Here is a 56,995-nt window from a genome sequence, read left to right as displayed (position 1 = left end):
TCAGCACGAGCATCGCGCCGGGGAACACGGTGATCCACCATTCGCCGGAGAACAGATATTCGTTGCCGACGCGGATCAAGGTGCCCAGCGACGGCGAGGTCGGGGGCACGCCAACGCCCAGGAAGGACAGCGTGGCTTCGGTGATGATGGCGGTCGCGACCTGGATCGTCGCCAGCACCAGCACCGGGCCCATCACGTTCGGCAGCACGTGGCGCATCATGATCCGCCACGGCGACACACCGGTCACGCGAGCGGCCTGAACGTACTCCCTGCTGCGCTCCACCAGCGTCGACCCGCGCACGGTGCGCGCATATTGCACCCAGCCGGTAAGCGATATCGAGATGATCAGCACGCCGAAGGCCACCGAGGTGGGCGCATCCGGAAACAGCGCCCGGCCGACACCCGCCATGAGCAGGGCCACGAGAATCGGCGGGAACGACAGCATCACGTCGCACACGCGCATGAGGAAGGCATCGAGCCAACCGCCCCAGAAGCCCGCCAGCAATCCGAAGAGCACGCCGACGAAGACCGAGACGATGACCGACACCAGCCCCACGACCAGCGAGATGCGCGCGCCGTAGATCACCGCCGAGAGGATGTCCCGGCCCTGGTCGTCGGTTCCGAGCAGGTACTTGGCGGTGCCCTCGGCGCTCCAGGCCGGCGGGAGGCGCGCGTCGCCGAGATCGAGCGTTGCGAGGTCGAAGGGGTTGTGCGGCGACACCCATCCCGCGAACACGGCGCAGAACACGCACACGAAGGCGATCGCGGCGGCCAGCATCGCGACCGGCGAGCTGCGAAAGCTGTGGCCGACATCGCTGTCGAGCCAGCGGGCTATGGTTTTATTCATCGGGAGGCGGAAGGAGATGCCGCAGGATCAGGCCGGCGCCGTGCTGCCCCCTCGGGGGCAGCCACGACGCGAAGTGCGGGAGCGTGGAAAGCTCACGCGTTCACGGCTTGATGCTCATCCACTTGAACATCATCCAGTTGTCGGCGAGTTGGGTCAGTTCGACCTTCTTGCTTACGCCCCATGCCAGCGACTGCTGGTGCAAAGGCAGGTGGCCCACGTCGTCGGCATGGATCGTGAAGGCCTCCTTGATCATCGCGTCGCGCTTGGGCTTGTCGGTCTCCGACTGGATCTTCTTGGTCAGCTCGTCGACTTTCGGATTGCAGTAGGCGCCGAGGTTGAACTGGCCGGTTCCCTTGTCGTCGACACAGGCCATCAGCGAACTGAGCGCGTTGTGCGAGTCATAGGTGGTCGGGGTCCAGCCGAGCAGGTAGAAACTGGTGTCGCGCCGCAGGATCTTCGGGAAGTACGTGCCCTTGGTCTCGGCCGCGAGGTTGATCTTGACGCCGATCTTCGCGAGGCTGGCCGCCACGCCCTGGCAGATCTGGCCGTCGTTGACATAGCGGTCGTTCGGACAGTTCATCGTCACCTCGAAGCCGTTGGGATAGCCCGCATCGGCCATCAGCTTCTTCGCCGCTTCGACGTCATAGGGCAGCCGCTTGTCCTGCTCCGCAGTCCAGCCGTTGATGCCCGGGCCCACCATCAGCGCAGTGGGTCGCGAGGCGCCGCGCATCACGGTGCGCTGGATGCCGTTGATGTCGATGGCCTGGTAGAAGGCCTGGCGGACGCGCTTGTCCTTGAACGGGTTCTTGCCCTTCACGCTGGAGTACAGGAGTTCGTCGCGCTTCTGATCCATGCCGAGGAAGATGGTCCGCAACTCGGGGCCGGCGATCACGCGTGCGTTCGGGCTCGCGTTGACGCGCGCAACGTCCTGCACCGGCACCGGCTCCATCACCTCGACCTCGCCCGAGATCAACGCGGCGACACGTGTCGCAGGATTGGCGATCGGCGTGAAGACGACTTCCTGGACGTTGCCTTCGATCTTGCCCCAGTAGTTGTTGTTGCGTACGAAGACCGTGCGGACATTGGGCTGGCGCTCGCGCACGCGGAAGGGTCCGGTGCCGTTGGCCTTGAACGACGCGGTGTTCTCGATGCCCTTGCGGCGATCGACCGGCCGGGTCGCCTGGTTTTCCTCGCACCACTTCTTGCTCATGATCATCAGTTGCGAGATCACGTCGGGGAGGATCGGGAAGGGGCCACGGGTTTCGATCTCGACCGCGAGATCGCCCACCTTGCGCACTTCCTTGATATCGGTAGTGGCGCCCTGCATGTCCGAGCCCTCGCCCGCTGCGCGCTTGAAGCTGAACACGACGTCGTCGGCCGAGAACGGCGTGCCGTTGTGAAACTGCACGCCCTTGCGCAGCTCGAAGCGCCAGACGGTCGGCGATGTCTGCTTCCAGCTCGTAGCCAGCAACGGTGCCAGGCTCAGGTCCTTGTTGCGTCCCACCAGCATCTCGTAGACGTTGGCGGTCGTGCTCAGTTGGAGCGACTCATTGAGCGAGTGCGGGTCCAGAGAGAGCGCATCGCCCTGATTCGCGATGCGGATGGTTTGCGCGCCGGCCATCAAGCTCGTGGCCGCCAGGATGGACAGGACCGCTACCGCAACCATACTTTTCTTCAGACTCATGGGAAAGCACTCCTCGGGGGTTGGAAAGACTCAAGACGCTGTCGAGGCGATCTTGTTTTTGGGTTTCTGGGCCGCAGCGGCCAGCGGCATGCCCTGCTCGATCAGGCCCGAATGCAACGCGGCGCCGAGCGGCAGGATTTCGTCGTTGAAGTCATACCGGCTGTTGTGCAGGAAGGCGCCGCCCCGGGCGTCCTGGCCAATGCGCAGATAGGCGCCGGACTTCTTCTGCAGCATGAAGGAGAAATCTTCCGCGCCCATGCTGGGTTCCATGTTGCGCTCGACGTTGTGCGCGCCCACCAGCGATTGCGCGACGTCGCCGGCGAACATCGCTTCCGGCGCGGTGTTGATGGTCGCGGGGTAGATGCGCTCGAACTTGACGTGGGCCGTGGCGCCAAAACCGGCAGCGACTGCGGCGCACAGTTCCGCCAACCGGCGCTCGACCTGCTCCTGCACCCGGGAGCTGAATGTGCGCACCGTGCCGACCAGCGTGGCCTTGCCCGGCACTACGCTCATCGCGCCCAGGTCCCCCGCGCTGACTGCGCAGATGCTGATCACGGCCGCATCGATCGGTCGCACGTTGCGCGAGACGATGCTCTGCACCGCGGTGATGATGTGCGCGGACACCACGACCGGATCGACCGTCAGGTAGGCATGCGCGCCGTGGCCGCCCTTGCCCGTGACTTCGATCGTGATGCGATCGGCCGCCGCCATCATCGCACCGCGATTGATGCCCACCGTGCCGGCCGGCATGCCCGGCCAGTTGTGCATGGCGTAGACCGAATCGACGGGGAATTGATCGAAGAGGCCGTCCTCGATCATCACTCGCGCGCCGGCGAAGCCTTCTTCGCCCGGCTGGAAGATCAGGACGGCGGTGCCGTCGAAGTTGCGGGTCTCAGCGAGGTAGCGCGCCGCGCCGACCAGCATGGCTGTGTGCCCGTCATGGCCGCAGCCGTGCATGAGGCCGTTCTTGGCGGAGCGCCAGGGGAAGTCGTTGTCCTCGCACATCGGCAAGGCATCCATGTCCGCGCGCAGGCCGATCATGCGGCCGCTCGCCGTGGAAGCGCCGCGAATCACGCCCACGACGCCGGTCTTGCCGATGCCGGTATGGATCTCGTCGACGCCGCAGGCCCTCAGCGCCTCCCGCACGCGGCCGGAGGTATAGACCTCCTCGAAACCGAGCTCGGGATGCGCGTGCAGGTCGCGACGGAACGCGGTGATTTCAGGATAGAAGCGGGCGATGTGGGCGAACGCCCTCCCCGCTGCTTGCAGACGAAGCTCAGTCATCAGTGACCTCCAGCGTTGCCAATACGCAACCGCGGGTCGACGACGAAGTAGAGCAGATCGACCACGAGATTGATGACGACGAAGATGAGTGCGATGAGGCACAGGTAGGCCGCCATCACGGGGATGTCGGCAAAAGTGACGGCCTGGATGAACAGCAGGCCCATGCCGGGCCACTGGAACACCGATTCCGTGATGATCGCGAATGCGATCAGGCCACCGAGCTGGAGGCCGGTGATCGTCATGACGGGCACCAGCGTGTTCTTCAGCGCATGCCCGAAATGGATCGCACGATCCGACAGGCCGCGCGCACGAGCGAACTTGATGTAGTCGGTACGGAGCACTTCGAGCATCTCCGCGCGCACCAGCCGCATGATCAACGTGAGCTGGAAGATAGCGAGTGTGACTGCGGGCAACACGATGTGAAGCCAGCCGTCCGCCTTCAACAGGCCGGTGCTCCACCAGCCGATCTGCACGGTGTCGCCGCGTCCGAAGCTCGGGAACCAGCCGAGCAGTACGGCGAAGACGAGGATCAGCAGGATGCCGATCAGGAAGGTCGGCAATGAGACACCGAGCAGCGAGATCGTCATGAACACCTGGCTCATGAAGCTGCCGCGCCTCAGCGCCGTGTAGACGCCCATGGGGATACCGATGGCCAGCGCGAGCACCGCTGCCACCAACGCAAGTTCGAGCGTGGCGGGGAAGCGTTCACCAATCAGGCGCGACACCTTCGCGCCCTGTCGCAAGCTGAGGCCGAACTCACCTTGCGCGGCATTCACGAGGAAGTGCCAGAACTGCACGAAGAAGGGCTTGTCGAGACCGAGGCCTTCGCGAAGCTCCCGGATCTGCTCGGGCTTGGCGTCCTGGCCCAGCAGGAACACCACCGGATCACCCACGTACTGGAAGAGAAGGAAGGCGATGAAGGCAACCGCGACCATCACGATGACGGCTTGGATCAGGCGGCGCAGTACGAAAGCGATCATTCAGCAAGCGAAGTTTTCAACGATGCTAGCAGAGCAAGCTGCGTGCCCATGCGGGAGTTCCCCGGGGGCCTCGCTCGCGGCGCCCCAATGAAAAAAGCCATCCGACTTGCATCGGATGGCTTCAAGAACTTCCCTTGATACTGGCTTACGCCAGCGTCAGATCAGAAAGCGTGACGGATACCGAAGTCGTAGCCCATGGAGCTCTTCGGGGTCAGGTTAGGCACGAACAGCGGGTTTGCACCGCCGGTGGGCAGCGTGGCCGGGGCATTGCCGAAGTACTCGGGGCTGTTGCCGATGGTCAGGTCAGAGCCATTCTTGTTGTCGATGTAAGCCACCGTTGCGTACAGAGCCGTGCGCTTCGACAGGTTGTGCACGTAGCCGAGGGCCCACTTGCTAGCCTTGGGTTCTTCCAGGCCGAACACTTGTGCGCGAGGCGTCGTGTTCTTGTAGTCCACTGCAGAGTAAGCAGCGCGGATCAGGCCAGGGCCGACCGGCACGGTCACGCCGAGCAGCCAACCGTCAGCGCCGGGTTCGCGGATGCCGAACGCATTGGCAACGGTGATTGCCGACGAGTCGAACTTCGTGTCCGACTTGGCGTATTCACCGAACAGCTTCACGACGCCGAAGTCGTACGAAGCACCGATGCTGCCCGAATCAAGCTTCGAGGTGGTACCTTGGTAGAACTGGCTGGCCAGGGTCGTTTCAGCGTAGGAGATCGCGACATCCAGCGGGCCGTTGGCGTAGCCAACGCGACCACCGATGTAACGGCCAGAGCGCGAGTCATTGAAGATAGCGCCGGCAGGGATGGTCGGCTGAATCAGCACGCCCGGATCCAGGCTGGCCTTCTCGTTGAAGGCGTACATGAACTGACCGTAGAAGCCACCCAGGTTCGGCGGCAGGAAGTAGCCGATCGAGTTGCTGGAGCGAACGTACTGGTTGTTCACCGTGAAGCCGCTGTTCGACGCGTTGCCGCTGTTGTAGCCGTTGGCCGTCGAGATCAGGTTGGTACCGACGCCGTTGGTGCCGAACGGATCGAACACGGTGTCGTTCCAGAACGTCGGGGTGTAGTCACGACCGAGGCGGACTTCACCGAATGCGCCAGACAGGCTGACCGTTGCACGACGATTGAACGTCAGGCCGCCACCGCCTTGGGCCGTCGGGCCGAGGCCGGAGATCGTTTGGCCGGTGCCGTCGTCGTTGTTGATACCGGCTTCGAGCCAGAAGCTGGCTGCCAGGCCACCACCGAGGTCTTCCGTACCACGGAAGCCCAGACGGCTGGAGTTGTAGCCCGAGTTGGTCAGCTTGGTGGCCTTCGTCGTGACGCTGTTGCCGAAGAGGTCTTCAGTCTTGTTGGAATAGCCGCTGACAGCGGCGTCAACCACGCCGAACAACGTGACAGACGACTGAGCCGAGGCGACGCCGGCGACAGCCAGAGCAGCCAGGGCAACTAGAGATTTTTTCATTGCAAGTTTCTCCAAGGTTAAACATAGGGCTCCGGTGCGAAGGGCTCACCGTGACTGGCACTTTTGTGCTCCCACCGGACCCCGGGCCAACCTCCTTTTGGGAAGTTGTCGCTATTGCACCAGAGCCGGTTCGCAAGGGCAAAACAATTCGCCCGAAAACACGGGTGTCCAGGGCGTTTCGTTGCAGCAGTGCAACAAAGGTTCTGCGCGCTTTCCAACACCACTATGTGAAAGGAATCGTCCCGAGAGTTGTGACTTTCTGTGTTTCGGGTCCAATCGGACCATGACCCGATCTCTTGACTCCGTTCTGGCCGTGGCAGACGCGGCGCTGCGCACCCTGTTCGCCAAGCCGCATGCAACCAGGGAAGCTCCAGCAGCCGCAACGCCGGCAGGGACGCTGACCGAAGCCGAACGGCGGGAAGCCGGGGCCTTGATGCGTGTGAACCACGTCGGAGAGGTCTGCGCGCAAGCCTTGTATACAGCGCAAGCGGCCGTCACCAGGGATCCGGCGCTGCGGATGCACTTCAGCGATGCGGCGCGCGAAGAGACCGATCACCTGGCCTGGACACAACAGCGGCTCGACGAACTCGGCGCCCACGCGTCGGTGCTGAATCCGGTCTGGTACCTGGGTGCTTTCGGCCTCGGTCTCGTGGCGGGCCGGCTGGGGGATTCCTTGAGCCTCGGCTTCGTGGCCGAGACCGAGCGCCAGGTCGAGGCCCACCTCGACGGCCACCTCGACCGTCTGCCGGCGGGCGATACCGCATCGCGGGCCGTCATCAATCAGATGAAACTCGACGAGGCGCGTCACGCCGCGCAGGCGTGGAGTGCAGGCGCGACGGAGCTGCCCGGGCCCGCGAAGGCGATGATGCGCATGGCCTCCCGGGTCATGACGACGGTCGCCCATCGCATCTGAGCGGCCGCAGCGCCCGCCCGCGATCAGGCTTGGATCAGGCCTCGATCAGGTCGAAGCTGGTCGTGATCTCCGCGGTCTTGCCCAGCATGACGCTGGCCGAACAATAGGTGTCGTGGCTCAGGGCAATCGCCCGTTCCACCGCAGCGGCCGGGATGCCCTTGCCCTCGACGGTGAAATGCATATGGATCTTGGTGAAGACCTTGGGATCCTTTTCCGCCCGTTCGCTGGTCAGCTTGACGCTGCAACGCTCCACCTGATGGCGTCCGCGCTTCAGGATGAGCACCACGTCGTAGGCCGTGCACCCTCCGGTGCCCGCCAGAAGGGTCTCCATCGGGCGGGGCGCCAGGTTCTGCCCGCCGTTTTCGGGTTTTGCGCTGTCGGGCGCTCCATCCATCATCAGGACGTGCCCCGTGCCGGTCTCGGCGACGAATCCCATGGCCGATCGCGTGCCGGTGTTGCCGGTCCAACTCACTGTGCATTCCATCTTTGCTGACTCCAGACGCGCGATGAAGGCCAAAAACTCTCATCGACGTGATTTAGTGTTCAAAAAGCGCCACTCGCTTGTTGCAATGCAACAAACAGTCGATATACTTTATTTCATTGCACACCGACACGTGTGCGCAGGTTGTCTCCTCCACCCTCCCAATTGGTGGATTTAGCCCCGAGCCGCAAGGCCCGGGGCTTTTTTCTTGGGGCTCCGTCCCCTGCATCGACGGGCCTATGATCGCGGCCCTATGTCCACGCCGACCACGCCTCTCACCCCTGCCGACTACTTGAAGAAAATCCTCACCGCGCGCGTCTACGACGTGGCGGTGGAATCGGCCCTCGAGCCGGCGCGCGCGCTGAGTGCGAGGCTGGGCAACACCGTGCTTCTCAAGCGCGAAGACCAGCAACCCGTGTTCAGCTTCAAGCTGCGTGGCGCGTACAACAAGATGGTGCACCTGAGCGAAGAACAGCTCGCGAAGGGCGTGATCTGCGCGTCCGCCGGCAACCATGCCCAGGGGGTGGCCCTGAGCGCCCACAAGCTGGGTGTCCGCGCGGTCGTCGTGATGCCGGTGACCACGCCGCAACTCAAGGTCGACGCCGTTCGCGCCCTCGGCGGCGAAGTGCATCTGCACGGCGACAGCTACTCCGACGCGTACGGGTATGCGGTCAAGCAGCAGAAGCTGCACGGGCTGACCTTTGTCCACCCCTTCGACGATCCGGATGTCATTGCCGGCCAGGGCACCATCGCGATGGAGATCCTCCGCCAGCATCAAGGCCCGCTGGACGCCGTGTTCGTCGCCATCGGCGGAGGCGGCCTGATCGCCGGCGTGGCCAACTACATCAAGGCGGTGCGTCCCGAGATCAAGGTCATCGGCGTGCAGATGAACGACTCGGACGCGATGATGCAATCGGTCGCCGCCGATGAGCGGGTGACGCTGCCCGACGTCGGCCTCTTTTCGGACGGCACCGCCGTCAAGCTGGTCGGCGAGGAGACCTTCCGTGTCGCGCGAGACCTCGTGGACGAGTTCGTCACGGTGGACACCGACGCGGTCTGCGCCGGCATCAAGGACGTGTTCATCGATACGCGCAGCATCGTCGAGCCCGCGGGCGCGCTTGCAGTGGCTGCGATCAAGCAATACGTCGAGGATCGCGGCACGCGCGGCGAAACCTACGCGGCCATCCTCTGCGGCGCGAACATGAACTTCGACCGCCTCCGCTTCGTCGCGGAGCGCGCCGAGGTCGGCGAGGAACGCGAGGGGCTCTTCGCGGTGACGATTCCCGAGGAGCGCGGCAGCTTTCGCCGCTTCTGCGAACTGGTCGGCCAGTTGCCGGGCGCATCGCGCAACGTGACGGAATTCAACTACCGGATCAGCGATTCGAAAGAGGCCCACGTCTTCGTCGGCCTGACAACCACCACGCGCGGCGAATCGAAGACGATCGCCGATACCTTCGTGGCGCACGGTTTCGGCGCCATCGACCTCACGCACGACGAACTCGCCAAGGAGCACATCCGCCATCTGGTCGGCGGCCGCACTGGGCTGGCGAAGGACGAGCGCCTGCTGCGCTTCGTCTTCCCCGAGCGTCCGGGTGCGCTGTTGAAGTTCCTGAGCCTCCTGCGGCCCAACTGGAACATCAGCCTGTTCCACTACCGCAATCAGGGCGCGGACTACGGGCGCATCCTGGTCGGGCTGCAAGTGCCCGGCGCGGACAACACTGCCTTCGACGAATTCCTCCAGGCGCTGGGCTATCCCTTCGTGGAAGAGACTTCCAACCCGGCGTACCGGCTGTTCCTGCAGGCCTGAAGACAGTCAGCGCAGCGGCGCTGCTGGCGCGCCTGGTGCGCCTGGTGCGCCTGGTGCGGCCGGCGCAATGACCGGCGGCGGCGAAGGCACGGCAGGCGGCGTCATCACCGCCAGCGGCCGCGTCGGCAACTGCAAGGTGAACGCCGACGCAGAATTCGCACTGGCGCCGAAGGATGCGGCGCGCGTCGTGACCGACTGAAGCACATAGCCTTCCTCGACCTTGGCACCGACCCGGAACGGCTTCGCCGGCTTGCCGTCGACGGCAATCAGTGCGGCGCCCTGCCCATCACTGTCCGCCACCACGCCGAGCAGCGCGAACCGGCTCGCGGCTTCGGGCGCGGCCACCACAGCGGCCGGCGTCGACACGGCGCCCAGTACCTGGGCGACGGCGGCCGGATCGACCGCCTGAGGCGCGCTGGCCACCGGGGGCGGCGCCACGGCGTCGGAAGGCGCAGCCAGTCTCAGCCCCCAGAACACGATGCTCGCGGCCGCAAGGGCCCAGAGACCTGTCGTCGCCGTGGCCACGGGCCAGCGGGCAGGAGCGTAGGGAACTGACATGGGGTCGGATTATCATTCAGTGAACGCGGCACGCGCTGCCTCCCGACGCTCTCACCACACCTTTCATGCCCCTTTCCCACCGTTCCCTCACGCGCACGCTGCAGCGCGGCTTCACCCTGATCGAGCTGATGGTCGTCCTGGTGATCATCGGCGTGCTCGCGGCGCTGATCGTGCCGAACGTCATCGAGCGCGCGGACGATGCCCGCGTGACGGCGGCCAAGACCGACGTCAACAACCTCATGCAGGCGCTCAAGCTCTACCGGCTGGACAACCAGCGCTACCCCACGAGCGAGCAGGGCCTGCAGGCGCTGCTCACCCGGCCGACGGCCGGCCCGGCAGCGCCCAACTGGAAGCCCTACGTCGAAAAGCTCCCGAACGACCCGTGGGGCCGCCCGTACCAGTACATGAACCCGGGCATCAAGGGCGAGATCGATGTGCTTTCGCTCGGCGCCGACGGCCAGCCTGGCGGCGAAGGCAAGAATGCCGATATCGGCAGCTGGCAGTAAGGCGCGCTGCCGTCCACCTGAAACCGCCCGCCGCTGGACTGGCGGGTTCACGCTGCTCGAACTGCTGGTCGTGATCGCGATCATTGCCCTGGCCACGGCCGGGGTCGGGATGGCGATGCGGGATTCCGGCCAGGCTACGCTCGACCGCGAAGCGGAGCGGCTCGCCGCCCTGCTCGAAGCTGCGCGCGCGCAATCGCGCGCCGCTGGCGTCGCGGTCCGCTGGCGCCCCACGCCGGATGGGCCCGGCAATTTCATCTTCGATGGGCTGCCATCCGATTCGCTCCCCACTGCATGGCTCGCCAGCGGCATCACGGCCCAGCCGATGAGCGCAGAAGGCACCGCCGTGCCGGCACTGCAGTTGGGCCCCGATCCGATCATCGCGGCGCAACAGGTGCTGATCACCGCCGATGGTCCTCCGAGCCGCAGCCTGCGCATCGGCACCGACGGGCTGCGTCCTTTCGCGGTGGTATCGCCATGAATCGGCAACGCCGCAGCGCCGTGCTCGGCTTCACGCTGATCGAGGTGCTGGTCGCCCTGGGCATCGTCGCCATCGCCCTGATGGCCGGCACGCAGGCGACGATGGCGCTCACGCGCAACGCGCAGCGGCAGTCCGACGTGATGCTGGCCCAGATGTGCGCGGAGAACGAACTGATCAAGGCCCGGCTGGCGCGGCAGCTTCCCGCCGTCGGTGATGCGGGCCTGATCTGCACACAGGCCAATGTGAACTTCGGCGTCACGGTTTCGACCACGCCTACCTTGAACCCCAACTTCCGCCGCGTCGACGTCCAGGTCCGCGACGCCGACGAGGCGCCGGTGCTGCGGCTTTCCACCGTGGTGGGCCGCTACTGATGCGCAGGGCACACGGCTTCACGCTGATCGAATTGCTGGTCGCAATCTCGGTCATGGCGCTGCTCGCGCTGATGAGCTGGCGCGGACTCGACGGCATGGCGCGCGCGCAGGCCCAGAACCGCGAGCGCGGCGACGCCGTCCTGACGCTGCAGACCGCGTTGTCGCAATGGGGCGCCGATCTCGACGCCACGGTGGCGCTGTCGCAGACCCGCCCGATGGACTGGAACGGTCGAGTGCTGAGACTCACCCGGCGCAGCACGGACGGCGGCACGCCGCGCGTTTATGTGGTGGCCTGGACCCTGCGCACCGACGCTGCCGCCGGCACGCATTGGCGCCGTTGGCAGTCACCCGGCTTCAGCACGCGCGCGGAGTGGCAGCAGGCCTGGGACCGTGCCGCCGCGTGGGCGGAGGACGGCAGCAACGAGGCACGCGACGCCGAGGTCGACCTGATGCCGGCCGACGGCTGGCAGATCTATTACTTCCGCAACAACAACTGGGCGCCCGCCGTCAGTGCCGAAGCGCTGGGAACCAGCACGCCATTGCCGGACGGCGTGCGGCTGGTGCTGAGCCTGCCGCCCGGCCCGGCGCTCGCAGGCCTGATCACGCGCGATTGGGTGCGGCCCTCGGTGACGGTGCCCAAGACGTGAAGCACCGCATGCCCATCCCCGTCGGAAAGCGTCAACTCGGCGCCGCACTGCTGACCGCCATGCTGACCGTCACGCTCGTCGCGACCTTCGCGGCGGCAGCTCTCTGGCAGCAATGGCGCGCGACGGAGGTCGAAGGGGCCGAGCGGGCCCGGGTGCAATCGGGCTGGATCCTGATCGGAGCGCTCGACTGGTCCCGCCTGATCCTGCGGGAAGACGCCCGTGCCAACGCCGTCACCGGCGGGGCCGACCATCTGGCCGAACCATGGGCCATTCCGTTGGCGGAAGCCAAGCTGACCAGCTTTCTCGCCGCCGACAAGAACATCGCCAGCGACGCGCTCGAGGGGCTGCCCGACGCCTTTCTTTCGGGACGGATCGTCGATGCCCAATCCAAGCTCAACGTGATGAACCTGGTAGAGGGCGGCAAGCCGGTGACGTCGGCCGTCGAAGCCTTCACCAAGCTCTTCGCCCTGCTGGGCCTGCCTGCCCAGGAGGTCCCGCTGATGGTCAGCAACCTGCAGAAGGCGCTTCCCGCCACGGTCAGCGTGCCAGCCACCGCCGGGACGACCGGCACGACGGGAAGCACGGGCGCGACGCCCGTCACTCCGGTGCCGACGACAACCACGACAACCACGACAACGATGGAAACCGACACCTCCACGTCGGCCACCGGCCCCTTGGTACCTCAGCACACCGCCCAACTCGTCTGGCTCGGCCTGTCCCCGACTACCACGGCGGCTCTGGAACCCTATGTGACCGTCCTGCCAGTGGGCGGCACGAAGCTGAACATCAACACGGCCAGCGCCGAAGCCATCTACGCGAGCGTCCCGAAACTGGACCTCGCAAGCGCCAAACGACTGGTCGAGCGGCGGGCAAGGAGCTACTTCCGCAGCCTCGCCGACGCCACTGCGCTGGTCCAGCAGAACACGGCGCAGTTCTCCGAGGGCCAGCACAGCATCTCCACCAGCTATTTCGACGTCCACGCACGGCTGCGTCTCCAAAGCGCCTGGGTGGACGAGCACACCCTGTTGCAGCGCAACGGCATCGAGGTCCGTATCGTCTGGAGAGAGCGTGGCGCAGGCGCCACGGAGGTGCCGCCCAAATCCTGACCGCGAGACCGCCGCCAGCCCAAACGGATCAAAAATTAGCGCGGCGCCCGTAGCATCAGCGTGAGACGCTATCAAATCTGTAGCGCCTGCAATGACCCCACTTCTACAATAGTGATCCTTTTGTTTTCTCCATGGCCTTGCTGCTTGTAACCATTCCTCTCACACCCGGTTCGGCCACCGCCGAATACGGCTGGGCGGCGTGGTCCGGCGACGGCCGCAAGCTGCGTTCGCAGGGGAGCGCGCCGCCTGCGCTCCTGCCCTCGGGCGATGAAATCATCCTTGGCGTGCCCGCCGGCGCACTGTCGTGGCACCAGGTCACCTTGCCCCAGGGCAGCATGAGCGGCGCGGTGCGCCTTCGCTCGGTGCTCAGCGGCCTGCTCGAAGACCGCCTGCTCGACGATCCCGAATCCCTGCACTTCGCGCTGGAGCCCGGTGCCCGCGTGGGCGTTCCCGTCTGGGTGGCGGCGTGCAACCGCATCTGGCTGCGCAGCGCCGTTCAGGCGCTCGAATCCGCGGGACGCCGCGTCACGCGGATCATTCCCGAGTTCGCACCGCAGCCGACCGGAGCCCCACCGATGGTCTTTGCCATCGGCGAGCCCGGCGCAGCGCTGTGCGTAGTCAGCGGCGCCGACGGCGTCGCGATGCTGCCGCTCGACAGCGCCGGCCTCGCCCTGGCCGGCAACCTCCCCCCGGACACCCATGCGCTGGCCGAGCCCGCGGTCGCCGAGCTGGCGGAAAGCGTGCTCGGCTATCGCGTACCGATCGTCAAGCCGGCGGAGCGCTGGCGCCAGGCGAGCGAGTCGCCGTGGGACCTCGCGCAGTTCGACCTCGCCTCCACCGGCCGCGCCCGCGCCAGCAAGAAGTTCGTCGCGATCTCGCGGGCGCTGTGGCACGGGCCGCAGTGGCGCGCCGCCCGATGGGGCGCCGTGGTCCTGGTGCTGGCGCAGCTCATCGGTCTCAACGCGTGGGCCTGGAAGGAGCGCAATGCGCTCGACGCCAAACGCAGCGCGATACGCAATGTGCTCACGCAGACTTTCCCCTCGGTGCAACTGGTGGTGGACGCGCCGCTCCAGATGCAGCGGGAAGTCGCCGCGTTGCAGCAGGCCACCGGCGGCGTCACGGCCAGCGACCTCGAACCGATGCTCGGTGCGCTGGCCGCGAGCCTCCCGCGCGGCCGCGCGCCCACCGCCATCGATTTCAGCGCCGGCCAGTTGCGACTGCGCGGCCTCGGCCTGCAAGCCGCTGAACTCGGCAACGTGACCACCGCCATGGCGTCGCGCGGCTACAGCGCCCGCAGCGAAGGCGATCTGCTGCTCGTGCAGGCGACGGAGGCAGCGCGATGAAGGGGCTCGATTCGCTCAAGGCGCGCTGGCAGGCCTGGTGGCCCGCACTCGAACCGCGCGAGCAACGCATGATCGCCATCGCCGCCGCGCTCGTCGTGCTGGCGCTGTTCTGGTGGGTGGCGCTGGCACCGGCGCTGCGCACGCTGTCGTCGGCCCCGGCCGAACACGCGCAGCTCGATGTCCAGCTGCAGCGGATGACCAGCCTGCAGACGCAGGCCAAGGCCCTGCAATCCCAACCGCGCGCGAGCCGGGACGACGCCATGCGCGGCCTCGAAACCTCGGTGCGGCAGAACCTCGGCCCCAATGCCCAGATGCAAGCCGCGGGCGCCGGCGAGGGCGTGACCATCGCGCTGCGCGCAGCGCCAGCGGACGCACTCGCCCAATGGCTCGGACAGGCTCGCAGCAACGCGCGCGCCGTTCCGCGCGAAGTTCACTTGACCCGCAGCACGCAGAGCGCCACGCCTCCTCCGTCCGCTTCTCCTTCCCCGGCCACGTCCGCGCCCGCGGCGACGGGTGATTCGTCGCGCGTGCGCTGGGACGGCACCGTGGTCATGAGCCTGCCGGCACGCTGATCCACCATGGCAAGACGCGCCCCCCGCCCCGACGCTCCCGCCAAGACCGCATGGCGCTGGGCCGTGCTCGGCGTATTCATCGGAGCCTCGCTGGCATTCGCGCTGTATGCGCCGGCCCGGTGGCTCGCCGCCGGCCTGGCCCGGTGGAGCAACGGCCACCTGCAGCTGGTCAACGCACGCGGAACGGTCTGGACCGGATCGTCCGGTGTCGTGTTCTCGAGCGGCGCAGGCGGCGCGGAGGCCATCTCGCTGCCGGGAACGCTCGGCTGGACCTTGCGGCCAAGCTGGGACGGCGTCACGGCGTCGCTCGATCTCTCCTGCTGCGCGGCCAGGCCGCTGGAGTTCAAGGCCCGCCCGCGCGCGAGCGGCGTGGAGCTCGAATGGCGCGACGGCCAGTCTCGCTGGCCCGCCGCGATGCTCGCCGGCTTCGGCGCGCCATGGAACACGCTCAAGCTCGAAGGCGTGCTGGATATCTCGACCCAGGCCTTCGTCCTGCGCTCGAATGGTCCGCAACTGGCGCTCGAAGGGCGTGCGGCGCTCGACGCCACCGACATTTCTTCCAGTCTCTCGACCTTGAAACCGATGGGCAGCTACCGCGTTGCCCTCGAGGGAGGCGCTGCGCCGACCCTCCTGCTGACCACGCGCGACGGAAGCAGCCTGCAGCTCAGCGGCAGCGGCCGCTGGAATGGCGTCGCCTTCCGTTTCGACGGCGAAGCCAGCGCCGCGCCGGGACGGGAAGACGCACTTTCGAATTTGTTGAACATCATCGGGCGGCGCGAAGGAACGCGCTCGCTCATCACACTGGGTTGACCATGAAGCCAAAGACTTCGACCGGCATTCGCATCGGAACCATCGCGCTCGCGGCGCAGTTCCTGATCGCGGCCTGCATTCCTTCCGCCTTCGCACAGGAGACGACCGTGCGGCGCGGCGAACCGATCACGCTGAACTTCACCAACGCCGAGATCGAGTCCGTCGCACGCACCATGGCGGTCGTGACCGGCCGCGACGTGGTCGTCGACCCGCGTGTCAAGGGCACGCTCACGCTGCAGACCGATCGCGCCATCTCCCCCGACGCGGCTTTCAACCAGTTCGCTGCGGCGCTGCGGCTCCAGGGCTTCGCGGTGGTGCAGTCCGAAGGGCTCTACAAGGTGGTGCCGGAAGCCGACGCCAAGCTGCAGAGCAGCACCGTGACCACCTCGACGCCCACGGCGTCGAGCGTGAACGGCAACCAGATCGTCACGCAGATCTTCAAGCTCAACTACGAGTCGGCCAACAACCTGCTGCCGGTGCTGCGTCCGCTGATCGCGCCCAACAACACGATCAACGTGAACCCGGGCAACAACTCCCTGGTGATCACCGACTACGCCGAGAACATGCGCCGCCTCGCGCGAATCGTGGCGGCGCTGGACGTGCCGAACGCCTCGGACATCGAAGTGATCCCGCTCAAGCATTCGATCGCCACCGACATGGTGCCCCTGATTTCGCGCCTGCTGGAAGGCGGCGCGAGCACGACCGCAGGCGCCGCAACGCCGGGCTCGGTCGATTCGTCCTTCCGCACCACGCTGCTCGCCGAGCCGCGCGGCAATGCGCTCATCCTGCGTGCGGCGAACCCGGCGCGCGCGCAGCTCGTGCGCACGCTGGTCGACAAGCTCGACCGCCCGGCCATCGACAGCGGCAACGGCGCCGCCGGCAATGTCTATGTGGTCTATCTGAAGAACGCCGATGCGGTCAAGCTCGCGGCCACGCTGCGGGCGGCGATGTCGGCCGAAGCACGCGGCCTCTCCGGCACGGGCGGCTTCCAGGGGACGGGAGGCGGCACTACCCAACAGGCATCGCAGCAACTCAGCGCCACGCAGAGCGGCCTCTCGCAGACGAGTTCGGCGGCGACGGCGCCCCTCAACGCCAACGCCAACCAGCCGTCGACCGGCGGCCAGGTGCAGGCCGACCCGTCCACCAACTCGCTGATCATCACGGCACCCGAGCCGCAGTACCGGCAGATGCGTGCCGTGATCGATCGCCTCGACGGCAAGCGCGCCCAGGTGCTGGTCGAGAGCCTGATCGTGGAGGTCAATGCCGACAAGGCGGCCGAGTTCGGCATCCAGTGGCAGACCGGCCTCGGCAACAGCGGCGACCGGAATGTCGGCTTCATCGGCACCAACTCCAGCCTGGGCGGCCAGAACATCGTCGACCTCGCGGTCGGCCTGGCGACCGGCAACACCGCGACGCGGCCCTCGACCGGGATCAATTTCGGCATCGGAACCAAGTACGGCGGCCAGTACATCCTCAGCTTCATCGCGCGCTTCCTCGAAAGCAACGGCGAAGGCAACGTGCTGTCGACGCCCACGCTGCTGACGCTGGACAACGAGGAGGCCAAGATCGTAATCGGCCAGAACGTGCCCTTCCTCACGGGCCAGTTCACCAATACGGGCGCCGCCAACGGCTCGGTCAACCCGTTCCAGACCATCGAGCGCAAGGACGTCGGCCTGACGCTGCGGGTGCGGCCGCAGATCAACGAGAGCAACACCGTCAAGATGTCGATCTTCCAGGAGGTGTCGACCATCCAGGCGTCGACGCTCAACAACGTGAACGGCCCGACCACCAACAAGCGCAGCATCGAATCGAACGTGGTGGTCGACGACGGCAACATCATCGTGCTCGGCGGCCTGTTGCAGGACGAGTATTCGAGCGGCACCGAGAAGGTTCCGCTGGCTGGCGACATCCCGATCATCGGCAACTTCTTCAAGAGCGAGACACGCTCGCGCAAGAAGACCAACCTGATGGTGTTCCTGCGGCCGGTGGTGGTGCGCGACAACGCCGTCAGCGACCAGCTCGCCCTCGATCGCTACGACGCCATCCGCGGCCTGCAGCAGACCTCGCAACCCGAGAAGAACATCTTCCTGCGCAGCGTGGACGAGTCCGCTGTGCTGCCGGCGGCGCCGCCCGGGCAGGCCATGCAGCCGTTGCAGCCCACGCCTGTGCTGCCGCCGGCCGCCAATCCGGACCGCCGCATCGAGGGCACGCGCCTGGTGCCTCCGCCGCTCACGCCGGGCGACACGCGAGCCCTGCGCCCCAGCACCATGAAGGGCGCATTGCCTCCCACCGCCGATCCGTCGACGGCCCGCGAATTGCCCTAGAGTCCGCTCGTGCGCTATCCCCTCCCCTACGCCTTCGCTCGCGGCCAGCAGTTGTTGCTGGAAGAAACGGACGAAGGCAGCTACACCCTCTGGATGCCGAAGGTGCCTCCGCGCAGCGCGCTGGGCGAAGTGCTGCGCAAGTACCCGGTCAAGACTTTCGAGCCACTGGCGCCCGAGCAACTGGCGCAGCGCATCAGCGCCGCCTATGCGCAGGGCGAATCGAACGCCGCCGCGGTGGTAAGCGAAGTGCAGGGCGATGCCGACCTCTCGCGCATGATGCAGGAGCTGCCCGCGGTCGAGGACTTGCTCGAATCGGCCGGCGACGCGCCGATCATCCGCATGCTCAACGCGCTGCTCACTCAGGCGGCACGCGACGGCGCCAGCGACATCCACATCGAGCCCTACGAGCGGACCTCGTCGGTGCGCTTTCGCATCGACGGCACGCTGCGCGAAGTGGTGCAGCCCAATCGCGCGCTGCATGCGGCGCTGATCTCTCGCCTGAAGATCATGGCCGACCTCGACATCTCCGAGAAGCGCCTGCCGCAGGACGGTCGCATCAGCCTGCGCATCGGCACCCGAGCGGTCGACGTTCGCGTGTCGACGCTGCCCTCGGCGCATGGCGAGCGCGCGGTGCTGCGCCTGCTCGACAAGTCGGAAAGCAAGCTCACGCTGGAATCGGTCGGCATGCAGGGCGACACTCTCGCGCGCTTCGAGCAACTGATCGGCCAGCCGCACGGCATCATCCTGGTGACCGGCCCGACCGGCTCCGGCAAGACCACCACGCTCTACGCTGCGCTCAGCAGGCTCGACGCGAGCAGCAGCAACATCATGACGGTCGAGGACCCGATCGAGTACGAGCTGCCCGCCGTCGGCCAGACCCAGGTCAATGCCAAGATCGACCTGACCTTTGCCAAGGCCCTGCGCGCCATCCTGCGGCAAGACCCGGACGTGATCATGATCGGCGAGATCCGCGACTTCGAAACCGCGCAGATCGCCATCCAGGCATCGCTGACCGGCCACCTCGTGCTCGCGACGCTCCACACCAACGACTCCGTCAGCGCCGTCACGCGCCTGACCGACATGGGCGTCGAACCCTTCCTGCTCAGCTCGTCGCTGCTCGGCGTGCTGGCGCAGCGCCTGGTCCGCAAGCTGTGCCCCGTGTGCTCCGTCCCCGCGCCCGGCACCGAAGGCCAACCCGTGGGCTGCGACGCCTGCGGCCAGACCGGCTATCAGGGCCGCACCGGCATCTTCGAGCTGCTCGTGGCCGACGACACCGTTCAATCCCTCATCCACAATCGCGCCCCCGAAAGCCAGCTCTTCGTCGCCGCCGAACGCGGCGGCCTGCGCTCGATGCGCGAAGACGGCGAACGCCTCCTCAAGGCCGGCATCACCTCCCGCGCCGAACTCCTGCGAGTTACCAGAGACTAAGCAGCCCTTAGATGCCCGCCTATTCGTTTGACGCCATCGACCAGCAAGGCCAGCCGCGCAAGGGCGTGGTCGAAGCCGATACCGCCCGCAGTGCGCGCGGCATGCTGCGCGCGCAGGCGCTGATCCCCCTCGAGGTCACGCCGGTCGGCAGCGTCGAAAGCGGTGTGCCCGCAACGGGTGGCTGGCGCCGGATGTTCGGTGGCGGCCGCATCTTCAGTTCCACGACGCTGGCCGTCTGGACGCGCCAGATCGCGGGCCTCGTGTCTTCGGGCCTCCCGCTCGAACGCGCACTCACCGCGCTGACCGACGAAGCCGAGAGCGAGGCGCAACGCAACCTGGTCGCATCGCTGCGCGCCGAGGTCAACGCGGGCTCGCCATTCGGTCGCGCGCTCGCCCAGCATCCCCGCGAGTTCTCGCCCATCTACACCGCCGTGATCGGCGCCGGCGAGCAAAGCGGCAACCTCGGCCTCGTGCTGGAGCGTCTCGCCGATGACCTCGAACAGCGGCAGGCGCTGCAGCAGAAGCTCGTCGGTGCGGCCCTGTACCCGGCGATCGTGACGCTGGTCGCGATCGTCATCGTGATCTTCCTCGTGAGCTACGTGGTGCCGCAGGTCGCCAACGTGTTCGCGGGCACCAAGCGTGCGCTGCCGATCCTCACGGTGGCCATGCTGGCCCTCAGCGATTTCGTGCGCAACTACGGGTGGTTGATGCTGGGTGTCATCGTCCTCGGGACCATCGGTGCGCGAATGGCGCTGGCCCGCGAGGCATTCCGCGAGAAATTCGATGCGGCGTGGCTCAATCTTCCGCTCGTCGGCAAGCTCTCGCGCGGCTACAACGCCGCACGCTTCGCGAGCACGCTGGCGATGCTGGCGACGGCCGGGGTGCCGATCCTGCGTGCACTGCAGGCGGCATCCGAAACACTCGGCAACCGGGCCATGCGCGCCGATGCGCTCGATGCTCTGGTGCTGGTGCGCGAAGGCGCGCCGCTGGCTTCGGCATTGGCGCAGAAGAAGCGCTTTCCCGGCATCGTCTCGATGTTCGCGCGCCTCGGCGAGCAGACCGGCACCTTGCCGCTGATGCTGCAACGGGCGGCAAACCAGCTCGGCGCCGAGGTGCAGCGTCGCGCCATGCATCTCGCCACCATCCTGGAACCCCTGCTGATCGTGGCGATGGGCGGTGTCGTGATGCTGATCGTTCTGGCCGTGCTCATGCCGATCATCCAACTGAATCAATTCGTGAAATGACACTCACCCCCAGGCTTCGCGCACTTCGTGTCGCTTCGCCCACCCCCTGCCGGGGGCGAGCATGATCAGCCTCGACGACAAGCTGGTGGTGGCGATCTCCTCGCGTGCGCTCTTCAACCTGGAAGAAGAAAACCGCATCTTCGAATCGGGCGACGACGCGGGCTACATGAAGCTGCAGCTCGAACGCCTCGACGTGCCGGCCCGGCCGGGCATCGCCTACTCGCTGGTGCGCAAGCTGCTGCGTTTCAACGACGATGGCAAGCAGCGCGTCGAGGTCGTGATCCTGTCGCGCAACGACCCGGTGTCGGGAATGAGGATCTTCCGTTCGGGCGCGGCCAACGGCATCTCGCTGCAGCGCGGCGTTTTCACGCAGGGCCGGCCGCCGTTCGGCTATCTCCGGCCGCTGCGCGCGCACCTCTTTCTCTCGGTCAATGCAGAAGACGTGCGCGAAGCCCTCGTCGCCGGATTCCCCGCCGCGCGGGTGCTCGTCGAATCGGTGCAAGCCAGCGATGCCTACCCGGATGAAGTGCGCATCGCCTTCGACGGCGATGCGGTGCTCTTCAGCGATGAAGCCGAGCGCGTGTTCCAGGCCGAAGGCCTCGACGCCTTCCAGTTGCACGAAACGAGCAAGGCCCAGATGCCGCTGCCCGAAGGGCCGTTCAAGCCGCTGCTCGCGGCGCTGCACCGGCTGCAGCAGGCCAGCAGCCCGGCCATGCGCATCCGCACGGCGCTGGTCACCGCACGCAGCGCCCCGGCGCACGAGCGCGCCATCCGCACGCTGATGGACTGGAACATCAAGGTCGACGAGGCCATGTTCCTCGGCGGCCTGCCCAAGGGCGAATTCCTGCGCGAATTCGAGCCCGACTTCTTCTTCGACGACCAGACCGGCCACGTCGATTCGGCCGCGCGCCATGTGCCCTCGGGCCACGTGTCGAGCGGCATCAGCAATCTGCGCTGAGCCCCAGCGGGCCAACCTGTTTCAGCGCCGCTTAAGGTTGGGGCGCGTCCGGGGCGCTACGATGAAAGGAACGCGCCGCTCCGGCGTGAATCCCAGCGCACGCCATGACTGCTCCTACCGGCTCTCCCCCCAAGAACATCCTCGCCACCCTGCGCCGCATCGGCGCACTTGCGGCGCCCTACTTCCGATCGGAGGAAAAGTGGGTGGCGCGCGGCCTGCTCGCGGCCATCGTCGCCCTCAACCTGGGCGTGGTCTACATGCTGGTGCTCAACAACCAGTGGTACGCGCGCTTCTACGACGCCTTGCAGAACAAGGACGAGGCGGTGTTCTGGAAGGAGATCGTGTTCTTCTGCTGGATCGCGGCCGCCTACATCCTGATCGCGATCTTCAAGTTCTACCTGACGCAGTTGCTGCAGTTGCGCTGGCGGGCGTGGATGACGCGCAGCTACCTCGCGCGCTGGATGGCCAACCACACCTTCTACCATCTCGAACTCGCGCGCTACGGTCAGCAGGACGGGCAGACGCCGGACAACCCGGACCAGCGCATCCAGGAGGACATGCAGATCTTCACCGACTACACGATGACGCTGTCGATGGGCCTGCTCAACGCGGTGGTCACGCTGGTGAGCTTCATCGGCATCCTGTGGGGGCTGAGCGGCGTCGTGAGCCTGTCGCTCTTCGGCAGCACCTATTCGGTTCCCGGGTCCATGGTCTGGATCGCGCTGGCCTACTGCGCGGCCGGCACGGTCATCACGCACTACATCGGCCGGCCGCTGATCGGGCTGAACTTCCAGCAGCAACGCTATGAAGCCGACTTCCGCCACCATCTGGTGCGGGTGCGGGAATACAGCGAGGCCATCGCATTGGACCGCGGCGAGCAGGTCGAGCATGGGCAGCTCAAGCTGCGCTTCGGCTCCGTCCTGAAGAACTACCTGCAACTCATCAAGAAGCAGAAGAACCTGGTGGCCTTCACCGCTTCGTTCGGGCAAGCCTCGGTGATCTTCGCTTTCATCGTGCAGGCGCCGCGCTTCTTCAGCGGCGCGATCCAGCTGGGCCAACTCATGCAGGTCAACTCGGCGTTCGGCCGTGTGCAGGACTCGCTGAGCTGGTTCGTCGACAACTACGACCGCGTCGCGGTCTGGCGCGCCACCGCGGACCGGTTGACCTCGTTCGAGGCGGCGATGCGGCTCCATGACGGCACCGTCAGTGCGCTGGAACGCACGCCGTCGAAAGCCGGCGAGGGCCTGAGCGCCGCCGGTGTCAGCGTGGCCTTGCCCACGGGTGCGTCGCTGATCGAGGGCGCCGCCCTGTCGGTGAAGCCGGGCGACTCCGTGCTGCTCCAGGGTCCCTCGGGCAGCGGCAAGTCGACACTGTTCCGTTCCTTCGCCGGCATCTGGCCGTTCGCGAACGGTAAGGTCTCGGTGCCCGACAACGCGATGTTCATTCCGCAACGGCCGTACGTGCCCAACGGCCGCCTGCGGGACGCGCTGGCCTACCCCGATCCAGCCAGCAAGTACACCGACGCGCAGCTCGTGCAGGCCCTCGACGATGCCTTGTTGCCCGACCTCGCAAGCCGTCTCGACGACAGCGATGCGTGGAGCCAGAAGCTCTCGGGCGGCGAGCAGCAGCGCCTGGCAATCGCGCGCGTGCTGCTGCGCAAACCGGCGTGGCTCTTCGCCGACGAGGCCACCAGCGCGCTCGACGCCGAAGCGGAGGAGACCTTGTACAAGCGCCTGGCTGCCGGCGTCCGCGCCGCGGGCGGCGCGATGGTTTCGATCGCGCACCGCGCCTCGGTCGGCGCCTTCCACGACAGACGCTGGACGCTGGTACCCGAATCCGACGGCGCGTCGGCGCGCTACAGGGTCGAGGCCACGTAGCGCTCCCAGCCCCGCGCGCGCAGTTCGCACGCGGGACAGTTGCCGCAGCCGTAGCCCCAGGCGTGGCGCTGGTCGCGGTCGCCGAGGTAGCAGGTGTGGGTGTCCTCGACGATCAGGTCGATCAGCGGACCGCCGCCCAGCCGGTGCGCCATGGCCCAGGTCTCGGACTTGTCGATCCACATCAGCGGCGTCTCGATCACGAAGCGCCGATCCATGCCAAGCGAGAGGGCGAGTTGCATCGCCTTCATGGTGTCGTCGCGGCAATCGGGGTAGCCGGAGAAATCCGTCTCGCACACGCCGGTGACGATCACCTCCAGCCCGCGCCGGTAGGCCAGCGCACCGGCCAGTGTCAGGAACATCAGGTTGCGCCCGGGCACGAAGGTGTTCGGCAGTCCGTTCGCCTGCATCTCGAAGGCGATGTCCTGCGTGAGCGACGAGGCGCTGACCTGGCCCAGTACATCGACCGACAGCATGTGGTCTTCACCCAGGCGCGGCGCCCATTGCGGGAAGCGCTCGCGCAAGTGCGCCAGGACGGTGGTCCGCGCGTCGAGTTCGACGCGATGGCGCTGGCCGTAGTCGAAGCCGATGGTTTCCACGCGCTCGTACTTTTCGAGCGCATCGGCGAGACAGGTGGTGGAATCCTGGCCGCCGGAGAAGAGGACGAGTGCGGTGGTGTGCATGTTGAGCGCCATTGATCTGCACGGGCAGCTACTTCACAGGAAGCGCTCTAGCAGCTTGCGCGAAGCGCGATCCAGCGCCTTCACGTCGGGAATGCGGAACTGCACGCCGTGCGCGCTGGCGATCAGCAGCGCACCGCCTTCCAGCCGCCGGATGTCCTCCTCGGCCTTGAGCACGAAACTGCTGTCGCCGCGGTCCGTGCTCACCTGCCAGGTGCTGGGCACGCCGAAGCTCGACACCTTGTGCAGCTTCAGCAGCGTCGGCGCAAAGTCGCGCGCCGCCAGATCCTCGTCGAGCAACTCGCGCACCGATGCGGGCAGGGCGTCCATCCGGTCGACCCACACCAGCTCGCGGCCGTCGCTGCCGACCAGCGAAATGCCGTCGTCCGGCGCGGTGAGCGGAAATGCACGCACCGGCACGACGCCGATATGGCGCATGCCTTCCGAATCGGTCAGCACCAGGTGGCCGAACGCATCGCGTTCCAGTTGAAATCGCTCCATCATGCGTCCCCCGCCGGATGGGCCGCGTGGCTGCCGAGCGCCATCGCCACCGCTGCGCGTTCGGCCGCGGCGCCGGCGCTCTCGTCGTCGGCTTGCCGCAGTTGCGCCTGGTAGAGCCGCCAGTAGGCGCCCTGCTTCGCCATGAGTTCGTCGTGCGGCCCCACCTCGACGATCTCGCCGCGGTCCATCACCACCAAGCGATCGGCCTTGCGCAGCGTCGAGAGCCGGTGCGCGATGGCGATCGTCGTGCGGCCCTGCACGAGGTTGTCGAGCGCCTTCTGGATTTCCTTCTCGGTCTCGGTGTCGACCGCCGAGGTGGCTTCGTCGAGGATCAGGATGCGCGGGTCGATCAGCAGCGCGCGCGCAATGCTGATGCGCTGTCGCTCGCCGCCCGAGAGCCCCTGCCCGCGCTCGCCGACCAGCGAGTCGTAGCCATGCGCCAACCGCAGGATGAAATCGTGCGCATGCGCGGCGCGGGCTGCGGCGACGATCTCCTCGCGCGTGGCGTCGGGCTTGCCGTAGGCGATGTTCTGCGCGATGGTGCCGAAGAACAGGAAAGGCTCCTGCAGCACCAGCCCCACGTGGCGCCGGTAGTCCGCCACCGCGAAGCGGCGGATGTCGGTGCCGTCGACCTTGATGGCGCCGTCGGTCACGTCGTAGAAGCGGCAGATCAGGTTGACCAGCGTGCTCTTGCCCGAGCCGCTGTGGCCGACGAGGCCGATCATCTCGCCCGGCTCGATCACCAGGTCGAGGTCGCGGATCACCGCGCGGCTGCCGTAGCGGAAACCCACGTCGGCCATCTCGATGCGCCCCTGGACGCGCTCGACCCTCACCGGGTTGACCGGCTCCGGCACGTTGCTCACGTGGTCGAGGATGTCGAAGATGCGCTTGGCGCCGGCCGCCGCCTTCTGCGTGACCGAGACGATGCGGCTCATCGAATCGAGCCGCGTGTAGAAGCGCCCGATGTAGGCGATGAAGGCGGTGAGCACACCGACCGTGATGCTGCCGCGCGCCACCTGCCAGATACCGAAGCCCCAGACCACGAGCAGGCCGATCTCCGTCAGCAGCGATACGCTGGGCGTGAACAGCGACCAGGTCTTGTTGAGCTTGTCGTTGACCTGCAGGTTGTAGAGGTTCGCGGCGTGGAATCGATCGGCCTCCCGCTTTTCCTGCGCGAAGGCCTTGACCACCCGGATGCCAGGGATGGTGTCGGCCAGCACGTTGGTGACCTCGCTCCACACGCGGTCGATCTTCTCGAAGCCGGTGCGCAGGCGGTCGCGCACGACGTGGATCATCCAGGCGATGAAGGGCAGCGGGACCAGCGTGACAACCGCCAGCAGCGGGTTGATCGAGAACAGGATCACCGCCGTCATCGTGATCATCAGCACGTCGGTCAGGAAGTCGAGTGCGTGCAACGACAGGAAAACGTTGATGCGGTCGGTTTCGGACCCGATGCGCGCCATCAGGTCGCCCGTGCGCTTGCCGCCGAAGTAATCCAGCGGCAACGTGAGCAAGTGTTCGTAAGTGGTGGTGCGCAGGTCGGCGCCGATGCGTTCGGACACCAGCGCCAGCATGTAAGTACGCGCCCAGCCGAGCGCCCAGCCGACCAGCGCGGCCCCCAGCAATGCGCTGAGGAACATCACCACCTTGGCGACCGCAATCTTCTGGCCGTTCTGGAACGGGATCAGGATGTCGTCCATCAGCGGGATGGTCAGGTAGGGCGGCACCAGCGTGGCGGCGGTCGAGGCCAGCGTCAGCAGGAAGCCTGTGATGAGCTGCTTGCGGTAGGGCTTGGCAAAGCGGCCCAGCCGAAGCAGCACCCAGGTGGACGGCGGGGTCTGGAGTTCGGGCTCGACGAGCGCCGCGTCGTCGATGTCGGCGCCCTCGCCTGTCGCCTGCGCGACTCCGGCAGCCTGCTGATCGAACAGCTTCTGCAGGCGAAGCGCCACCGGCTGGTTCGCCAGGGTGTACCGCCAGCGGGCCAACCGGCCCTCGGCGTCCCGCAGGTCGAGCGTGCCGACGCCGGCATGGTCGGCCATCTGCAGCTCGAGGCCCGGGGCGGGAAGCAGCCATTCCGCCCAGCTGCCGTCAGGCGCGCGGGCCAGCAAACGGCGATCCGTCAGCGCCAGCAGCCCGGACGCAAACCGAAGATCCCCGTCAAGGTCAACCGGCAGGCTCGCCAGAACGTTTTCCGCATCAGTGAGCCGGCTTTTCAGAATGTCTGAAGCCTCCTCCGCTTCGCCCCCCGGGGTGCCTACTGGATCGTGATGTTGCATTGTGTTTCTGTATCTCTGGCCCGCCAACGGACCCTTCATGGCGCTCGCCGGGCGCCGATTCTGACCGATGACCATGGGCGCTCTTGAAGGTGCCGCGGTGCTCGGCCAAAGCACATCGAACGTTTTCATGACCCGTTTCGACGACATACGCCTGCTGCGCATCAACTATTTGCGCGGCCCCAACCTCTGGACCTACCGGCCCGTGCTGGAAGTCTGGCTCGACCTTGGCGCGCTCGAGGACTATCCCTCCAACAAGATAGACGGCTTCACCGACCGCCTGACGACCCTGCTGCCGGCGCTGATCGAGCACCACTGCGGCGTCGGCGAGCGCGGTGGCTTCATCCAGCGCCTGACCGAAGGTACCTGGGCGGGCCATGTGCTGGAGCATGTCGTGATCGAGCTGCTTAACCTGGCCGGCATGCCGACCGGCTTCGGCCAGACGCGCAGCACTTCGCAGCATGGCGTCTACCGAATGGTGTTCCGCGCGCGTGACGAGCAGGTCGCCCGCGTGGCGCTGGCCGAAGGCCACCGGCTGCTGATGGCCGCCATCAACAACGACCCCTTCGACGCCGCGGACGTGCAGCGCGCGGTCGACGCGGTCAAGGCCAAGGTCGAGGACTGCTACCTCGGCCCGAGCACCGCCTGCATCGTGGGCGCCGCCACCGATCGCGGCATCCCGCATATGCGGCTCAACAGCGGCAACCTCGTGCAGCTCGGCTACGGCGCCAACCAGCAACGCATCTGGACGGCCGAGACCGACTACACCAGCGCCATCGGCGAATCCATCGCCAGCGACAAGGAACTGACCAAGTCGCTGCTCGCCAGTTGCGGCGTGCCGGTGCCCGAAGGCCAGGTGGTCGCCAACGCCGAGGAAGCCTGGGAAGCCGCCGAGGACATCGGCCTGCCCGTGGCCGTCAAGCCGTCGGACGCCAACCATGGCCGCGGCGTCTCGCTCGAACTCCACACGCGCGAGGAGGTCATGGCCGCCTTCGCCGTCGCCGAGCCCGAGGGCAGCGACGTGATGGTCGAGCGCTTCATCCGCGGCTCGGAACACCGCCTGCTGGTGGTCGGCGGACAGGTCGTCGCCGCGGCGCGCGGCGAGATCATCACCGTGACCGGCGACGGAACCTCGACCGTGGCCCAGCTCATCGACAGCCAGCTCAACAGCGACCCGCGCCGCGGCGCGGAAGAAGAATTCCCGCTGGACGTGATCGTTCTCGATACCGACGCCAAGCTGCAGCTCGAACTCAAGCGCCAGGACCTCGACGGCGCCTCGGTGCCCGCCGCCGGACGGGTCGTCACGATCCAGCGCAACGGCAACATGGCCATCGATTGCACCGACCAGGTCCACCCCGACGTTGCGCATGCCGCCGTGCTGGCCGCCCGCGTGGTCGGCCTGGACATCGCCGGCGTCGACCTCGTGGCGCTGGACATCTCGCGGCCGCTGGCGGCCCAGGGCGGCGCCATCGTCGAAGTCAACGCCGGGCCCGGCCTGCTGATGCACCTGAAGCCCGCCGTCGGTTCGCCGCGACCCGTGGGTCGCGCGATCTGCGACCACCTGTTCCCGGACGAAGCGCCGGGCCGCATTCCCGTGGTCGGCGTCGCCGGCTCGCGTGACACGGCCGTGCTCGCCCGCCTGGTTGCCTGGTTGATCGGCCTCGGCGGCCGCCACACCGGCCTGGCTTGCCGCGACGGCCTCTTCCTCGAACGCCGCCGTGTCGATGCGCGCGACAGCGCCAACTGGGCTGCCGGCCACCGCCTGCTGGTCAACCGCGCCGTTCAGGCCGTGGTTGTCGAGAACGGTGCCGAAACCATCCTGCGCGACGGCCTTGCGTACGACCGCTGCGCAGTCGGCATCGTCACGGACCTCGACGGCGCGGAGGCGCTGACCGAATTCGACATCACCGAGAGCGACCAGATGGTGCGAGTGCTTCGCACGCAGGTCGACGTCGTGCTGCCCGAAGGCACCGCCGTTCTCAACGCCGCCGACCAGCGCGTGGCCGGCCTTGCGCCGCTGTGCGATGGCGACGTGATCCTTTATTCAGCCGATCCACAAGCCGAGGCACTCGCCAGGCACCAGTCCAGCGGCGGCAAGGCCGTGCTGGTGCGCCAGGACCGCGTGGTGCTGGCCAACGGCAGCAGCGAATCCTTCCTGCCAGGCCTCGGCCGCCTGACGATCTGGCGCGCCACGCATGTGGGCGTCAGCCTTGAAAGCCTTCTTGCGGCCATCGCGGCAGGCTGGGCGCTCGGCATTCCGCTGAACCTGATCGGTGCCGGCGTCGAAGCTTTCGAAGCCGACCTTCAAGCAGCGTTGGCGTCGCTGCAGCTATCGCAGACCCTTCTCTCGCCCGTCGAACAACAATTTGCCTGACCGGCGGACCCGATCCGCTGGCCCCTACCGTCATGGAAGTCACACGCACCCGCGCCTTGCGCGGCCCCAATCTGTGGAGCCGCCACACCTGCATCGAGGCGATCGTCACCTGCAAGGAGGACGAGAACGCCATCGAACGGCTGGCCGGCTTCGAGCCCCGCCTGCGCGCCTTGTTCCCGCACATCGGCGAACTGCACCCCGTCGTCCTGGGCCAGCCGCTGGCGCTCGCCCACGTGCTCGAGAACGCAGCCGTGGCGATGCAGGCCCAGGCGGGCTGTGCAGTGAACTTCGGCCACACGGCGCGCACGATCGAGGAAGGCGTCTACCAGGTCACTTTCCAGTACAGCGAAGAGGCTGTCGGCCGGCGCGCGCTCGAACTGGCCAAGGCACTCATCGACGCGGCGCAGAACGGCACCGATTTCGACGCCACCGCGGCCATCACCGAACTGCGCGACCTCGACGAATCCGAACGGCTCGGCCCGAGCACCGGCTCCATCGTCGATGCGGCCGTCGCGCGCGGCATTCCGTATCGCCGCCTCACCTCCGGCAGCCTCGTGCAGTTCGGCTGGGGCTCCAAGCAGCGCCGCATCCAGGCCGCGGAAGTCGACAGCACCAGCGGCGTGGCCGAAGCGATCGCCCAGGACAAGGAACTGACCAAGCAGCTGCTCAATGCGGCCGGCGTACCGGTTCCGCTGGGCCGCCCGGTCACCGACGCCGACGACGGCTGGGCCGCCGCGCAGGAAATCGGCCTGCCGGTCGTGGTCAAGCCGCAGGACGGCAACCAGGGCAAGGGCGTCACCGTCAACATCACGACGCGGGAGCAGCTGATCTCCGCCTATGACTCGGCTGCCACCTATGGCGAGGTCATGGTCGAGAAATTCCTTCCCGGCTTCGACTTCCGCCTGCTGGTCGTGGGCGACCGGCTGGTGGCGGCCGCCCGCCGCGATCCGCCGAACGTGATCGGCGACGGCGTGAAGACCGTCCGCGAGCTGGTCGACGTGGTCAACCAGGATCCGCGACGCGGCGAAGGCCATGCGACCTCGCTTACCAAGATCCGGCTCGACGACATCGCCATCGGCCGCCTGGAGGCGCAAGACCTCACGCCCGAGAGCGTGCCCGCGCTCGGCCAGCGCGTGGTGCTGCGCAACAACGCCAACCTCTCCACCGGGGGCACCGCCACCGACGTGACCGACACCGTGCACCCGGAAGTGGCCGCACGCGCGGTCGATGCGGCGCAGATGGTCGGCCTGCACATCTGCGGCGTCGACATGGTCTGCGAGAACGTGCTGCGTCCGCTGGAGGAGCAGCACGGCGGCGTGGTCGAGGTCAACGCCGCACCCGGCCTGCGCATGCACATCTCGCCTTCCTTCGGCCGGGGCCGCGCGGTCGGCGAGGCGGTGATGGACACCCTCTTCGCGCATGGCGACGACGGCCGCATCCCCGTGGTGGCCGTCACCGGCACCAACGGCAAGACCACCACCGCGCGCCTGATCAACCACCTGCTCGCCGGCAGCGGCCTGCGCACCGGCATGACCAACACCGACGGCGTCTACGTCGACGGCAGGCAGACCGACAGCGGCGACTGCAGCGGCCCCAAGAGCGCGCGCAACGTGCTGCTGCACCCGGACGTCGATGCGGCCGTATTCGAAGTGGCGCGCGGCGGCATCCTCCGCGAAGGCCTCGGCTTCGACCGCTGCCAGGTGGCGGTGGTGACCAACATCGGCAGCGGCGACCACCTGGGCCTCAACTACATCACGACGGTCGAAGACCTGGCGGTGCTCAAGCGCGTCGTCGTGCGCAACGTGGCGCCCACCGGCTACGCCGTGCTCAACGCGGCCGACCCCAACGTGGCGGCAATGGCCGTCACCTGCCCCGGCAGCGTGATCTTCTTCGCCGCCGACCGGCAGCATCCCGTGATGGCGACGCACCGCGCGCAGGGCAAGCGCACGGTCTACGTCGACCAGGACACGCTGGTCGCAGCCGAGGGCTCATGGCGCGAGCGCATTCCGCTGCGCGACGTTCAGATCACCCGCAACGGCACCATCGGCTTCCAGGTCGACAACGTCATGGCGTCGGTCGCCGCCGCCTGGGCGGTGGGCCTGGACTGGGACACCATCCGCAGCGGCCTCGCCAGCTTCAAGAACGACGCCGCCGGCGTGCCCGGCCGCTTCAACGTGATGGACTACCGAGGCGCGACCGTGATCGCCGATTACGGCCACAACACCGACGCGATGCGCGCGCTGGTCGCCGCGGTCGACACCATGCCCGCAAAGAAGCGCTCGGTGGTGATCAGCGGCGCCGGCGACCGCCGCGACTGCGACATCCGCGACCAGACCGCCATCCTCGGCGAAGCCTTCGACGACGTGATCCTCTACCAGGATGCGGCGCAACGCGGCCGTGCCGACGGCGAGGTCATGGCCTTGCTGCGACAGGGCCTCGAAGGCGCGCAGCGCACGCGCTTCATCGACGAGATCCGCGGCGAGTTCATCGCCATCGACAGCGCGCTCGCGCGACTGCAGCCGGGCGACCTCTCGCTGATCCTGGTCGACCAGGTCGACGAAGCGCTCGCTCACCTCGCCAAGCGCATCGCGGCGGGCTGAGCCTGCGCAGGGGTACCGCCGCGGATGCGGCAGGCTTCTGCGAGTCTTCTGCCCGTCCGCTTGCGGGATTTGTCCGACAAGAACGTGCGCCGCAGGGGACTGGCCGGCCGCCCCGATCTCCCACAAACTCCGGACTTCCCGGGCGGCAGACTGGGCACCCAAGTCGGTGCAAGTCGTGCCGCCAAGCAAAGGAGTGATCCATGTCAACTGCTCTTCGTTCGTGCCTCGCGGTTCTCGTCGCGGCCGGTGGTCTTGTCGGTGCATCGTCGGTGCTCGCCCAAGGGTCCGCCTCCGGATCCCTCGTGTGCGACGGCGTCCAACAGAACAAGCAGGCGTGTCTGCGCGAAAAAGGTGCGGCGCAACAGGAAGCGCGCCGTGGCGGGCTCTCGAGTCCCGATGCGGCGACCCTGCAGGCAAATGCCCTGGCGCGGTGCAACCGCCAACCTCCCGAAGACCGCGCCGCCTGCGAGGCACGCGTGCTGGGCACCGGGCAGACCAACGTCACCGGCAGCGTCCTGGGCGGCGGCGTGATCCGCACGACCGTGGTGCCTGTCCCGGCGCGGTAGCGCGCCCGCTGCGGCCACAGGGTAGGTCCAATGTCCTACCCGGTCATGCGGCTGTCACAAATGGCGAAGGGGCGCTGGCTATAGTCGAAGGCGTGTCTCCACGAGGAAAGCTCCCCCATGAACGCCATCAAGGTCGCTCGCCGGTTCATCGAAACGGATCCGGCCAACGAGTCGGCAAAGATCCTCGCCAGGCTGGTGCTGGCGCTCGAGTCGGAGCACAGCTTCGAACTGGTCACGCTGTATGAACTCGACTACAAGAGCTTCCAGTTGGCGATGGACATCCTCAAGGAATGGCGACTCGATCGCTACTACGCCAGCAAGTCCAAGCTGTTCGACCTGTCGATGCAGGTCAATGAACTGGAAAACTGATTCCGGCGCGCTCGCGCCACTGGGCGCGCCATGACCGAGTTCGAACTCAAGTTCCAGATCGATCCACCGCAGCAGGCCGCGGTCGAGGCGGCGGTGGCCCGGGGACGCTCCTACCGCACGCGGCTTCGGGCACGCTATTTCGATACTGCCGATGGCGCCCTCGCGGCGCATCGCATCGTGCTGCGCCTGCGCAAGGAAGGCGGCACCTGGGTGCAGACGGTCAAGGCGCCGACGGACGGGCCGCTCATGCGCCACGAACACAACTTCGAGCTGCCCCCCATGGGTGCGCGCGAGGTGCCCTTGCCGCGAATCGACCGGCACGATGGCACGCCCGTCGGCGAGCTTGTCGCCAAGGTACTGCGCCAGGCCGGGCATGACCCGGCAACGGCCGAACTCGTCCCGCTCTACGGCACCGACGTCTGGCGCACCACGCGTGAGATGCGCACCGGCGATGCGCTGGTCGAACTCGCCTTCGATCGCGGCCAGGTGCGGGTGGGTGAGCACGCGCAGGCGCTGTGCGAGCTGGAGATCGAACTGAAGCACGGCAGCCCGCAATCGATGCTCGAACTGGCCCAGCGCTGGCGCAACCGGTACGGGCTTTGGCTCGACACCGTTTCCAAGTCGGCACGGGGCGAACGGCTGGCCAAGGGCATCCGGCACGGGCCGCCGACCAAGGCGGTGCAACCCGCGCTGGAAGCCGATCTGTCCGGCCCGGAGGTTTTCCGCGCGGTACTGAACACCTGCCTCGCGCAGATCCTTCCCAACGCAAGCGAAGTCGCCGCAGGCAGCGGAGATGCGGAGCACGTGCATCAACTGCGCGTGGGCATCCGGCGCCTGCGGACCGCCTTGCGCGAGATGGCCGATCTCGCACCGCACATCAACCCCGCGTGGGAGACAGCGCTCGTCGGCGCGTTCCGTGCGCTCGGCGTCCAGCGCGATCGAGAGCATCTGCGTCAGACCGTGCAGCCGCAGATCGAGGCTGCGGGCGGCCCTCCCGTCGCATGGACTGACGGCGACGGCGTTCCGGAACCCGCGGATGTGGTGCGCGGCGCGGATTTCCAGGCGGTGTTGATGGATCTGGTCACGGCCTCGCTGCCCACCGACGCCACGGAAGCTGCCTCGGCAGAAGCGCCGCCCGCCCGCAAGCTGCTGCGGGAGCGGCTGGCGAAGCTGCATCGCCAGGTGCTGCGCGACGGCCGGCGCTTCGAAGCGCTGGAGCCCGCCGCCCAGCACCGTGTGCGCAAGCGCCTCAAGCGCCTGCGCTACCTCGGCGAGTTCGTCGCGCCGCTGTTCGCGCGGCGCGAAGCAAGGCGCTATCTGAAGGAACTGGAGCCCGCCCAGGACGCGCTCGGCAAGCACAACGACGACGCCGTGGCGATCGCGGCCTATCGGGAGCATGCCGCCCACGACGGGCGCGCATGGTTCGCCGTCGGCTGGCTCAGCGCGCGGCAACCCGCCGATGCGGTCGAATGCCGCAAGGCGCTCGACAGGATCGCCGACGCGCGGCCCTTCTGGAAGAAGCCCTAGCTGCTCAACGCGGAGGGCTGTGACCAACCCCGCGGCATGCCGTGCAGCACGGCCTTGGCGTCGAGCGACCGGATCGCCACCGAGGTGTCGTTCGGGATGCGCCCCTGCGCGACCATGGCTTCGTAACGCAGCGCGCTGACTCGCAGGAACGAAGAGAAGTTGCCGACCTCTCCTCGCGCCGCAACCAGTTCATCGTAGAGCTTCTCGATCAGTTGCACGACACCCATGTCGTCGCGCGCCGCGATTTCCTCCAGCACCTGCCAGAAGAGGTTTTCGAGCCGGATGCTGGTGACGACGCCGTGCAGCCGGACCGAGCGCGTGCGGCTGTCGTAGCTCTGGGGATCGGCGCTGATGAAAACTTCGCACATGAGCCTTCTCCTGTGTCGGGGCAGGTGACGCGGATCAAGACTGTAGCGTCACCGGCGGCTGCGCATCAGGTCTCGATGCGCGTGCCGAGCACCTTGAGGAACTGTCCGATCCACGCCGGATGGGCCGGCCATGCCGGCGCGGTGACGAGATTGCGATCGGTCACGGCCTGGTCGACCGGGATGCCCATGTACTCGGCGCCGGCGAGTTCGACTTCGACCTGGCAGGCCGGATAGGCCGAGACCTTGCGGCCCTTCAGCAGCCCCGTGGCCGCCAGCAGTTGCGCACCGTGGCAGACCGCCGCCACCGGCTTGTCGGCGGCGAGGAAATGCCTGGCGATCTCGACGACGCGGCTGTTCAGGCGCAGGTACTCGGGCGCGCGGCCGCCGGGGATGACCAGGGCGTCATAGGCCTCGGGGCGCACATCGGCAAAATTCGCGTTCAGCGTGAATCGGTGACCCGGCTTCTCGCTGTAGGTCTGGGCGCCCTCGAAGTCGTGGATCGCGGTATGGACCCAGTCGCCGGCCTTCTTGTCCGGCGCGACCGCATGGACCGTGTGGCCCACGGCCAGCAGGGCCTGGAACGGCACCATGGTTTCGTAGTCTTCGGCGTAGTCGCCGCAAAGCATCAGGATCTTGCGTGCCATCGTGTCTCCTTCAAGGTGTGGACAGGCGAATCCGTGAGGATCCGGCTTGGCCCCATTGTTCGGAAGGAGAGGCGATGGGTGGTAGCAGTCGGTTGTGACATTCGGGCTAGCGCCCCCAGCGCAGCACCAGCGGATCGAGCCGCCGCGCAGTCTCGATCAGTCCCGCCCGCGTGTCCGGATGCATGGCCGCCAGCGGATGGCGCGGGGCCTCGCACTCGATCACGCCGCCCTCTTTCATCAGCGCCTTGCAGGCCAACAACCCGGCTTGCCTGTTCTCGTAGTTGATCAAGGGCAGCCACTGCTGGTAGCGCTCGAAGGCCTGCTCGCGCCGGCCCGCGAGATGGTCCGCGATGATGGGCCGGATGCCGTCGGGGTAGCCGCCGCCTGTCATCGACCCCGTAGCGCCTGCATCAAGATCGGGCATCAGCGTGATGGCTTCCTCGCCGTCCCACGGCCCTTCGATGGCATCACCGCCGAGCCGGATGAGTTCGCGCAGCTTCGCCGCGGCGCCCGCCGTCTCGATCTTGAAGTACGCGACGTGCTCGATCTCCTTCGCCATGCGCGCGAGAAACGGCGCCGTCAGCACCGTGCCGCTGGCCGGTGCGTCCTGGATCATGATGGGGATGTCGACCGCGTCGGACAGGCGCGCATAGAAGTCCTGGATCTGCGGCTCCGACACGCGAAAGGTCGCGCCGTGGTACGGCGGCATCACCATCAGCATCGCGGCGCCCATGTCCTGCGCGCGGCGGCTGCGTTCGGCGCAGACCTTGGTGCTGAAGTGCGTGGTCGTGACGATCACCGGCACGCGGCCGGCGACGTGCTCCAGGATCGCGCGGGTCAGCACCTCGCGCTCGTCATCCGACAGCACGAACTGCTCGGAGAAGTTCGCGAGGATGCAGATGCCGTCGGAGCCGGCGTCGATCATGAAATCGATGGCGCGTTTCTGGCTCGGGAGATCGAGCTCGCCCGACTCGGTGAAGGTGGTCGGCGCCACCGGAAAGATGCCCTGGTAGCGGCGTTTCGTCGAAGCGGTCATGAAAGGTTCTCCGTATCAATGCGAATGGCGCGGCACGGCCGCGCCGCGGCAACCGACGAGGAAGTCGAAGTCGCAGCCCTCGTCCGCCTGCAGCACGTGCTCGACGTAGAGGCGCTGGTAGCCGCCGCCCTTGAGGGGCGCCGAGCCGGCGGCGATGGCCTCGAGGCGTGCGGCCAGTTCGGCGTCGCTGATGTCGAGATGCAGCCGGCCCTCATGGCAATCGAGCTCGATCCAGTCCCCGTCGCGCACCGCTGCCAGCGGACCGCCGTCCGCCGCCTCGGGCGCGACGTGCAGCACCACCGTGCCATAGGCCGTGCCACTCATGCGCGCATCGGAGATGCGCACCATGTCCTTGATGCCTTGGCGAAGCAGCTTGGGCGGCAGCCCCATGTTGCCGACCTCGGCCATGCCGGGGTAGCCCTTGGGGCCGCAGTTCTTCATCACGAGCACGGAGCTGGCATCCACGTCGAGCGCCTCGTCGACGATGCGCTCCTTGTAGTGCTCCAGGTTCTCGAACACCACGGCGCGGCCGCGATGCTTGAGCAGGTTGGGCGATGCGGCCGATGGCTTCAGCACCGCGCCCCTCGGCGAGAGGTTGCCGCGCAGGATGCAGATGCCGCCGTCGTCGATGAGCGGCTTGTCGAGCGGGCGGATCACCTCGTCGTCGTGGCTCGGCGCATCGCGCACGTTCTCCCACAGGGTCCTGCCGTTGACCGTGAGCGCGTCCGGATGCGGCAGCAGGCCGTGCTCGCCAAGGCGGCGCAGCACCGCCGGAAGGCCACCCGCGTAGTAGAACTCTTCCATCAGGAATCGGCCCGACGGCATCAGGTCCACCAGCGTCGGCGTGCCGCGCCCGATGCGCGTCCAGTCCTCCAGTTCGAGCGGCACGCCGATGCGCCCCGCGATCGCCTTCAGGTGGATCACGGCATTGGTCGAGCCGCCGATCGCGGCATTGGTGCGGATGGCGTTCTCGAAGGCCTCGCGCGTGAGGATCTTCGACAGCGTCAGCCCTTCGCGCGCCATCTCGACCGCCCGCATGCCCGACATCTGTGCCAGCACGTAGCGCCTGGCGTCGACAGCCGGGATCGCCGCGTTGTGCGGCAGCGATGCGCCCAGCGCCTCGGCCATGCAGGCCATGGTCGAGGCCGTGCCCATGGTGTTGCAGGTGCCTGCCGATCTCGACATGCCCGCTTCGGCCGAGAGGAACTGGTGCACGTTGATCTCGCCGGCCTTCATCGCCTCGTGCAACTGCCACACGGCCGTGCCGGAGCCGATGTCGCGGCCTTCGAGCTTGCCATTGAGCATCGGCCCGCCCGTGACCACGATGGCCGGGATGTCGCAGCTCGCCGCACCCATCATCAACGCGGGCGTGGTCTTGTCGCAGCCCGTGAGCAGCACGACCGCATCGATCGGATTGCCGCGAATGGCCTCCTCCACGTCCATGCTCGCAAGGTTGCGCGTGAGCATCGCGGTCGGGCGCAGGTTCGATTCGCCGTTGGAGAACACCGGGAACTCCACCGGAAAACCGCCCGCCTCCGAGATGCCCCGCTTCACGTGCTCGGCGATCTTGCGGAAATGCGCGTTGCAGGGCGTCAGCTCCGACCAGGTGTTGCAGATGCCCACGATGGGCCGCCCGTCGAACTCGTGCTCGGGAATGCCCTGGTTCTTCATCCAGCTTCGGTACATGAAGCCGTTCTTGTCGGCCGTGCCGAACCATTCGGCCGAACGCAGTTTTCTCGGGGAGTCGGACATGCGATGGATTCCGTGAAGGGAGCAGAAGGAAGGTCGTCAGTGGCGCTCGGCGGCGCGCGCGGAGAACAGGCGTTGCAGCAGGCAGAAGACAAAAAGCAGCACGCCGACCACGATGCGGGTCCACCAGGAACTCAGCGTGCCGTCGAAGGAAATGAGGGTCTGGATGATCCCCAGCATGAGCACGCCGAACAGCGTGCCGACCACATAGCCGACGCCGCCGGTGAGCAGCGTTCCGCCGATCACCACGGCCGCGATGGCGTCGAGCTCGAGCCCCACGGCATGCAGCCCGTAGCCCGACAGCATGTAGAAGGTGAACACCACGCCACCCAGCGCGGAGCAGAACCCGGAGAGCGTGTAGACGCCGATCACGGTGGAGCGCACGGGCAGCCCCATCAGCAGCGCCGACTGCTCGTTGCCGCCGATCGCGTACACGGTGCGGCCGAAGGGCGTGTAATGCGCGACGAACACCGCGAGCGCCACCACCGCCAGCGCGATCAGCCCGCTGATCGTGATCGAAGCCCCGCCCCACACCGGCATGCGCCACTGCGAGACTTCCGAATAGAACTCGTTGGTGATGCTGATGGAGTCGATGCTGATCAGGTAGCAGAGCCCGCGCGCGAGGAACATGCCCGCCAGCGTGACGATGAAGGGCTGCAGGCGGAAGCGCTCGATCAGCACGCCCATGAAGGCGCCGAAAAGCGTGCCCATCAGCAGCACCAGCGGGATCACGATCGCCGGGCTCCAGCCGTGCTTCTCCACCAGCGAGGCCGAGACCATCGTGGTCAGCGCGATCACGGAGCCGACCGAGAGATCGATGCCGCCCGACAGGATCACGAAGGTCATGCCGACCGCGACGATGCAGAGGAAGGCGTTGTCGATCAGCAGGTTCAGGAACACCTGGGGCGAGAAGAAGCCGTCATAGAAAACCGAGCCCAGCGTCGCCATCAGCACGAAGAGCGAGATGGTTGCGCCCAGCGGCAGGTACTTGGGATTGAGGCGCCCACGCGGCCGCTGCGCCGATGCTGGGGATTGCGGCGCTCGCGCAGTCGTTTCAGGTACCACCGCGCTCATCGCACCACCTCCCCACGCGCAGGCCGCTGCACGAGCTGACGAAGGCTTGAACGGAACTCGGCCGACTGCAGCAACATGACCACGAACACCACTGCCGCCTTGACGACCAGGTTGATCTCCGGCGGCACGCCCAGGGAATAAATGCCATAGGTCAGCGTCTGGATGATGAGCGCGCCGATCACGCTACCTACGAGGCTGAAGCGCCCACCCGTGAGCGCGGTCCCGCCGAGCGTGACGGCGAGGATCGCGTCGAGTTCCAGCAACTGCCCCGCGTTGTTGCCATCGGCGCTCTTGACGTTCGAACTGATCAGGAGGCCGGCCACGCCCGCGCAGAAGCCGCAGAACATGTAGGCGCACACGATGATGCGCCGCGCCCGCACGCCGGCCACGCGAGCCGCATTCGGGTTGATGCCCACCGACTGGATGAACAGCCCCAGCGCGCTGCGCGTGATCGCGAGGTACAGCACGATGAACACGGCCGCCGCGATGTAGACCGAGAACGGCAGTCCGAACAGATAGCCGCTGCCGATGAAGAAGAACGGGGCGTAGTAGATCGTGATGATCTGGCCGCCCGTGATGAGTTGCGCGATGCCGCGCCCCGCGACCATCAGGATCAGCGTCGCGATGATCGGCTGCATACCCACGCGCGCAACCAGCAGCCCGTTCCACAACCCGCACACCGCCGCCACGGCGAGCGCAGCGACGATCGCCAGCCACATCGGGAAGCGGCTCACCTCGGCCGCGGCGCCATTGCTCACCACCAGCGACCCGCCGATCATCCAGGCCGCGAGCGCCGCCGCGATGGCGACGACCGCGCCCACCGAGATGTCGATGCCCCGCGTGGCAATGACGAGCGTCATCCCTAGCGACACCAGCACCAGCGGCGCCGCACGATTCAGGATGTCAATCAGGCTCCCGTACAGATGCCCGCTGCGCACCTCGATGTGCAGGAAGCTCGAATTGAACGCAGCATTGATCGCCAGCAGAAGCAGCAACGTGACCACCGGCCAAGCCAGCCGGTGCCGAAAGATGGCGCTCATGTCCGCCCTCCACCGCGCAGCGCGCGTCCAGCAACGTACGAACCCGGACATCCCCGGCCAGAAACTCCGCGGAACCGGCTTCGCAGGGCCGTAGGAGTTGCCCCCGGCAGGGGGTGGAGAGCGACACGAAGTGCGCGAGCCTGGGAGCGAGTCATACGTCCGCAGCGATGAGTTCGTACACCGCGTCCTCGCTGGTTCCGGCGGGCAGCTCGCCCACCTTGCGCCGCTCGCGCAGCACGGCGATGCGGTGTGACACGCGCACCACCTCGTTCATCTCGGACGAGATGAACAGCACCGCCATGCCGCCGCGCGCAAGGCGCAGGATCTCGTCCATGATTTCCTGCTTGGCCGCCACGTCGATGCCGCGCGTCGGCTCGTCGAGGATCAGCAGCCGCGGCTCGATCGCCAGCCAGCGCGCGAGCAATGCCTTCTGCTGGTTACCGCCCGAGAGCAGGCCGATGGGCGTGTCGACGCTGGCCGTCTTGATGCCCAGCGCCTTGACGAAGCGCTCCGCCAGCGCGGTCTGTTCCGCGCGCGAGAGCGTGTTGCGCACGCCGAGCCGCGCCTGCAGTGCCAGCGCGATGTTCTCGCGCAAGGACAGCTCGGCCACGATGCCATCGGTCTTGCGCTCCTCGGGGCACAGCGCGAGGCCGTGCTTCACCGCATCCGCCGGGCTGCCCAGGTCGACCACGACGCCGTCGATACGCAGGCTGCCGCCGTCGGGCTTCGCGAGGCCGAACAGCAGCCGCGCCAACTCGGTACGCCCGGAGCCCAGCAAGCCGGCCAGCCCCACGATCTCGCCCGCATGCACGCTCAGGTCCACCGGCTGCAACTGCCCGCGCTGGCCCACGCCTTCGGCCTGCAGCACCGCCGGCGCGCCCTCCTCGATCGGCGGAAGCTGCGCATGGCCCGTGGCCTGCGCCGCGAGTTCGCGCCCGACCATCGCAGCGATCAGGGCCTGAGGCCCAAGGTCTCCCGTCGCCCATTCGCCGACCCAGGTGCCGTTGCGCAGCACCGTGATGCGGTCCGACACGGCATAGACCTGGTTGAGGAAGTGCGTGACGAACAGGATGGCCAGCCCCTCGCCGCGCAAGCGGCGCAGCACGGCGAAGAGGCTCTTCACCTCGTCGTCGTCGAGGCTCGACGTCGGCTCATCGAGGATCAGCACCTTCGACGACAGGCCCAGGGCACGTGCGATCGCCACCAGTTGCTGCACCGCGACCGAGTAGCTGGACAGCAGCCGCGTGACATCGATGTCCACGTCCAGCCGCGCCAGCAACGCACGCGCCTGCCGGTTGACTGCGGCCCAGTCGATCCGATAGCCCTGCGCCAACCCGCAGCGCGGATAGCGCCCCGAAAAGATGTTCTCGGCCACCGAAAGGTTGGGGCAAAGGTTCACTTCCTGGTAGACCGTGCTGATGCCCATGCGCTGTGCTTCCAGCGGCGATGCTGGCCGGATCGGCTGCCCGGCCAGCAGCATCTCGCCGCTGTCGGCGGCATACACGCCCGTCAGCACCTTGATGAGCGTCGACTTGCCCGCGCCGTTCTGCCCCATCAGCGCATGGATCTCGCCGGCTCGCAGCCGCAATGCCACGCCGCGCAGCGCCGGCACGCCGTTGAACTGCTTGTCGATGCCCGTGAGTTGCAGCACGGGAGCAGAACTCACCATCTCGGTCCTCCACCGTGCCTGGCGCACGAGACTGGCGCAGCCAGAGGCCGGAAACCCCGCGGAACCGGCTTTGCCGGGCCGTTGGGGTTGTCCCCGGAGAGGGGGGTGGCGGCCACACGAAGTGGGCAAGCCTGGGGGTGAGCTTTCTTGTGCTTCATTTGTTCTTGTTGTAGACGTCGATGAAGACTGCAGCCAAGAGGACGAGCCCCTTGATGACCTGCTGGTAGTCGATGCCGATGCCGAGAATGGACATGCCGTTGTTCATCACCCCCATCACGAAAGCGCCGATCACCGCGCCCATGACCTTGCCCACGCCGCCCGAAGCCGAGGCGCCGCCGATGAAGCAGGCGGCGATCACGTCCAGTTCGAAGCCCAGCCCCGCCTTGGGCGTCGCCGTATTGAGCCGCGCCGCGAACACCAGCCCGGCCAACGCCGCGAGCACGCCCATGTTCACGAAAGTGAAGAAGGCCAGCCGCTGCGTCTTGATGCCCGACAGCCGCGCCGCCTTCTCGTTGCCGCCGAGTGCGTAGATGCGGCGGCCCACCGTGGTGCGGTTGGTCACGAAGTCGTAGGCCACGATCAGCACCGCCATCACGATCAGCACGTTCGGCAGTCCCTTGTAGGTCGCCAGCAGGTAACTGAGCAGCAGGATGGCCGCCGCGAAGAACAGGTTCTTGGCGAGAAAGAAGGCATAGGGCTCCTGAGCCATGCCGTGCTGCGCGAGCCTGGCGCGGCCGCGCAGCTTGAAGAACACCAGCGCGGCGGCCGCCAGCGCACCGAGCAGCAGCGATGTGGTGCGCAGGCTCTCGCCGCCGAACACATCGGGCACGAAGCCTGAGCTCAGCTTCTGGAAGGCTTCAGGAAACGGCCCTACCGACTGCCCCGCCAGCAGCGCCAAGGTGAGCCCCTTGAAGACCAGCATGCCCGCCAGCGTGACGATGAAGGACGGAATCCGGAAGAAGGCCACGAACCAGCCCTGCGCCGCACCGATCACGCCGCCCGCGACCAGGCACACGATGAAGGTCGGCACGAAGTGCCATTCGTATTCCACCATCAGCACCGCCGCGAGTGCGCCGATGAAGCCGCACACCGAGCCCACCGACAGGTCGATGTGGCCAGCCACGATCACCAGCAGCATGCCCAGCGCCATGATCACGATGTAGCTGTTCTGCAGCAGCAGGTTGGTGAGGTTCAGCGGCCGCATCAGCGTGCCGTCCGTCAGCACCTGGAACAGCACCATGATCGCGACCAGCGAGATCAGCATGCCGTACTCGCGCAGGTTGTTCTTGAGGAAGCCCGCGTGCTCCCCGCCGGTCGAGGCCGGTGCGCTGATCGGGGTGGCCGGCTTCACGGCATCGACTTCAGGCGGCATGGACGCTGCTCCCCGAGGCGACGATGACGCGCATGATCTTTTCCTGCGAAGCCTCGGCCGCAGGAAACTCGGCGACGAAGCGCCCCTCGTTCATCACGTAGATGCGGTCGCACATGCCGAGCAGTTCCGGCAGTTCGGACGAAATCATGAGAATGCCTTTTCCCTCGCTCGCCAGCTGGTCGATGATGGTGTAGATCTCGTACTTGGCACCGACGTCGATCCCGCGCGTCGGCTCGTCGAGGATCAGCAGTTCCGGCTTGGCGAACAGCCACTTGCTCAGCACCACCTTCTGCTGGTTTCCACCCGACAGGTTGACGACGCGCTGGTCGACCCCGGCGCAGCGGATGTTGAGCGCCCGCCGGTAGTCGCTCGCCACCTTGAACTCGCGGCCCTCGTCGATCACACCGCGCTCCGACACCGCGGCGAGGTTGGCAAGGCTCACGTTCTTGCGGATGTCTTCCTCCAGCACCAGGCCCGCGCTCTTGCGATCCTCGGTGACGTAGGCGATGCCGTGGTCGATGGCCTTCCGGATCGTGCCGACGTCCACCTCCTTGCCGCGCATCCGGACCGAGCCGCTGATGCGCTGGCCGTAGGAGCGGCCGAACACGCTCATCGCGAACTCGGTGCGTCCGGCGCCCATCAGGCCCGCGATGCCGACGATCTCGCCGCTGCGCACATGCAGGTTCACGCCCTTGATCTGCTCGCGGTCGGCGTGCAGCGCGTGATGCACGTGCCAGTCGCGCACCTCGAAGAGCATCTCGCCGATGTTCGGCGTGCGCTCCGGATAGCGGTGCGCCATGTCGCGCCCGACCATGCCGCGGATGATGCGGTCCTCGCTGATCGGCGCGGCGCGGCATTCCATCGTCTCGACGGTCGCGCCATCGCGCAGCACCGTGATCGAATCCGCCACCTTCGCGATCTCGTTGAGCTTGTGCGAGATGAGGATCGAGGCGATGCCCTGCCCCTTGAGTTCCAGCAGCAGCTTCAGCAGCGCGTCGCTGTCGCTTTCGTTGAGGCTCGCGGTGGGCTCGTCGAGGATCAGCAGCTTGACCTCTTTCGAGAGCGCCTTCGCGATCTCCACCAGCTGCTGCTTTCCGACGCCCAGGTTGGTGATAAGCGCGGTGGGTTGTTCCTTGAGCCCCACCTTCGCCAGCAGCTCGCGCGTCCGGGCGTAGGCCTCGAACCAGTCGATCACGCCGCCACGCGCCGTCTCGTTGCCGAGGAAGATGTTCTCCGCAATGGACAGCAGCGGCACCAGCGCCAGCTCCTGGTGGATGATGATGATGCCGAGCTTCTCGCTGTCGGCGATGCCCCTGAAGCGGCGCAGCTCACCCTCGAAGTGGATTTCGCCCTCGTACGAGTCGCAGGGGTACACACCGCTGAGCACCTTCATCAGCGTGGATTTTCCCGCGCCGTTCTCGCCGACCACCGCATGGATCTCGCCCGCGCGCACCGCGAGGTTGACGTTGTCCAGCGCGTTCACGCCCGGAAAGGTCTTGGTGATGCCGCGCATCTCCAGAATCACTTCGTTCACCCTGTCTCCTTCGAGCCTGCGGCGCCAGCCGGCACCGCATCGCATGCGGCGGCTACTTGATCTGGCTCTCCTTGTAGTAGCCGCTGTCGACAAGCGCCTGCTTCCAGTTCGACGCATCGACGCTCACCGGCTTCAGCAGGTAGGACGGCACGACCTTCACGCCGTTGTTGTAGGTCTTCGTGTCGTTCACCTCCGGCTGCTTGCCCGCCAGCATGGCGTCGACCATGCCCACCGTGACCTTGGCCAGTTCGCGCGTGTCCTTGAACACGGTGGAAGTCTGCTCCTTCTTGAGGATCGACTTCACCGAAGGCACTTCGGCGTCCTGCCCCGTCACTACCGGCATCGGCTGCTGCGCCGTGCCATAGCCCACGCCCTTGAGCGAGGAGATGATGCCGATCGACAGGCCGTCATAGGGCGAGAGCACGGCATCCACGCGGTCCTTGGTGTAGTAGGCCGACAGCAGGTTGTCCATGCGCGACTGCGCGACCGCACCGTCCCAGCGCAGGGTCGAGACCTTCTCCATGCCCATCTGCTTGCTGCGGACCACCAGCTTGCCGCTGTCGAGGTAGGGCTTGAGCACCGACATCGCGCCGTTGTAGAAGAAGAAGGCGTTGTTGTCGTCCGGCGACCCGCCGAAGAGCTCGATGTTGTAGGGGCCCTTGCCCTCCTTGAGCTTCAGCGCCTGCTCGATGTAGCTGGCCTGAAGCACCCCGACCTGGTAGTTGTCGAAGGTGGCGTAGTAGTCGACGTTCTTCGAGCCCTTGATGAGCCGGTCATAGGCGATGACCTTCACGCCCTTGTCGGCGGCCTTCTGCAGAACGTCCGAGAGCGTGGTGCCGTCGATCGCGGCGATGACCAGCACCTTGGCGCCCTTCGTCACCATGTTCTCGACCTGCGCGAGCTGGTTGGGAATGTCGTCGTCGGCGTATTGCAGGTCGGTCTTGTAGCCCTTCTCGTTGAAGTACTTGACCATGTTCGACCCGTCGGCAATCCACCGCGCCGACGACTTGGTCGGCATCGAGATGGCGATGAGCCCCTTGTCCTGGGCATGGACCCACGGCGCGACGCCGATGAGCAACGTGGTGGCAGCACCGGCCAGCAGGGTCTTGAGAAAGTTGCGTTTCATTTCAGGGTCTCCATCGTTCAATCAGTCATTCCGCTCGACGGCCGCCGCGCAGCGCGCCGCATTTGGTGGGCCGCCGCGGAACCGGCTCTGCCGGGCCGCTGGCGGCGCCCCCTGGAAGGGGGTGGAGAGCGACACGAAGTGCGCGAGCCTGGGGGTCAGTACTTTCGACTGGGGAATTCAGCCTTGGCGACTTCCATGGGGAAGATGCCTTCCTTCGTGAGGATGCGCTTGGGGATGGGCTTGCCGGCCTTGATGTCCTTCACCGCGCTCATCAGTTGCGGCCCCAGCAGCGGGCTGCATTCGACCGACACGTTGAGCTTGCCGGCCATCATGGCCTCGAAGGCGCCCTTCACCGCGTCGATCGAGATGATGATGATGTCCTGCGCCGGCTTCATGCCCGCTTCCTCGATGGCCTGGATGGCGCCGATCGCCATGTCGTCGTTGTGCGCGTAGAGCACATTGATCTTCTTGCCCTCGGCCTTCAGGAAGGCCTCCATCACTTCCTTGCCCTTGGCGCGCGTGAAGTCGCCGGTCTGCGAGCGGATGATCTTGAACTTCGGGTCGGCCTTGATGATCTCCTCGAAGCCCTTCTTGCGGTCGATCGCCGGCGCCGAGCCCACGGTGCCCTGCAACTCGACGATGTTGATCGGCCCGGCGTTGCCCTTTTCCTTCTCGACCAGCCAGCGGCCGGCCTTGCGGCCTTCCTCGACGAAGTCCGAGCCCATGAAAGTGACGTAGAGCGAGTCGTCCTTGGTGTTGACGGAGCGGTCGGTCAGCACCACGGGGATGTTGGCGGCCTTGGCCTCCTTCAGCACGGTTTCCCAACCCGATTCGACCACCGGCGAGAAGGCGATGACATCGACCTTCTGCGCGATGTAGGAACGGATCGCCTTGATCTGGTTCTCCTGCTTCTGCTGCGCGTCGGAGAACTTGAGATCGATGTCGGACTCCTTGGCCGCCGACTTGATCGACTCGGTGTTGGCTGTGCGCCATTCGCTTTCCGCGCCGACCTGGGCAAAGCCCAGAACGATCTTCTTCTGCGCCAGTGCCGTGACGGGCAGCAGGGAGGACAGCGACGCGGTGGCGAGCGCAATGTTGAGCGTGCGACGATTCAGTTTCATGTTGTCTCCTGGTTGACGTGGTGAAAGAAACTCTTCTTTTCTTGTTATCTGCTTCTCCTGTCGCTCAGGCCAGCACGTAGCCGGTCTTGACGGTGGTGTAGAACTCCGCGGCGTGTCGCCCCTGCTCGCGCGGACCGTAGCTCGATGCCTTGCGGCCGCCGAAGGGCACGTGGTAGTCCACGCCGGCGGTCGGCAGGTTGACCATGGTCACGCCGACCCTCGCGTGGCGCTTGAAGTGCATGGCCCGCGACAGCGACGTGGTGCAGATGCCGGCGCACAGGCCGAAGGGCGTGTCGTTGGCCAGCGCCAGCGCGTGCTCGTAGTCGTCGGCGCGCAGTACGCAGGCCACGGGCCCGAAGATCTCGTCGCGCGCGACGCGGTGCTCGGGCCTGGCGAGAAAGAGCGCCGGGCTCATGTAGTAGCCGGTGGTCGCGCGATTGAGCCGCTCACCGCCGCCCATGTGCTGGGCGCCTTCCGCAGTGGCGCTCTCGATGGCGGCGAGGTTGCGTTCCAGCTGGTGGCGGTCGACCACCGGCCCGATGTCGGTGCCCTGCGCCAGTGCGTGGCCGATCTTGAGTGCCGCGAGGCGGTGGCGCACGCGCGAGACGAAGGCGTCGTGCACCGTTGCCTCGACGATCAGGCGGCTCGATGCGGTGCAGCGCTGGCCGGTCGAGAAGTAGGCGCCCTGCACCGCGCAGTCGACGGCGCGGTCGAGGTCTGCGTCGGCAAGCACCACGAGGGGGTTCTTGCCGCCCATCTCCAGTTGCACCTTGGCGCGCCGGCGGGCGGCGGCCTGCAGTATGTGTTCGCCGGTGGCGACCGATCCGGTGAAACTGATCGCATCCACGAGCGGGCTGTCGACGATGGTCTGTCCCACTTCGCGTCCGCTGCCCATCACGAGGTTGAAGGTGCCGGCCGGCAACGCCGCGCGGCTGATGATCTCGGCCAGCGCCCAGCCACAGGCAGGCACCAGTTCGGCCGGCTTGAACACGACGCTGTTGCCGCAGGCCAGCGCGGGCGCGATCTTCCATGCGGGGATGGCGAGCGGGAAGTTCCAGGGCGTGATGAGGCCGACGACGCCGAGTGGCTCGCGCGTGATGTCGACCTGAACGCCGGGCCGGACGGAGGCGAGCGTTTCGCCGTCGCCGCGCAAGGCCTCGCCGGCGAAGAACTTGAAGATGTGGCCGGCACGCGCCGCTTCGCCGATCGCCTCGGGCAGGGTCTTGCCTTCTTCGCGGGCGAGGAGCGTGCCGAGTTCATCGCGGCGCGCGAGGATCTCGCTGCCGATCTGGTCGAGCACGTCGGCGCGCCGTTGCGGCGTCGTCTGGCTCCAATGCGGGAAGGCGTCGGCCGCGGCGCGGATCGCCAGCTCGGTCTGGTTGCGATCCGCGCGAGCGTATTCCGCGACCACTTCGCGGGTGTCGGACGGGTTTTCACTGATTCCCGTGGTGACACCCGTCTCCCAGCGGCCGTTGATGTACTGCCGTGCGTTCTGTTGGAGGTCACTGCGCTTCAAAGTGGGGCGAGTGTAGGAATCGCCCTCATATCTTTCCAATCAATATTTCGGTGGAATAGATATCAGAAGCGGCATTCAGGTAAACCCCATATGACCAACTACACGCACTGGTTCATCCGTGCGCGCCTCAAGACCCGGCAACTGCTGTTGCTCGTGGCACTGGCCGAGGAAGGCAACATCCATCGCGCGGCGCAGGTGCTGAGCATGACGCAACCGGCCGCGTCGAAGTTGTTGAAGGATCTGGAAGACGTGCTGGAAGTGCCGCTGTTCGAACGTCTGCCGCGCGGGATGCGGCCGACCTGGTACGGCGAGACGATGATCCGCCACGCGCGCATTGCACTCGCGAGCCTCAATCAGGCGCATGACGAGCTCACGGCGCTCAAGGCGGGCAGCGCGGGGCAGGTCAACATCGGCGCGATCACTGCGCCGGGGCTGGTGCTGCTGCCGCCGGCAGTGGCACAGGTGAAGCGCGATCATCCGAATCTGCGCGTATCGCTGGAGATCGAGACGAGCCCGGTGCTGCTGGAACGTCTGGAACAAGGCAAGCTCGATCTGCTCGTGGCGCGGCTCTTCGCGGAGCACGACAAGAGCAACCTGCGTTACGAGGCGCTGACGGAGGAGCCGGTCTGCGCTTTGGTGCGGCCGGGGCACCCGCTCCTGGGCATGGCAGGGCTCGGCTTGCGCGACCTGGTGTCGGCGGGCTGGATCGTGCCGCCGGCGGGCAGCGTCCTGCGCCATCGCTTCGAGCTGATGTTCCAGGAGGAAGGTCTGGCGCCGCCGATCAACGTGATCGAGACGGCCGCGCTGCTCTTCATCACGCGGATGCTGCAGCAGAGCGACATGGTGGCGGTGCTTGCCACGGACGTGGCGCGCTACTACGCGGCGCATGGGATCGTGTCGCTGCTGCCGATCGAGATTCCTTGCCACATGGATGCGTTCGGGATCATCACGCGCACCGACCGTTTGTTGTCGCCTGCAGCCAAGGTGATGATGAAGGCGTTGAAGGCGCAGAGCTTTGCGGCGTATGGGCGGCGGCTTGAGGACTGACGCTGCTTTCGACCGATGGGGTGGCGTCGTCGGGCGGTGTGCCCTGGGCTGGCCGACGTCACCGGCCGCTTCGCGGCTGCCCTGCGCTGCTCACGACAGGCGGGGTCCGCAAGGAAGCCCGAAGGGCCGGCGCAGCGAGGTCGGCCAGCCCGCACCGCCTGCCGGGCGTCCACCCCCGCGGACAAGACTTCCCTTGCCCCCTAGATAAGTACACAGTGCGGAACCTCCCGCCCCCCAGGAGACATCCTTGAACGCAACACCCTCTGCCATCTGCCCCACAACCCCTGCAATGCTCGAAGCGCCTCGTTGCGTCTGGCCTGCAAACGCGACTCTGGGCGAAGGCACCCTGTGGTCGCAGCGCGAGCAGGCGCTCTACTGGGTCGACATCCTTGAAAGCCGTCTGCATCGTTTCGACCCGGCGAGCAATGGCCAAACGAGTTGGAGCTTCGACGAAGAGATCTCCGCAGTTGCAGAACGATCCAGCGCACCCGGCCTCATCGTGACGCTGCGCCGGGGCTTCGCCCTGTTCGACCCGGCCGCGGGCGACGTTGCGCCCAGGTACCTGCATCAGCCCGAACCGGAACTCGCCGCCAACCGCTTCAACGATGGCAAGTGCGATGCGCAGGGCCGCTTCTGGGGCGGCACCATGGACTTCGCGTGCGAAGCGCCCAGCGGCTCGCTCTACCGCTTCGACCCCGATGGAAGCTGCAGCCGCCACGACCAAGGCTTTGCCGTCACCAACGGGCCCACCTGGTCGCTGGACGGACGGACCATGTACTTCAACGACACCGTCACCAGCCGCATCTACGCCTACGACTTCGATGAAGCATCCGGCACCCCCTCCAACAAGCGCGAGTGGCGCCGCTTCGCGCGCGGCGACGGCTTTCCGGATGGCATGACGACGGATGCGGCGGGACGGCTCTGGATCGCGCATTGGGGCGGCGCCTGCGTCAGTTGCCACGATCCGGTCAGCGCCGACGAACTCTGCCGCATCCAGCTGCCGACAAGCCACATCACCAATTGCGCGTTCGGAGGCCCCGATCTGTGCACGCTCTACATCACGAGTGCCACCACCGGCCTCACCCCGGAGCAGCGAGAGGCCGAGCCTGAAGCGGGCGGGCTCTTCGCCGTTCAGCTCGACGTGCCCGGCCTGCCCGCTTCGTTGTTCGGCGGGTGAAGCCGGCTTTCACGCACGCAAGCGCCCCTCGTCGGCGGCCGAACGCCTGCGCCGCGCCGCCCCTGGCGACACACCGATGTACCGCTTGAAGGACCGGCTGAACGCCGCCTCGGACTGATAGCCGAAACGGCTTGCCAGATCGCACAGCCGTGCATCCTTCTCCTGCAGTGAATTGAGCGCCAGATGCATGCGCCAGCGCGCCACGTAGCGCATGGCGGGCTCACCGACCAGCGCCGTGAAGCGCGCCGCAAACGCCGAGCGCGACATCGCCACCTCGCGCGCCAGCGCCGCCACCGTCCACGGCCGCGCGGCATCGCGGTGGATCAGCGAGATGGCGCGGCCGATCTGCTTGTCCTGCAGCGCGCCGAGCCATCCGGTCCGGGCGGCCGGGTCCTTCGCCATCCATGCGCGAATCGCCTGCACCACGAGGATGTCGGCCAGCCGCGTGATGACCGTGTCGCCTCCCGGCTGCAACTCCTGCGCCTCGACGGCCATCAAGCGGAGCAGGCTGCCGACCCAGTCGAGTTCGCGCGCACCGGGCGCGTCGATGCGGATCACCGGCGGAAGCAGCTTCACGAGATGGTGCGCGGCCGGATGGTCGAAGCGCACCGCACCGCAGACCAGATGGGTCGGCGCGCCGCCGCCGCCGTGCTGCAGGAGTTCGTAGCGCTCGCTGACCTGATCGCGCGGCAACTCGAACAGCTTCGCAGTCTCGGCGCCGGGCTCGCAGACGAGACGATGGCCTTCGCCGTGCGGCACGAGCGCGAATTCGCCCGGTTGCAGCAGCTGCGGTTCCTCGCCGTCGACCTCGAGCCAGCACTGTCCCGAGGTCACGACATGGAACATCAGGCTGTCCTCCATCGGCGGCAGCGCGAGCCCCCAAGGGGCGGTGAACTCCGAGCGGCAATAGAAGATGCCGCTCATCCGCAGGAAATGCAGGGCCTCGCCGAGCGGGTCGACCGGTACCAGGGCTTCCTTGAGCTTCATGCGGCGCAGTATGCGCAGCGCGCACCTCATCGTCCAGCGGGACTGGACGTATGAGCATGAAAGCGCGACCGTTGGACATTGATGCACCGGCCTCCAGTCGCGATAGTGGACTTCATGCAAAACCACTTGGAGCAACGCAGCATGAACACCGTCCCCACCATCACCGTCATGGGCGCGACCGGGCACACGGGCTCGAACATCGCACAGCGCCTGTTGAAGTCCGGCGCCAAGGTTCGCGCGCTCGGAAGGAATCAAGGCAAGCTCTCGGCACTCCAGAGTGCCGGCGCCGAAGTTCGAACCGGCGATGTGGCCGATGCGGGCTTCCTGGCCGAGGCGTTTCGCGAAGCGGACGCCGTCTACACCCTGCTGGCGACCGATCGCCGTGCGCCCGACTATGCGGCGCGGCAGGCAAGGGAGGGTGAAGCCATCGCCGACGCGGTCCGCAAAAGCGGTGTCCCCCGCGTCGTTGCGCTCAGCAGCCTGGGAGCGGATCTGCCGGAAGCGACCGGCGTGATCTCAGGCCTGCACGCACAGGAACTGCAACTTCAGCGCATCGCGAGCATCGACCTTCTCCTTCTTCGCCCTGCCTCCTTCTTCGAGAACTTCTTCGAGGCGCTGGATGTCGTCAGGCAAACGGGCGTGCTGGCCGATTCCGTCGCACCGGACATCGCCATGCCGATGGTCGCCGCCGACGACATTGCCGCCGTCGCGGCACAGGCGCTCATCCAGCGAAACTGGAGCGGCATCGCCGTGCGCGAACTGCTTGGCCCGCGCGACCTGAGCCACGCCGAGGTCGCCCGCATCCTGGGCGAGCGCATCGGGCAGCCCGATCTGACCTACGTCCAGCTGTCCGATGCCGAGATGGCGAACGCACTGGTCGGCGCAGGCCTCTCGGCGGGCTTCGCCGATCTCTACATCGAGATGACGCGCGCATTCAACGCCAACAGGGTTCATCCTCTCGATCGAGGCACCCATCGCAGCAGCACTCCGACGGCCTTCGAGGACTTCGCCGGGAGGCTCGCCGGGGCTCACGCGGCTTTACTTTCAACTCGTGAATTTGTTAAGACAAATTAGCTACATTTTCAAGACATCTTGTAGTGCCTTACACCAAAGGGCAGGTTGTCATGCACCTTCGCTGCGTGTTCAATGCACGTCCAATCCTCGCTGTTTCAGCGCCCAACCTTGAACGGCCGTCGCGTGCGACGGCCCGGGAGATGTGGAATGAGTGAAATGACGGCCTTGAATCCAGCGGAAGAAACCCCGGTCATTCGCCTGATCGACGACGACGTGTCGTTCAGGCGCGCGGTGCAACGGTTGCTGCGTGCGGCCGGGCATCGCGTGGCGGAGTACGGATCGGTGGGCGAGATGCTGCTCGAAGGCATCGGGAGCGCACCGGGCTGCTTGGTGCTGGACATTCACATGCCCGGCCCGAGCGGGCTGGATCTCCAGGAAATGGTCGCCACGCAACCGGAGCCGCTGCCGGTGATCTTCGTCACGGCCGAAGCGACCGTGCATGAAACCCTCCGCGCCATGAAGGCCGGCGCTGCGGACTTCCTCTTCAAGCCGGTGGATGGCGATGCGCTATTGTCGGTGGTGAACAAGGCCGTACACGAGGACGCCATCCGGCGCCAGGCGCATCGCCGGCTGTTTGCACTGCAGACCCGCTACTCGCGCCTGAGCCCTCGCGAGCGGCAAGTGCTCGATATGGTCGTCAATGGCGCGCTCAACAAGCAGATCAGCGCCGAACTCGGCGCCGCGGAACGGACGGTCAAGGCGCATCGCGCGCATGTCATGGAAAAGATGGAGGTGAGCTCGCTGGCCGACCTGGTCCGGGCGGTCGGGCAACTTGGCGCGGCACCCCAGTCCTTCAGTCGCGTCGGCGCCTGAGCGCGCTCGCGAGCCAGAGCCCCCAGGCGCATTGCCATGTCGCCCAAGCCCACCGCGGGGATCGCGGTCTCGGCGCTGATCGTCTTGCTGCTGGCGACCGTGTGGCCCGCGATGAGCTCGAGCCGTCGGCGCGTTTCGATGGCGCTCCGGCCGATGCAGCGCCACCCGGCCGCTGCGGGAAACGCCGGCCCGATCCACAGCGTCGACGAACTGACGGCATCCATCACCCACGAGATCAACCAGCCGCTGAGCGCCATCCTGGCGAACGTGGATGCTGGCGCCCTGCTATGGAAGCAGCAGCCGCTGCCGGCCGACGAACTCAAGAGCATCCTGACGGACATCCGCGACGATGTCCTGCGGATCAGGCAGATCATCCAGAAGCTGAGGACCTTGCTCGGCAAGCGTTCGCTCGAAGCCACGATGCTGGAGCTGAACGACGTGATCGCGGCGAGCAGGGGCCTGCTCGGCCAGCTCGCGCAGCGCCATCAGACCCGCCTGCAGTTCGATCTCGCGCCCGGCCTGCCGCCCGTCATGGGCGACGGCATGCACCTGCAGCAGGTGCTGGTGAACCTGGCGACCAACGGCATGGAGGCCATGAGCCAACTGCCGCCAGACCAGCGCATGCTCAAGCTGACGACGGAAAAGGGCGACAAGGGGACCGCGGTCTTCACCGTCGCCGACAGCGGGCCCGGCGTGGGCGCCAGCAAGCTGCCGGAGATCTTCAAGGTTTTCTACTCGACCAAGCCGGAAGGCATGGGCATGGGCCTCGCCATCGTGAAGACCATCGTCGACGCGCACGGCGGCAAGATCGAGGTCTGCACCAACGACCAGGCCGGCGCGCTGTTCAGGGTGTCGCTGCCCACCATCGGCGTGGCGCACAGGCGCACGGGCCGCAAGGCGGCCGCCGGGATCCCGTCGGCCTAGGATGCGCCGCTCGATCGCGCGCATCGATTTGCACGATTGCCCCAAGGTGCAAAGCGCGTTGCCCATCGGGCCGATGGGCAATGCACACTGGCGCCTCCATCATCGATTCACCGAGATTGGCGATCCATCATGACGACAGCACTCCAGAGCAGAACGCGAACCGAAGGCATGGTCTGGATTCCCGACGGTACCTTCCTCATGGGATCGGACCGGCACTATCCGGAGGAAGCCCCGCCCCACAAGGTGGCCGTCAAGGGCTTCTGGATCGACACGCACGCCGTGACCAACACGGAGTTCAAGCGCTTCGTGGAGGCGACCGGCCACGTCACGCTGGCCGAGCGTCCGGCCAATCCCGAGGACTATCCGGGCGCGGACCCCTCGCTGCTCGCGCCTTCGTCGGTCGTGTTCCAGAAGACACCCGGGCCGGTGGACATGGGCAATCCCTACAACTGGTGGACCTACCAGCGCGGCGCCGACTGGCGCCATCCTCGCGGGCCGGGCAGCTCGCTGCAGGGCCTCTGGAAGCATCCGGTCGTGCATGTCGCTTTCGAGGATGCCGAGGCTTATGCAAGGTGGGCCGGCAAGGAGCTGCCCACCGAAGCCGAGTGGGAATACGCCGCGCGCGGCGGGCTCGAAGGCGCCGAGTACACCTGGGGCAATGAGTTCAGCCCCGGCGGGAAATTGATGGCGAACAGCTGGCAGGGCGAATTCCCGTGGCAGAACCTGCTGCAGGACGGCTACGAATGGACCGCGCCGGTCGGCTCGTTTCCGCCGAACGGCTACGGCCTGTACGACATGGCCGGCAATGTCTGGGAATGGACCACCGACTGGTACCAGGAGCACGGGAAGATCACCCATAGCTGCTGCACGCTCGACAACCCGCGCGGCGGTCAGGTCGATGGAAGCTACGACCCGCGCACGCCGGAGGTCCGCATTCCGCGCCGGGTGATGAAGGGCGGCTCGCACCTCTGCGCGCCGAACTACTGCCATCGCTATCGGCCGGCCGCGCGGATGGCGCAGCCGATCGACACGGCGACCTGCCACCTGGGCTTTCGCTGCATCGTGCGCAAGGAGCCGGCGCAAGCGTGATGAAAGGAAGAACGATGACGAAGCCCCTTGTCCGGTGCACGCTGTGGACGGCCCTGATGCTGGCCTCCTTCGGCGCGGCAGCGACCGAAGGCGGCATCGGGCGCCCGATCACCGCCCAGCAGGTGTACTCCGATGCCGGCATCGTGCCGCCGACGCCGGGCTTCGCGTTGTCGCTGGCCAGCATCTACTTCTCGGGCGACATGGACGGCTCCCGCCAGGTGTCCCTCGGCCGCACCCTCGGCGTCGGGCTGGAGGCCACGGCGGTCTACAACATCGCGAACCTCACCTATGTGTGGAATACGGGGCCGGGCCGCTGGAACTTCGCGTCGGCCATCGGGCTGCCGGTGCAATACACCAAGGCCGAGATCGACATCGCCGGCCCATTGCGCAGCGCCACGGTCAGCGACAGCAACACGCACTTCGCCGACATGCTGTTCAACCCGCTCATCGCGGGTTATCACATCAGCGAGACCGAGCATCTCGCCCTTTCCGTGCCCTTCTATGCACCGACGGGCTCGTACAACTCGGACCGCCTCGCCAATGCCGGCCAGAACACCTGGACCTTCTCGCCGACGGTCGCGTACACCCGGCTGCTGAAAGGCGGCGGCGAATTCACTGCGCTGGCGGCGTTCGACTTCTACACGCGCAACGACGACACCGACTACAAGAACGGCGCGGTGTTCCGCATCGATGCCATGTGGACCACCACTATCGCGCCGCAATGGCATCTCGGTGTCGTCGGCGGCTGGATCGAGCAGTTCGAGGACGACACGGGACCCACGGCGGACAAGCTCAACGGCTTCAAGGGCCGTGCCGTGGGCCTGGGGCCCATCGTCACCTGGAGCGGGAAGATCGGCACCCAGCCGGCCGCCTTCTCGGCGCGGTGGGTCTATGACGTGGAAGCCAAGAACCGGCCCAAGGGCAATGGCGTGTCGGTGAATCTCACGCTGCCATTCATGTAGGGCGCGCCAGGTTCCCTCAGTCGGGCTTGGCGCCCAGCGACTTCAGCAGCGCCTGGAATTCGGGTGAGCGGCGCAGGACGTCGCGGCCCGCGTCGATCAGCTGCG

At 66.9% G+C, this 56,995-nt stretch carries 51 protein-coding genes (2 of these 51 cut by a window edge); 27 read left to right on the top strand and 24 right to left on the bottom strand.

What is annotated here, in order from left to right; translation table 11 throughout:
• From QTH97_RS11205 to QTH97_RS11185, 5 genes are all read right to left on the bottom strand, one after another.
• A protein-coding gene (locus QTH97_RS11205; protein WP_286568212.1) for an ABC transporter permease crosses the window boundary here: on the bottom strand, positions 1-847 show its 5' portion. Its footprint begins 65 nt before the window's first position; only the first 847 of its 912 coding nucleotides appear in the window; it begins with the start codon at positions 845-847; its stop codon lies beyond the left edge, outside the window.
• 100 nt (positions 848-947) lie between these two features.
• The gene (locus QTH97_RS11200) at positions 948-2,531 is read right to left on the bottom strand and encodes an ABC transporter substrate-binding protein (protein ID WP_286568211.1); all 1,584 of its coding nucleotides are present in this window, start codon (positions 2,529-2,531) and stop codon (positions 948-950) included.
• A gap of 30 nt (positions 2,532-2,561) precedes the next feature.
• Complete coding sequence (locus QTH97_RS11195; RefSeq protein WP_286568210.1) at positions 2,562-3,815, bottom strand: M20 aminoacylase family protein; 1,254 nt, start codon at positions 3,813-3,815, stop codon at positions 2,562-2,564.
• Positions 3,815-4,795 carry an ABC transporter permease gene (locus tag QTH97_RS11190; protein ID WP_286568209.1) on the bottom strand — a complete coding sequence of 327 codons (981 nt, stop codon included), beginning with the start codon at positions 4,793-4,795 and terminating at the stop codon, positions 3,815-3,817. Before QTH97_RS11190 ends, QTH97_RS11195 begins: the two co-directional genes overlap by 1 nt.
• A gap of 161 nt (positions 4,796-4,956) precedes the next feature.
• Entirely contained in the window at positions 4,957-6,258 is a 1,302-nt protein-coding gene (locus QTH97_RS11185) for a porin (protein WP_286568318.1), read from the bottom strand.
• 283 nt (positions 6,259-6,541) lie between these two features.
• Between QTH97_RS11185 and coq7 the strand changes: the two genes are divergently transcribed.
• The gene (gene coq7 / locus QTH97_RS11180) at positions 6,542-7,171 is read left to right on the top strand and encodes a 2-polyprenyl-3-methyl-6-methoxy-1,4-benzoquinone monooxygenase (RefSeq protein WP_286568208.1); all 630 of its coding nucleotides are present in this window, start codon (positions 6,542-6,544) and stop codon (positions 7,169-7,171) included.
• Positions 7,172-7,205: 34 nt separating this feature from the next.
• On the opposite strand, the gene QTH97_RS11175 is transcribed toward coq7, so the two are convergent.
• Positions 7,206-7,655, bottom strand: a complete 450-nt coding sequence (locus tag QTH97_RS11175; RefSeq protein ID WP_286568317.1) for an OsmC family protein — start codon at positions 7,653-7,655, stop codon at positions 7,206-7,208.
• A 250-nt stretch (positions 7,656-7,905) separates the two neighbouring features.
• On the opposite strand from QTH97_RS11175, the gene ilvA reads away from it, so the two are divergent.
• On the top strand, positions 7,906-9,459 hold the full coding sequence (ilvA, locus tag QTH97_RS11170; protein WP_286568207.1) for a threonine ammonia-lyase, biosynthetic: 1,554 nt from the start codon (positions 7,906-7,908) through the stop codon (positions 9,457-9,459).
• Between the two features lie 6 nt (positions 9,460-9,465).
• On the opposite strand, the gene QTH97_RS11165 is transcribed toward ilvA, so the two are convergent.
• A complete protein-coding gene (locus QTH97_RS11165; RefSeq protein WP_286568206.1) occupies positions 9,466-10,017 on the bottom strand; it encodes a type II secretion system protein N in 552 nt (183 codons plus the stop codon).
• A gap of 65 nt (positions 10,018-10,082) precedes the next feature.
• On the opposite strand from QTH97_RS11165, the gene gspG reads away from it, so the two are divergent.
• From gspG to QTH97_RS11100, 13 genes are all read left to right on the top strand, one after another.
• Positions 10,083-10,523 (top strand): type II secretion system major pseudopilin GspG, encoded by a 441-nt coding sequence (gene gspG, locus QTH97_RS11160; protein WP_286568205.1) that lies wholly within the window; start codon positions 10,083-10,085, stop codon positions 10,521-10,523.
• Positions 10,498-11,001: a prepilin-type N-terminal cleavage/methylation domain-containing protein gene (locus QTH97_RS11155; RefSeq protein WP_286568204.1), complete on the top strand. Its 504-nt coding sequence runs from the start codon at positions 10,498-10,500 to the stop codon at positions 10,999-11,001. The genes gspG and QTH97_RS11155 overlap by 26 nt, the downstream gene beginning before the upstream one ends.
• Positions 10,998-11,372, top strand: coding sequence for a type II secretion system minor pseudopilin GspI (gene gspI, locus QTH97_RS11150; protein ID WP_286568203.1), 375 nt, complete (start codon positions 10,998-11,000; stop codon positions 11,370-11,372). Before QTH97_RS11155 ends, gspI begins: the two co-directional genes overlap by 4 nt.
• Entirely contained in the window at positions 11,372-12,019 is a 648-nt protein-coding gene (locus tag QTH97_RS11145) for a PulJ/GspJ family protein (RefSeq protein ID WP_286568202.1), read from the top strand. Before gspI ends, QTH97_RS11145 begins: the two co-directional genes overlap by 1 nt.
• An 8-nt stretch (positions 12,020-12,027) precedes the next feature.
• Positions 12,028-13,125, top strand: coding sequence for a type II secretion system minor pseudopilin GspK (gene gspK, locus QTH97_RS11140; protein WP_286568201.1), 1,098 nt, complete (start codon positions 12,028-12,030; stop codon positions 13,123-13,125).
• A gap of 131 nt (positions 13,126-13,256) precedes the next feature.
• Entirely contained in the window at positions 13,257-14,468 is a 1,212-nt protein-coding gene (gene gspL / locus QTH97_RS11135; RefSeq protein ID WP_286568200.1) for a type II secretion system protein GspL, read from the top strand.
• Complete coding sequence (locus QTH97_RS11130; RefSeq protein WP_286568199.1) at positions 14,465-15,040, top strand: type II secretion system protein M; 576 nt, start codon at positions 14,465-14,467, stop codon at positions 15,038-15,040. Before gspL ends, QTH97_RS11130 begins: the two co-directional genes overlap by 4 nt.
• A 6-nt stretch (positions 15,041-15,046) precedes the next feature.
• On the top strand, positions 15,047-15,850 hold the full coding sequence (gspN, locus tag QTH97_RS11125; RefSeq protein ID WP_286568198.1) for a type II secretion system protein N: 804 nt from the start codon (positions 15,047-15,049) through the stop codon (positions 15,848-15,850).
• A 2-nt stretch (positions 15,851-15,852) separates the two neighbouring features.
• Positions 15,853-18,174, top strand: a complete 2,322-nt coding sequence (gene gspD / locus QTH97_RS11120) for a type II secretion system secretin GspD (protein WP_286568197.1) — start codon at positions 15,853-15,855, stop codon at positions 18,172-18,174.
• Positions 18,175-18,183: 9 nt separating this feature from the next.
• Positions 18,184-19,602: a type II secretion system ATPase GspE gene (gene gspE, locus QTH97_RS11115; protein ID WP_286568196.1), complete on the top strand. Its 1,419-nt coding sequence runs from the start codon at positions 18,184-18,186 to the stop codon at positions 19,600-19,602.
• Positions 19,603-19,613: 11 nt separating this feature from the next.
• Positions 19,614-20,846 carry a type II secretion system inner membrane protein GspF gene (gspF, locus tag QTH97_RS11110; RefSeq protein WP_286568195.1) on the top strand — a complete coding sequence of 411 codons (1,233 nt, stop codon included), beginning with the start codon at positions 19,614-19,616 and terminating at the stop codon, positions 20,844-20,846.
• A 61-nt stretch (positions 20,847-20,907) separates the two neighbouring features.
• Positions 20,908-21,804: a 5'-nucleotidase gene (locus QTH97_RS11105; protein WP_286568194.1), complete on the top strand. Its 897-nt coding sequence runs from the start codon at positions 20,908-20,910 to the stop codon at positions 21,802-21,804.
• 104 nt (positions 21,805-21,908) lie between these two features.
• The gene (locus QTH97_RS11100) at positions 21,909-23,681 is read left to right on the top strand and encodes an ABC transporter ATP-binding protein/permease (protein ID WP_286568193.1); all 1,773 of its coding nucleotides are present in this window, start codon (positions 21,909-21,911) and stop codon (positions 23,679-23,681) included.
• Here QTH97_RS11100 and queC read toward each other — a convergent pair.
• The 3 genes from queC to QTH97_RS11085 are packed head-to-tail and all read right to left on the bottom strand — an operon-like array spanning position 23,660 to position 27,135.
• Entirely contained in the window at positions 23,660-24,361 is a 702-nt protein-coding gene (queC, locus tag QTH97_RS11095; RefSeq protein ID WP_286568192.1) for a 7-cyano-7-deazaguanine synthase QueC, read from the bottom strand. The genes QTH97_RS11100 and queC overlap by 22 nt on opposite strands.
• Before the next feature lie 33 nt (positions 24,362-24,394).
• A complete protein-coding gene (locus QTH97_RS11090; RefSeq protein ID WP_286568191.1) occupies positions 24,395-24,862 on the bottom strand; it encodes a cyanophycin metabolism-associated DUF1854 family protein in 468 nt (155 codons plus the stop codon).
• Positions 24,859-27,135 carry a cyanophycin metabolism-associated ABC transporter gene (locus tag QTH97_RS11085; RefSeq protein ID WP_444813417.1) on the bottom strand — a complete coding sequence of 759 codons (2,277 nt, stop codon included), beginning with the start codon at positions 27,133-27,135 and terminating at the stop codon, positions 24,859-24,861. Before QTH97_RS11085 ends, QTH97_RS11090 begins: the two co-directional genes overlap by 4 nt.
• Positions 27,136-27,262: 127 nt before the next feature.
• Here QTH97_RS11085 and QTH97_RS11075 point away from each other — a divergent pair, with 127 nt between their 5' ends.
• From QTH97_RS11075 to QTH97_RS11055, 5 genes are all read left to right on the top strand, one after another.
• Positions 27,263-29,506: a cyanophycin synthetase gene (locus QTH97_RS11075; protein WP_286568188.1), complete on the top strand. Its 2,244-nt coding sequence runs from the start codon at positions 27,263-27,265 to the stop codon at positions 29,504-29,506.
• Positions 29,507-29,538: 32 nt separating this feature from the next.
• Positions 29,539-32,106 carry a cyanophycin synthetase gene (cphA, locus tag QTH97_RS11070; RefSeq protein ID WP_286568187.1) on the top strand — a complete coding sequence of 856 codons (2,568 nt, stop codon included), beginning with the start codon at positions 29,539-29,541 and terminating at the stop codon, positions 32,104-32,106.
• A 200-nt stretch (positions 32,107-32,306) separates the two neighbouring features.
• On the top strand, positions 32,307-32,672 hold the full coding sequence (locus tag QTH97_RS11065; protein WP_286568186.1) for a hypothetical protein: 366 nt from the start codon (positions 32,307-32,309) through the stop codon (positions 32,670-32,672).
• Positions 32,673-32,789: 117 nt separating this feature from the next.
• Entirely contained in the window at positions 32,790-33,041 is a 252-nt protein-coding gene (locus QTH97_RS11060) for a hypothetical protein (protein WP_286568185.1), read from the top strand.
• A gap of 30 nt (positions 33,042-33,071) precedes the next feature.
• Entirely contained in the window at positions 33,072-34,568 is a 1,497-nt protein-coding gene (locus QTH97_RS11055; protein ID WP_286568184.1) for a CYTH and CHAD domain-containing protein, read from the top strand.
• Here the strand turns inward: QTH97_RS11055 and QTH97_RS11050 are convergent.
• The 12 genes from QTH97_RS11050 to QTH97_RS10995 all read right to left on the bottom strand — a co-directional run bounded on the left by QTH97_RS11050 (position 34,565) and on the right by QTH97_RS10995 (position 48,817).
• A complete protein-coding gene (locus QTH97_RS11050; protein ID WP_286568183.1) occupies positions 34,565-34,936 on the bottom strand; it encodes a ribbon-helix-helix domain-containing protein in 372 nt (123 codons plus the stop codon). The genes QTH97_RS11055 and QTH97_RS11050 overlap by 4 nt on opposite strands.
• Before the next feature lie 65 nt (positions 34,937-35,001).
• Positions 35,002-35,580 (bottom strand): DJ-1/PfpI family protein, encoded by a 579-nt coding sequence (locus QTH97_RS11045; RefSeq protein WP_286568182.1) that lies wholly within the window; start codon positions 35,578-35,580, stop codon positions 35,002-35,004.
• Positions 35,581-35,686: 106 nt separating this feature from the next.
• Positions 35,687-36,616 (bottom strand): dihydrodipicolinate synthase family protein, encoded by a 930-nt coding sequence (locus QTH97_RS11040; RefSeq protein WP_286568181.1) that lies wholly within the window; start codon positions 36,614-36,616, stop codon positions 35,687-35,689.
• 15 nt (positions 36,617-36,631) lie between these two features.
• Positions 36,632-38,368, bottom strand: a complete 1,737-nt coding sequence (locus QTH97_RS11035; RefSeq protein WP_286568180.1) for an IlvD/Edd family dehydratase — start codon at positions 38,366-38,368, stop codon at positions 36,632-36,634.
• A 36-nt stretch (positions 38,369-38,404) separates the two neighbouring features.
• The gene (yjfF, locus tag QTH97_RS11030) at positions 38,405-39,439 is read right to left on the bottom strand and encodes a galactofuranose ABC transporter, permease protein YjfF (RefSeq protein WP_286568179.1); all 1,035 of its coding nucleotides are present in this window, start codon (positions 39,437-39,439) and stop codon (positions 38,405-38,407) included.
• Positions 39,436-40,479: an ABC transporter permease gene (locus QTH97_RS11025; RefSeq protein WP_286568178.1), complete on the bottom strand. Its 1,044-nt coding sequence runs from the start codon at positions 40,477-40,479 to the stop codon at positions 39,436-39,438. Before QTH97_RS11025 ends, yjfF begins: the two co-directional genes overlap by 4 nt.
• Before the next feature lie 151 nt (positions 40,480-40,630).
• Positions 40,631-42,148, bottom strand: coding sequence for a sugar ABC transporter ATP-binding protein (locus QTH97_RS11020; protein WP_286568177.1), 1,518 nt, complete (start codon positions 42,146-42,148; stop codon positions 40,631-40,633).
• 154 nt (positions 42,149-42,302) lie between these two features.
• Positions 42,303-43,520: a multiple monosaccharide ABC transporter permease gene (gene mmsB / locus QTH97_RS11015; protein WP_286568176.1), complete on the bottom strand. Its 1,218-nt coding sequence runs from the start codon at positions 43,518-43,520 to the stop codon at positions 42,303-42,305.
• Positions 43,510-45,033, bottom strand: coding sequence for a multiple monosaccharide ABC transporter ATP-binding protein (gene mmsA / locus QTH97_RS11010; protein WP_444813423.1), 1,524 nt, complete (start codon positions 45,031-45,033; stop codon positions 43,510-43,512). Before mmsA ends, mmsB begins: the two co-directional genes overlap by 11 nt.
• 73 nt (positions 45,034-45,106) lie before the next feature.
• The gene (gene chvE / locus QTH97_RS11005) at positions 45,107-46,180 is read right to left on the bottom strand and encodes a multiple monosaccharide ABC transporter substrate-binding protein (RefSeq protein ID WP_286568174.1); all 1,074 of its coding nucleotides are present in this window, start codon (positions 46,178-46,180) and stop codon (positions 45,107-45,109) included.
• A 155-nt stretch (positions 46,181-46,335) separates the two neighbouring features.
• Positions 46,336-47,301 (bottom strand): ABC transporter substrate-binding protein, encoded by a 966-nt coding sequence (locus QTH97_RS11000; RefSeq protein WP_286568173.1) that lies wholly within the window; start codon positions 47,299-47,301, stop codon positions 46,336-46,338.
• A 64-nt stretch (positions 47,302-47,365) separates the two neighbouring features.
• Complete coding sequence (locus QTH97_RS10995) at positions 47,366-48,817, bottom strand: aldehyde dehydrogenase family protein (RefSeq protein WP_286568172.1); 1,452 nt, start codon at positions 48,815-48,817, stop codon at positions 47,366-47,368.
• A 90-nt stretch (positions 48,818-48,907) separates the two neighbouring features.
• Here QTH97_RS10995 and QTH97_RS10990 point away from each other — a divergent pair, with 90 nt between their 5' ends.
• Positions 48,908-49,864: a LysR family transcriptional regulator gene (locus tag QTH97_RS10990; protein WP_286568171.1), complete on the top strand. Its 957-nt coding sequence runs from the start codon at positions 48,908-48,910 to the stop codon at positions 49,862-49,864.
• Positions 49,865-50,153: 289 nt separating this feature from the next.
• The gene (locus QTH97_RS10985) at positions 50,154-51,041 is read left to right on the top strand and encodes an SMP-30/gluconolactonase/LRE family protein (RefSeq protein WP_286568316.1); all 888 of its coding nucleotides are present in this window, start codon (positions 50,154-50,156) and stop codon (positions 51,039-51,041) included.
• Between the two features lie 9 nt (positions 51,042-51,050).
• Here the strand turns inward: QTH97_RS10985 and QTH97_RS10980 are convergent, their stop codons facing one another.
• Positions 51,051-52,028, bottom strand: coding sequence for an AraC family transcriptional regulator (locus tag QTH97_RS10980; RefSeq protein ID WP_286568170.1), 978 nt, complete (start codon positions 52,026-52,028; stop codon positions 51,051-51,053).
• A gap of 141 nt (positions 52,029-52,169) precedes the next feature.
• Between QTH97_RS10980 and QTH97_RS10975 the strand changes: the two genes are divergently transcribed.
• The 5 genes from QTH97_RS10975 to QTH97_RS10955 all read left to right on the top strand — a co-directional run bounded on the left by QTH97_RS10975 (position 52,170) and on the right by QTH97_RS10955 (position 56,890).
• Complete coding sequence (locus tag QTH97_RS10975; RefSeq protein WP_286568169.1) at positions 52,170-53,102, top strand: NmrA family NAD(P)-binding protein; 933 nt, start codon at positions 52,170-52,172, stop codon at positions 53,100-53,102.
• Positions 53,103-53,249: 147 nt separating this feature from the next.
• The gene (locus tag QTH97_RS10970) at positions 53,250-53,915 is read left to right on the top strand and encodes a response regulator transcription factor (RefSeq protein WP_286568168.1); all 666 of its coding nucleotides are present in this window, start codon (positions 53,250-53,252) and stop codon (positions 53,913-53,915) included.
• A 36-nt stretch (positions 53,916-53,951) separates the two neighbouring features.
• Positions 53,952-54,839, top strand: a complete 888-nt coding sequence (locus tag QTH97_RS10965; protein ID WP_286568167.1) for a sensor histidine kinase — start codon at positions 53,952-53,954, stop codon at positions 54,837-54,839.
• Between the two features lie 129 nt (positions 54,840-54,968).
• Positions 54,969-55,928, top strand: a complete 960-nt coding sequence (locus QTH97_RS10960; RefSeq protein WP_286568166.1) for a formylglycine-generating enzyme family protein — start codon at positions 54,969-54,971, stop codon at positions 55,926-55,928.
• 14 nt (positions 55,929-55,942) lie between these two features.
• Positions 55,943-56,890 carry a SphA family protein gene (locus QTH97_RS10955; RefSeq protein WP_286568165.1) on the top strand — a complete coding sequence of 316 codons (948 nt, stop codon included), beginning with the start codon at positions 55,943-55,945 and terminating at the stop codon, positions 56,888-56,890.
• A gap of 16 nt (positions 56,891-56,906) precedes the next feature.
• Here the strand turns inward: QTH97_RS10955 and QTH97_RS10950 are convergent, their stop codons facing one another.
• Positions 56,907-56,995 carry the final stretch of a patatin-like phospholipase family protein gene (locus QTH97_RS10950; RefSeq protein ID WP_286568164.1) on the bottom strand. The gene runs 1,279 nt beyond the window's last position, so 89 of the gene's 1,368 nt are visible here — the last part of the coding sequence; the start codon falls outside the window, past its right edge; it ends in the stop codon at positions 56,907-56,909.

The sequence above is a fragment of the Variovorax gracilis genome, assembly GCF_030317115.1.
In the GTDB taxonomy this organism is placed as follows: domain Bacteria; phylum Pseudomonadota; class Gammaproteobacteria; order Burkholderiales; family Burkholderiaceae_C; genus Variovorax; species Variovorax gracilis.
Note: the sequence above shows the minus strand (reverse complement) of the source record. Positions and strands in the feature narration are given on the sequence as shown.

Bases quoted from the DNA above. Each gene is read 5' to 3' on its own strand.
- QTH97_RS11200 (WP_286568211.1), bottom strand. From the start codon at position 2,531: ATGAGTCTGAAGAAAAGTATGGTTGCGGTAGCGGTCCTGTCCATCCTG.
- QTH97_RS11195 (WP_286568210.1), bottom strand. From the start codon at position 3,815: ATGACTGAGCTTCGTCTGCAAGCAGCGGGGAGGGCGTTCGCCCACATC.
- QTH97_RS11190 (WP_286568209.1), bottom strand. From the start codon at position 4,795: ATGATCGCTTTCGTACTGCGCCGCCTGATCCAAGCCGTCATCGTGATG.
- QTH97_RS11185 (WP_286568318.1), bottom strand. From the start codon at position 6,258: ATGAAAAAATCTCTAGTTGCCCTGGCTGCTCTGGCTGTCGCCGGCGTC.
- coq7 (WP_286568208.1), top strand. From the start codon at position 6,542: ATGACCCGATCTCTTGACTCCGTTCTGGCCGTGGCAGACGCGGCGCTG.
- QTH97_RS11175 (WP_286568317.1), bottom strand. From the start codon at position 7,655: ATGGAATGCACAGTGAGTTGGACCGGCAACACCGGCACGCGATCGGCC.
- ilvA (WP_286568207.1), top strand. From the start codon at position 7,906: ATGTCCACGCCGACCACGCCTCTCACCCCTGCCGACTACTTGAAGAAA.
- QTH97_RS11165 (WP_286568206.1), bottom strand. From the start codon at position 10,017: ATGTCAGTTCCCTACGCTCCTGCCCGCTGGCCCGTGGCCACGGCGACG.
- gspG (WP_286568205.1), top strand. From the start codon at position 10,083: ATGCCCCTTTCCCACCGTTCCCTCACGCGCACGCTGCAGCGCGGCTTC.
- QTH97_RS11155 (WP_286568204.1), top strand. From the start codon at position 10,498: ATGCCGATATCGGCAGCTGGCAGTAAGGCGCGCTGCCGTCCACCTGAA.
- gspI (WP_286568203.1), top strand. From the start codon at position 10,998: ATGAATCGGCAACGCCGCAGCGCCGTGCTCGGCTTCACGCTGATCGAG.
- QTH97_RS11145 (WP_286568202.1), top strand. From the start codon at position 11,372: ATGCGCAGGGCACACGGCTTCACGCTGATCGAATTGCTGGTCGCAATC.
- gspK (WP_286568201.1), top strand. From the start codon at position 12,028: ATGCCCATCCCCGTCGGAAAGCGTCAACTCGGCGCCGCACTGCTGACC.
- gspL (WP_286568200.1), top strand. From the start codon at position 13,257: ATGGCCTTGCTGCTTGTAACCATTCCTCTCACACCCGGTTCGGCCACC.
- QTH97_RS11130 (WP_286568199.1), top strand. From the start codon at position 14,465: ATGAAGGGGCTCGATTCGCTCAAGGCGCGCTGGCAGGCCTGGTGGCCC.
- gspN (WP_286568198.1), top strand. From the start codon at position 15,047: ATGGCAAGACGCGCCCCCCGCCCCGACGCTCCCGCCAAGACCGCATGG.
- gspD (WP_286568197.1), top strand. From the start codon at position 15,853: ATGAAGCCAAAGACTTCGACCGGCATTCGCATCGGAACCATCGCGCTC.
- gspF (WP_286568195.1), top strand. From the start codon at position 19,614: ATGCCCGCCTATTCGTTTGACGCCATCGACCAGCAAGGCCAGCCGCGC.
- QTH97_RS11105 (WP_286568194.1), top strand. From the start codon at position 20,908: ATGATCAGCCTCGACGACAAGCTGGTGGTGGCGATCTCCTCGCGTGCG.
- QTH97_RS11100 (WP_286568193.1), top strand. From the start codon at position 21,909: ATGACTGCTCCTACCGGCTCTCCCCCCAAGAACATCCTCGCCACCCTG.
- queC (WP_286568192.1), bottom strand. From the start codon at position 24,361: ATGCACACCACCGCACTCGTCCTCTTCTCCGGCGGCCAGGATTCCACC.
- QTH97_RS11090 (WP_286568191.1), bottom strand. From the start codon at position 24,862: ATGATGGAGCGATTTCAACTGGAACGCGATGCGTTCGGCCACCTGGTG.
- QTH97_RS11085 (WP_444813417.1), bottom strand. From the start codon at position 27,135: ATGCAACATCACGATCCAGTAGGCACCCCGGGGGGCGAAGCGGAGGAG.
- QTH97_RS11075 (WP_286568188.1), top strand. From the start codon at position 27,263: ATGACCCGTTTCGACGACATACGCCTGCTGCGCATCAACTATTTGCGC.
- cphA (WP_286568187.1), top strand. From the start codon at position 29,539: ATGGAAGTCACACGCACCCGCGCCTTGCGCGGCCCCAATCTGTGGAGC.
- QTH97_RS11065 (WP_286568186.1), top strand. From the start codon at position 32,307: ATGTCAACTGCTCTTCGTTCGTGCCTCGCGGTTCTCGTCGCGGCCGGT.
- QTH97_RS11060 (WP_286568185.1), top strand. From the start codon at position 32,790: ATGAACGCCATCAAGGTCGCTCGCCGGTTCATCGAAACGGATCCGGCC.
- QTH97_RS11055 (WP_286568184.1), top strand. From the start codon at position 33,072: ATGACCGAGTTCGAACTCAAGTTCCAGATCGATCCACCGCAGCAGGCC.
- QTH97_RS11050 (WP_286568183.1), bottom strand. From the start codon at position 34,936: ATGTGCGAAGTTTTCATCAGCGCCGATCCCCAGAGCTACGACAGCCGC.
- QTH97_RS11045 (WP_286568182.1), bottom strand. From the start codon at position 35,580: ATGGCACGCAAGATCCTGATGCTTTGCGGCGACTACGCCGAAGACTAC.
- QTH97_RS11040 (WP_286568181.1), bottom strand. From the start codon at position 36,616: ATGACCGCTTCGACGAAACGCCGCTACCAGGGCATCTTTCCGGTGGCG.
- QTH97_RS11035 (WP_286568180.1), bottom strand. From the start codon at position 38,368: ATGTCCGACTCCCCGAGAAAACTGCGTTCGGCCGAATGGTTCGGCACG.
- yjfF (WP_286568179.1), bottom strand. From the start codon at position 39,439: ATGAGCGCGGTGGTACCTGAAACGACTGCGCGAGCGCCGCAATCCCCA.
- QTH97_RS11025 (WP_286568178.1), bottom strand. From the start codon at position 40,479: ATGAGCGCCATCTTTCGGCACCGGCTGGCTTGGCCGGTGGTCACGTTG.
- QTH97_RS11020 (WP_286568177.1), bottom strand. From the start codon at position 42,148: ATGGTGAGTTCTGCTCCCGTGCTGCAACTCACGGGCATCGACAAGCAG.
- mmsB (WP_286568176.1), bottom strand. From the start codon at position 43,520: ATGCCGCCTGAAGTCGATGCCGTGAAGCCGGCCACCCCGATCAGCGCA.
- mmsA (WP_444813423.1), bottom strand. From the start codon at position 45,033: ATGCGCGGCATCACCAAGACCTTTCCGGGCGTGAACGCGCTGGACAAC.
- chvE (WP_286568174.1), bottom strand. From the start codon at position 46,180: ATGAAACGCAACTTTCTCAAGACCCTGCTGGCCGGTGCTGCCACCACG.
- QTH97_RS11000 (WP_286568173.1), bottom strand. From the start codon at position 47,301: ATGAAACTGAATCGTCGCACGCTCAACATTGCGCTCGCCACCGCGTCG.
- QTH97_RS10990 (WP_286568171.1), top strand. From the start codon at position 48,908: ATGACCAACTACACGCACTGGTTCATCCGTGCGCGCCTCAAGACCCGG.
- QTH97_RS10985 (WP_286568316.1), top strand. From the start codon at position 50,154: ATGCTCGAAGCGCCTCGTTGCGTCTGGCCTGCAAACGCGACTCTGGGC.
- QTH97_RS10980 (WP_286568170.1), bottom strand. From the start codon at position 52,028: ATGAAGCTCAAGGAAGCCCTGGTACCGGTCGACCCGCTCGGCGAGGCC.
- QTH97_RS10975 (WP_286568169.1), top strand. From the start codon at position 52,170: ATGAACACCGTCCCCACCATCACCGTCATGGGCGCGACCGGGCACACG.
- QTH97_RS10970 (WP_286568168.1), top strand. From the start codon at position 53,250: ATGAGTGAAATGACGGCCTTGAATCCAGCGGAAGAAACCCCGGTCATT.
- QTH97_RS10965 (WP_286568167.1), top strand. From the start codon at position 53,952: ATGTCGCCCAAGCCCACCGCGGGGATCGCGGTCTCGGCGCTGATCGTC.
- QTH97_RS10960 (WP_286568166.1), top strand. From the start codon at position 54,969: ATGACGACAGCACTCCAGAGCAGAACGCGAACCGAAGGCATGGTCTGG.
- QTH97_RS10955 (WP_286568165.1), top strand. From the start codon at position 55,943: ATGACGAAGCCCCTTGTCCGGTGCACGCTGTGGACGGCCCTGATGCTG.